General features: G+C 66.0%; 55 protein-coding genes (1 of these 55 only partly in view). 25 read left to right on the top strand and 30 right to left on the bottom strand.

Annotated elements, in window-relative coordinates:
* The 4 genes from AC3WPZ_RS03505 to AC3WPZ_RS03490 all read left to right on the top strand — a co-directional run.
* On the top strand, window positions 1-2,445 hold the 3' portion of the coding sequence (locus AC3WPZ_RS03505; protein ID WP_492438181.1) for a plasmid replication protein, CyRepA1 family. The gene continues 783 nt to the left of window position 1, outside the view; 2,445 of the gene's 3,228 nt are visible here — the last part of the coding sequence; its start codon lies off the left edge, out of view; it ends in the stop codon at window positions 2,443-2,445.
* A 69-nt stretch (window positions 2,446-2,514) separates the two neighbouring features.
* On the top strand, window positions 2,515-2,874 hold the full coding sequence (locus AC3WPZ_RS03500) for a hypothetical protein (RefSeq protein WP_492438179.1): 360 nt from the start codon (window positions 2,515-2,517) through the stop codon (window positions 2,872-2,874).
* Window positions 2,762-3,268 (top strand): hypothetical protein, encoded by a 507-nt coding sequence (locus AC3WPZ_RS03495; RefSeq protein WP_492438177.1) that lies wholly within the window; start codon window positions 2,762-2,764, stop codon window positions 3,266-3,268. The genes AC3WPZ_RS03500 and AC3WPZ_RS03495 overlap by 113 nt, the downstream gene beginning before the upstream one ends.
* Window positions 3,269-3,538: 270 nt before the next feature.
* A complete protein-coding gene (locus tag AC3WPZ_RS03490) occupies window positions 3,539-4,270 on the top strand; it encodes a GIY-YIG nuclease family protein (protein ID WP_492438175.1) in 732 nt (243 codons plus the stop codon).
* On the opposite strand, the gene AC3WPZ_RS03485 is transcribed toward AC3WPZ_RS03490, so the two are convergent.
* Complete coding sequence (locus AC3WPZ_RS03485) at window positions 4,256-4,840, bottom strand: tyrosine-type recombinase/integrase (RefSeq protein WP_492438173.1); 585 nt, start codon at window positions 4,838-4,840, stop codon at window positions 4,256-4,258. The genes AC3WPZ_RS03490 and AC3WPZ_RS03485 overlap by 15 nt on opposite strands.
* Window positions 4,841-5,516: 676 nt before the next feature.
* Between AC3WPZ_RS03485 and AC3WPZ_RS03480 the strand changes: the two genes are divergently transcribed.
* Window positions 5,517-6,200, top strand: a complete 684-nt coding sequence (locus AC3WPZ_RS03480) for a hypothetical protein (protein WP_492438171.1) — start codon at window positions 5,517-5,519, stop codon at window positions 6,198-6,200.
* A gap of 39 nt (window positions 6,201-6,239) precedes the next feature.
* Here the strand turns inward: AC3WPZ_RS03480 and AC3WPZ_RS03475 are convergent, their stop codons facing one another.
* Complete coding sequence (locus AC3WPZ_RS03475; protein ID WP_492438169.1) at window positions 6,240-6,512, bottom strand: hypothetical protein; 273 nt, start codon at window positions 6,510-6,512, stop codon at window positions 6,240-6,242.
* Window positions 6,509-6,682 carry a hypothetical protein gene (locus tag AC3WPZ_RS03470; RefSeq protein WP_492438167.1) on the bottom strand — a complete coding sequence of 58 codons (174 nt, stop codon included), beginning with the start codon at window positions 6,680-6,682 and terminating at the stop codon, window positions 6,509-6,511. Before AC3WPZ_RS03470 ends, AC3WPZ_RS03475 begins: the two co-directional genes overlap by 4 nt.
* 556 nt (window positions 6,683-7,238) lie before the next feature.
* On the opposite strand from AC3WPZ_RS03470, the gene AC3WPZ_RS03465 reads away from it, so the two are divergent.
* Window positions 7,239-7,640, top strand: a complete 402-nt coding sequence (locus tag AC3WPZ_RS03465) for a hypothetical protein (protein ID WP_492438165.1) — start codon at window positions 7,239-7,241, stop codon at window positions 7,638-7,640.
* Between the two features lie 16 nt (window positions 7,641-7,656).
* Here the strand turns inward: AC3WPZ_RS03465 and AC3WPZ_RS03460 are convergent, their stop codons facing one another.
* Window positions 7,657-7,944, bottom strand: a complete 288-nt coding sequence (locus AC3WPZ_RS03460; RefSeq protein ID WP_492438163.1) for a hypothetical protein — start codon at window positions 7,942-7,944, stop codon at window positions 7,657-7,659.
* A gap of 161 nt (window positions 7,945-8,105) precedes the next feature.
* Between AC3WPZ_RS03460 and AC3WPZ_RS03455 the strand changes: the two genes are divergently transcribed.
* The 4 genes from AC3WPZ_RS03455 (at window position 8,106) to AC3WPZ_RS03440 (ending at window position 12,266) form a co-directional block, all read left to right on the top strand.
* On the top strand, window positions 8,106-8,678 hold the full coding sequence (locus AC3WPZ_RS03455) for a hypothetical protein (RefSeq protein WP_492438161.1): 573 nt from the start codon (window positions 8,106-8,108) through the stop codon (window positions 8,676-8,678).
* Window positions 8,679-8,938: 260 nt separating this feature from the next.
* Entirely contained in the window at window positions 8,939-10,567 is a 1,629-nt protein-coding gene (locus AC3WPZ_RS03450) for a DNA internalization-related competence protein ComEC/Rec2 (RefSeq protein ID WP_492438159.1), read from the top strand.
* An 85-nt stretch (window positions 10,568-10,652) separates the two neighbouring features.
* Window positions 10,653-10,955, top strand: a complete 303-nt coding sequence (locus AC3WPZ_RS03445) for a helix-turn-helix transcriptional regulator (protein WP_382159533.1) — start codon at window positions 10,653-10,655, stop codon at window positions 10,953-10,955.
* A gap of 12 nt (window positions 10,956-10,967) precedes the next feature.
* Entirely contained in the window at window positions 10,968-12,266 is a 1,299-nt protein-coding gene (locus tag AC3WPZ_RS03440) for a type II toxin-antitoxin system HipA family toxin (protein ID WP_492438157.1), read from the top strand.
* Window positions 12,267-12,272: 6 nt separating this feature from the next.
* On the opposite strand, the gene AC3WPZ_RS03435 is transcribed toward AC3WPZ_RS03440, so the two are convergent.
* From AC3WPZ_RS03435 to AC3WPZ_RS03390, 10 genes are all read right to left on the bottom strand, one after another.
* Entirely contained in the window at window positions 12,273-13,055 is a 783-nt protein-coding gene (locus AC3WPZ_RS03435; RefSeq protein WP_492438155.1) for an enoyl-CoA hydratase/isomerase family protein, read from the bottom strand.
* 17 nt (window positions 13,056-13,072) lie between these two features.
* Entirely contained in the window at window positions 13,073-13,837 is a 765-nt protein-coding gene (locus tag AC3WPZ_RS03430) for a GntR family transcriptional regulator (protein ID WP_382159528.1), read from the bottom strand.
* Complete coding sequence (locus AC3WPZ_RS03425) at window positions 13,837-14,649, bottom strand: alpha/beta fold hydrolase (RefSeq protein WP_492438153.1); 813 nt, start codon at window positions 14,647-14,649, stop codon at window positions 13,837-13,839. The genes AC3WPZ_RS03430 and AC3WPZ_RS03425 overlap by 1 nt, the downstream gene beginning before the upstream one ends.
* Window position 14,650: 1 nt before the next feature.
* A complete protein-coding gene (locus tag AC3WPZ_RS03420) occupies window positions 14,651-15,022 on the bottom strand; it encodes a hypothetical protein (RefSeq protein WP_492438151.1) in 372 nt (123 codons plus the stop codon).
* Window positions 15,019-16,542, bottom strand: a complete 1,524-nt coding sequence (locus AC3WPZ_RS03415; protein ID WP_492438149.1) for a class I adenylate-forming enzyme family protein — start codon at window positions 16,540-16,542, stop codon at window positions 15,019-15,021. Before AC3WPZ_RS03415 ends, AC3WPZ_RS03420 begins: the two co-directional genes overlap by 4 nt.
* 7 nt (window positions 16,543-16,549) lie before the next feature.
* On the bottom strand, window positions 16,550-17,266 hold the full coding sequence (locus AC3WPZ_RS03410; RefSeq protein WP_382159517.1) for an ABC transporter ATP-binding protein: 717 nt from the start codon (window positions 17,264-17,266) through the stop codon (window positions 16,550-16,552).
* Complete coding sequence (locus tag AC3WPZ_RS03405; protein WP_492438147.1) at window positions 17,259-18,032, bottom strand: ABC transporter ATP-binding protein; 774 nt, start codon at window positions 18,030-18,032, stop codon at window positions 17,259-17,261. Before AC3WPZ_RS03405 ends, AC3WPZ_RS03410 begins: the two co-directional genes overlap by 8 nt.
* Window positions 18,029-19,006 carry a branched-chain amino acid ABC transporter permease gene (locus tag AC3WPZ_RS03400; protein ID WP_492438145.1) on the bottom strand — a complete coding sequence of 326 codons (978 nt, stop codon included), beginning with the start codon at window positions 19,004-19,006 and terminating at the stop codon, window positions 18,029-18,031. Before AC3WPZ_RS03400 ends, AC3WPZ_RS03405 begins: the two co-directional genes overlap by 4 nt.
* The gene (locus tag AC3WPZ_RS03395) at window positions 19,003-19,860 is read right to left on the bottom strand and encodes a branched-chain amino acid ABC transporter permease (protein ID WP_382323769.1); all 858 of its coding nucleotides are present in this window, start codon (window positions 19,858-19,860) and stop codon (window positions 19,003-19,005) included. The genes AC3WPZ_RS03400 and AC3WPZ_RS03395 overlap by 4 nt, the downstream gene beginning before the upstream one ends.
* Window positions 19,861-19,982: 122 nt before the next feature.
* The gene (locus AC3WPZ_RS03390; protein WP_492438143.1) at window positions 19,983-21,146 is read right to left on the bottom strand and encodes an ABC transporter substrate-binding protein; all 1,164 of its coding nucleotides are present in this window, start codon (window positions 21,144-21,146) and stop codon (window positions 19,983-19,985) included.
* Window positions 21,147-21,386: 240 nt separating this feature from the next.
* Here AC3WPZ_RS03390 and AC3WPZ_RS03385 point away from each other — a divergent pair, with 240 nt between their 5' ends.
* Both AC3WPZ_RS03385 and AC3WPZ_RS03380 read left to right on the top strand, forming a co-directional pair.
* Window positions 21,387-22,826: a circularly permuted type 2 ATP-grasp protein gene (locus tag AC3WPZ_RS03385; protein ID WP_382159502.1), complete on the top strand. Its 1,440-nt coding sequence runs from the start codon at window positions 21,387-21,389 to the stop codon at window positions 22,824-22,826.
* A 10-nt stretch (window positions 22,827-22,836) separates the two neighbouring features.
* Window positions 22,837-23,796 carry an alpha-E domain-containing protein gene (locus tag AC3WPZ_RS03380; protein WP_382159499.1) on the top strand — a complete coding sequence of 320 codons (960 nt, stop codon included), beginning with the start codon at window positions 22,837-22,839 and terminating at the stop codon, window positions 23,794-23,796.
* On the opposite strand, the gene AC3WPZ_RS03375 is transcribed toward AC3WPZ_RS03380, so the two are convergent.
* Window positions 23,765-24,643, bottom strand: coding sequence for a LysR family transcriptional regulator (locus AC3WPZ_RS03375; protein ID WP_492438140.1), 879 nt, complete (start codon window positions 24,641-24,643; stop codon window positions 23,765-23,767). The two genes, AC3WPZ_RS03380 and AC3WPZ_RS03375, sit on opposite strands and share 32 nt — an antisense overlap.
* A gap of 67 nt (window positions 24,644-24,710) precedes the next feature.
* Here AC3WPZ_RS03375 and AC3WPZ_RS03370 point away from each other — a divergent pair, with 67 nt between their 5' ends.
* Both AC3WPZ_RS03370 and AC3WPZ_RS03365 read left to right on the top strand, forming a co-directional pair.
* Window positions 24,711-25,667 (top strand): DMT family transporter, encoded by a 957-nt coding sequence (locus AC3WPZ_RS03370; RefSeq protein WP_444688165.1) that lies wholly within the window; start codon window positions 24,711-24,713, stop codon window positions 25,665-25,667.
* A gap of 153 nt (window positions 25,668-25,820) precedes the next feature.
* Window positions 25,821-26,681 carry a hypothetical protein gene (locus AC3WPZ_RS03365; protein WP_444688164.1) on the top strand — a complete coding sequence of 287 codons (861 nt, stop codon included), beginning with the start codon at window positions 25,821-25,823 and terminating at the stop codon, window positions 26,679-26,681.
* A gap of 33 nt (window positions 26,682-26,714) precedes the next feature.
* Here AC3WPZ_RS03365 and AC3WPZ_RS03360 read toward each other — a convergent pair whose 3' ends face one another.
* The 4 genes from AC3WPZ_RS03360 to AC3WPZ_RS03345 form a co-directional block, all read right to left on the bottom strand.
* Window positions 26,715-27,824, bottom strand: a complete 1,110-nt coding sequence (locus AC3WPZ_RS03360; RefSeq protein ID WP_492438138.1) for a porin — start codon at window positions 27,822-27,824, stop codon at window positions 26,715-26,717.
* 84 nt (window positions 27,825-27,908) lie between these two features.
* Window positions 27,909-28,940: an aromatic ring-hydroxylating dioxygenase subunit alpha gene (locus AC3WPZ_RS03355; protein ID WP_444688162.1), complete on the bottom strand. Its 1,032-nt coding sequence runs from the start codon at window positions 28,938-28,940 to the stop codon at window positions 27,909-27,911.
* Between the two features lie 16 nt (window positions 28,941-28,956).
* On the bottom strand, window positions 28,957-29,940 hold the full coding sequence (locus AC3WPZ_RS03350) for a Bug family tripartite tricarboxylate transporter substrate binding protein (protein WP_382323776.1): 984 nt from the start codon (window positions 29,938-29,940) through the stop codon (window positions 28,957-28,959).
* Window positions 29,941-29,966: 26 nt separating this feature from the next.
* Window positions 29,967-30,278: a recombinase-like helix-turn-helix domain-containing protein gene (locus AC3WPZ_RS03345; RefSeq protein ID WP_382323777.1), complete on the bottom strand. Its 312-nt coding sequence runs from the start codon at window positions 30,276-30,278 to the stop codon at window positions 29,967-29,969.
* A gap of 204 nt (window positions 30,279-30,482) precedes the next feature.
* On the opposite strand from AC3WPZ_RS03345, the gene AC3WPZ_RS03340 reads away from it, so the two are divergent.
* Complete coding sequence (locus AC3WPZ_RS03340; RefSeq protein ID WP_382159473.1) at window positions 30,483-31,205, top strand: TetR/AcrR family transcriptional regulator; 723 nt, start codon at window positions 30,483-30,485, stop codon at window positions 31,203-31,205.
* On the opposite strand, the gene AC3WPZ_RS03335 is transcribed toward AC3WPZ_RS03340, so the two are convergent.
* Both AC3WPZ_RS03335 and AC3WPZ_RS03330 read right to left on the bottom strand, forming a co-directional pair.
* Window positions 31,159-32,439 carry an MFS transporter gene (locus AC3WPZ_RS03335; RefSeq protein ID WP_382159471.1) on the bottom strand — a complete coding sequence of 427 codons (1,281 nt, stop codon included), beginning with the start codon at window positions 32,437-32,439 and terminating at the stop codon, window positions 31,159-31,161. The genes AC3WPZ_RS03340 and AC3WPZ_RS03335 overlap by 47 nt on opposite strands.
* Entirely contained in the window at window positions 32,436-33,260 is an 825-nt protein-coding gene (locus AC3WPZ_RS03330) for a nitrilase-related carbon-nitrogen hydrolase (protein ID WP_492438135.1), read from the bottom strand. The genes AC3WPZ_RS03335 and AC3WPZ_RS03330 overlap by 4 nt, the downstream gene beginning before the upstream one ends.
* A 97-nt stretch (window positions 33,261-33,357) precedes the next feature.
* On the opposite strand from AC3WPZ_RS03330, the gene AC3WPZ_RS03325 reads away from it, so the two are divergent.
* Window positions 33,358-34,287, top strand: a complete 930-nt coding sequence (locus AC3WPZ_RS03325; RefSeq protein WP_382323780.1) for a LysR family transcriptional regulator — start codon at window positions 33,358-33,360, stop codon at window positions 34,285-34,287.
* Here AC3WPZ_RS03325 and AC3WPZ_RS03320 read toward each other — a convergent pair.
* Complete coding sequence (locus AC3WPZ_RS03320; protein WP_444688158.1) at window positions 34,265-36,880, bottom strand: ATP-binding protein; 2,616 nt, start codon at window positions 36,878-36,880, stop codon at window positions 34,265-34,267. The genes AC3WPZ_RS03325 and AC3WPZ_RS03320 overlap by 23 nt on opposite strands.
* Before the next feature lie 147 nt (window positions 36,881-37,027).
* Here AC3WPZ_RS03320 and AC3WPZ_RS03315 point away from each other — a divergent pair, with 147 nt between their 5' ends.
* On the top strand, window positions 37,028-37,390 hold the full coding sequence (locus AC3WPZ_RS03315; RefSeq protein ID WP_382159463.1) for a response regulator: 363 nt from the start codon (window positions 37,028-37,030) through the stop codon (window positions 37,388-37,390).
* Between the two features lie 38 nt (window positions 37,391-37,428).
* On the opposite strand, the gene AC3WPZ_RS03310 is transcribed toward AC3WPZ_RS03315, so the two are convergent.
* Window positions 37,429-37,665 carry a hypothetical protein gene (locus AC3WPZ_RS03310; RefSeq protein ID WP_382159461.1) on the bottom strand — a complete coding sequence of 79 codons (237 nt, stop codon included), beginning with the start codon at window positions 37,663-37,665 and terminating at the stop codon, window positions 37,429-37,431.
* A gap of 215 nt (window positions 37,666-37,880) precedes the next feature.
* On the opposite strand from AC3WPZ_RS03310, the gene AC3WPZ_RS03305 reads away from it, so the two are divergent.
* The 5 genes from AC3WPZ_RS03305 to AC3WPZ_RS03285 all read left to right on the top strand — a co-directional run bounded on the left by AC3WPZ_RS03305 (window position 37,881) and on the right by AC3WPZ_RS03285 (window position 42,365).
* Window positions 37,881-38,375 (top strand): DUF421 domain-containing protein, encoded by a 495-nt coding sequence (locus tag AC3WPZ_RS03305; RefSeq protein ID WP_492438132.1) that lies wholly within the window; start codon window positions 37,881-37,883, stop codon window positions 38,373-38,375.
* Window positions 38,368-38,940 (top strand): cysteine hydrolase family protein, encoded by a 573-nt coding sequence (locus AC3WPZ_RS03300; protein ID WP_382323784.1) that lies wholly within the window; start codon window positions 38,368-38,370, stop codon window positions 38,938-38,940. Before AC3WPZ_RS03305 ends, AC3WPZ_RS03300 begins: the two co-directional genes overlap by 8 nt.
* 90 nt (window positions 38,941-39,030) lie before the next feature.
* Complete coding sequence (locus tag AC3WPZ_RS03295; protein WP_382323785.1) at window positions 39,031-39,336, top strand: hypothetical protein; 306 nt, start codon at window positions 39,031-39,033, stop codon at window positions 39,334-39,336.
* A 99-nt stretch (window positions 39,337-39,435) separates the two neighbouring features.
* Window positions 39,436-39,918, top strand: coding sequence for a hemerythrin domain-containing protein (locus AC3WPZ_RS03290; RefSeq protein ID WP_444688156.1), 483 nt, complete (start codon window positions 39,436-39,438; stop codon window positions 39,916-39,918).
* A 35-nt stretch (window positions 39,919-39,953) separates the two neighbouring features.
* On the top strand, window positions 39,954-42,365 hold the full coding sequence (locus AC3WPZ_RS03285) for a catalase (RefSeq protein ID WP_492438130.1): 2,412 nt from the start codon (window positions 39,954-39,956) through the stop codon (window positions 42,363-42,365).
* Window positions 42,366-42,372: 7 nt separating this feature from the next.
* Here AC3WPZ_RS03285 and mltB read toward each other — a convergent pair whose 3' ends face one another.
* The 4 genes from mltB to AC3WPZ_RS03265 are packed head-to-tail and all read right to left on the bottom strand — an operon-like array spanning window position 42,373 to window position 47,361.
* Window positions 42,373-43,455: a lytic murein transglycosylase B gene (gene mltB, locus AC3WPZ_RS03280; protein WP_382323786.1), complete on the bottom strand. Its 1,083-nt coding sequence runs from the start codon at window positions 43,453-43,455 to the stop codon at window positions 42,373-42,375.
* Window positions 43,452-45,470: a transglutaminase TgpA family protein gene (locus AC3WPZ_RS03275; protein WP_492438263.1), complete on the bottom strand. Its 2,019-nt coding sequence runs from the start codon at window positions 45,468-45,470 to the stop codon at window positions 43,452-43,454. The genes mltB and AC3WPZ_RS03275 overlap by 4 nt, the downstream gene beginning before the upstream one ends.
* Complete coding sequence (locus tag AC3WPZ_RS03270) at window positions 45,467-46,444, bottom strand: DUF58 domain-containing protein (protein ID WP_444688153.1); 978 nt, start codon at window positions 46,442-46,444, stop codon at window positions 45,467-45,469. Before AC3WPZ_RS03270 ends, AC3WPZ_RS03275 begins: the two co-directional genes overlap by 4 nt.
* Window positions 46,441-47,361: an AAA family ATPase gene (locus AC3WPZ_RS03265; protein WP_382323788.1), complete on the bottom strand. Its 921-nt coding sequence runs from the start codon at window positions 47,359-47,361 to the stop codon at window positions 46,441-46,443. The genes AC3WPZ_RS03270 and AC3WPZ_RS03265 overlap by 4 nt, the downstream gene beginning before the upstream one ends.
* 26 nt (window positions 47,362-47,387) lie before the next feature.
* On the opposite strand from AC3WPZ_RS03265, the gene AC3WPZ_RS03260 reads away from it, so the two are divergent.
* The 3 genes from AC3WPZ_RS03260 to AC3WPZ_RS03250 are packed head-to-tail and all read left to right on the top strand — an operon-like array spanning window position 47,388 to window position 50,539.
* Entirely contained in the window at window positions 47,388-48,341 is a 954-nt protein-coding gene (locus AC3WPZ_RS03260; protein WP_492438127.1) for a histone deacetylase family protein, read from the top strand.
* Between the two features lie 35 nt (window positions 48,342-48,376).
* On the top strand, window positions 48,377-49,183 hold the full coding sequence (locus tag AC3WPZ_RS03255; protein WP_492438125.1) for an enoyl-CoA hydratase: 807 nt from the start codon (window positions 48,377-48,379) through the stop codon (window positions 49,181-49,183).
* 27 nt (window positions 49,184-49,210) lie between these two features.
* Window positions 49,211-50,539 carry a mechanosensitive ion channel family protein gene (locus AC3WPZ_RS03250; RefSeq protein WP_492438123.1) on the top strand — a complete coding sequence of 443 codons (1,329 nt, stop codon included), beginning with the start codon at window positions 49,211-49,213 and terminating at the stop codon, window positions 50,537-50,539.
* On the opposite strand, the gene AC3WPZ_RS03245 is transcribed toward AC3WPZ_RS03250, so the two are convergent.
* From AC3WPZ_RS03245 to AC3WPZ_RS03235, 3 genes are all read right to left on the bottom strand, one after another.
* Complete coding sequence (locus AC3WPZ_RS03245) at window positions 50,516-51,811, bottom strand: TRAP transporter large permease (protein WP_492438121.1); 1,296 nt, start codon at window positions 51,809-51,811, stop codon at window positions 50,516-50,518. The two genes, AC3WPZ_RS03250 and AC3WPZ_RS03245, sit on opposite strands and share 24 nt — an antisense overlap.
* A complete protein-coding gene (locus AC3WPZ_RS03240) occupies window positions 51,808-52,320 on the bottom strand; it encodes a TRAP transporter small permease (RefSeq protein WP_382159437.1) in 513 nt (170 codons plus the stop codon). Before AC3WPZ_RS03240 ends, AC3WPZ_RS03245 begins: the two co-directional genes overlap by 4 nt.
* A 79-nt stretch (window positions 52,321-52,399) precedes the next feature.
* Entirely contained in the window at window positions 52,400-53,413 is a 1,014-nt protein-coding gene (locus AC3WPZ_RS03235) for a TRAP transporter substrate-binding protein (protein ID WP_382323793.1), read from the bottom strand.
* Between the last annotated feature and the right edge of the window lie 158 nt (window positions 53,414-53,571).

The raw sequence follows: 53,571 nt of genomic DNA, 5'->3' as shown, positions 1-53,571 counted from the left end.
GCCAAGCAGCATCAGGCGCAGTCAACCCGTGCCAGCGTACAGCGAATCACTGCATCACCGAGCAATCACGCAATCGTCATCGAGCGCAAGGGCACCGTCTGGCTCAACCCTGAAGGCACGCTCGAAACGGACCAGGGCTTGATCGTCGTCAGGGAAATCACCGGCAAGATCAGCGGTGTCCGCTGTCCTCTGCACGTCGATACCATCGGCTCCGAGTTCGTGGCAATCAACAAGCACAGCGGCAGACCTCAGCTTGTCTGCGCAAAGTGTGGGGTGTTCAAGATGCTGCCGTTCGATCCGAAGGACGAAGCTCTTGCAGATGACGGTGGCCCTGAGACGCCGAGCACGCTCACACTCGTTCGCAAACCGCCTTCTACGACCGACGATCCCGTTGCAGCTGCAGCAGAACAGCGCAACGCTCGCAAGGTCTCCGAACTCCGCAAGCGCAGCACGCACGGCAGTGCCTCTGTCACGCTATTTGAGTCTGACAACCTCGTGCGTCTGAACAGCCGCTATCTCCCTGACGATCTGCTTGACCTGATCCCTGCAAAGGGCGTCACGCTCATCCGCTCGCCTAAAGGCACTGGCAAAACCGAACTCATCAGCAAGATCACTGCACAGTGCGAGGCACAGAACCAATCATCGATGCTGTTGGGTCATCGCGTGGTGCTTCTGAAGAACCTTGCAGAGCGCACCGGCTTGGACTACTACCGTGACCTTGAAGATGGCGGCATCTCTGCGCAGTTCGCCGTCTGTCTCAACTCGCTCACACGTCTTCGCCCTGGCACCGACAACCCGTATCACACCGTCATCATCGACGAGTCTGAACAGGTGCTGCAAGCGCTCACCTCACCGACACTGAACAAGATCGGCGGGGATCTGTCCAAGATCTTCTACAACCTTCAATGGCTCTTCCACCACGCGCAACGCATCATCCTTCTCGATGCTGACTTGACTGCGGAAATGTCCATCGAACTGCTGACGGAGATTCGCACGCCACGCGAGGACGACAAGTACCTTGGCATCATCAACGACTACCAGATCGGCCAAGGGCAGGAAACGAAGCTCTACGAGAACTCTGGACATCTGCTTGTCCACGCTCTTGACGCAATCGACACCGGCGAAAAGGCCTTCATCACCACGAACAGTCGCAAGCTCGCAACGTCCATTGCCGCAATGATCGAGGACATGGGCAAGAAGGTGCTGCTCGTCACTGCAGAAACGAACGAACTGCCTGAGTGCGTCGATTTCATCAACGACCCTACTAACGAGTGCAAGCACTACGACGCAGTAGTTGCATCGCCTACGCTTTCGACAGGTGTGTCCATCGACGGCAACCACTTCACACGGGTCTACGGCATCTTCGGCATCAACCCGGGCACGTACCAAGACGCAGACCAAGCGCTGTCACGCGTGCGCAACTGCTCCAACGTCTCTGTCTACATCCAAGGCCACACCAAGGACATGGAAGCACCAGACGGCGCAGAGATTTACAACAAGCTTATCGATGTCGAACGCGGCTCGCGCATGCGCCTCTACAACGAAGAGCACCCGCGCATGACGCAAGGCGAACTGCTGTGGGCACGCATCATCACCAGCATTCGCGTGATGCATGGACTGTGGTCCGTCAACAAGGATGTGAAGTTCGCTGCTCTCCGTGAAAGCCTTGGCTACACGTTGATTCCTGTGTTCAAAGACGACGACGCTGCAAAGCTCGGTCGCTCGCTGATGACCCAGTACAAGAACGCTGGTGGTGATCGTGCAGAGGCAGTGTTTCACGCAGAGGTGATCAACGAAGTGACTGCCGCCGAACTCGGCCGCAAGCGTCAGACCTCGCACGACGAGTACCTTCAGCTTGAGCGCTACAAGCTCGCTGTTGTCCTCGGTGATTCGATGACGCTTGAAAGCGTTCGTAAAGCCTTGAAGCAGAACCTGCTGATGGCCTTGGGTGCTGTGCGAGCGCTGCACATCACCAGCCATGCTGACCTCATGGAAGCTGACCTTACGGACCGCAACGTCAACAAGGCCACCTTCACCGCTAGCCGTCACCGCACCATGCGTCGTGACCTCACCGAATGGCTCACCACGTCCGCAGGCATCGACCTCACCGGCATCTACGAATCGTTGAAGGCCAAAGAGGATGTCGAAATCCCTGTCGCAACGCTGGCTGAGGTCGCAAGCGCCTACGCCAAGCGCCAGAAGGACTTCAACTTCTACTTCAGCGCTCGCATCAAGGAACCTGAATCGCCAGCAAACATCATGAAGGTCTGGAATGCGACGTTGGGTGAACACCTCCGGTTGCCGCTAGTGAAGAAGAAGCGCGGCCCTCGTGATGCTCGTGTCTCGCGCTACTACATCCAAGCTGAAACGCTAGACCTCTTCTACGACCACCTCTTCGACAAGCAAGAGCTTCGTGTCACCTTTTCGGGAGGGTCGAAATCCTGAAATTCCACGCCTTCTTACTAAATAAAACTGCAGCAATCCTGCTGTTTCCATCTGAAGGGAAGGCGCTCAATGAACACACAACAACCAACCACCCCAACAACCGCTGACGAAATCATCAGCCTTTTTGTCGGGATCGAGAGTGAATTAAATATTGTCACGGAGCTTCGCAGAGAGTGCGCAGTCCACCGTGAACGACTGATCGAGCATGGCACATGCACCATGGATGTACTGCATCAGTACGACGAACTCCAAGAGCAGTTCAACGACCTTATCCAGCAACGCTACAGCGTGATCGATCTCGCCATCAACAACGGCCATGACGCAGGCCAGCTTCTACGAACTGCAGTCGCAAAACTACAAGAGCGAAAAATCTATGACGAGGACATCGAAGAAATCAGAAGGTGCCTTCAAGCGCTGGGCAAATCCTGAAGCCCGAGCGAAGCAAGCCAAGATGTTCTCGGCAGTGACTACGGAGCGTTGGGCAGACCCTGTGAAGCGCGCTGCTCTGTCGCAGAACCTGGCTGATGCATGGGCAAGCAGAAAGGCTGCTAAGTCAGCGGCCTCAGCTTCCGAGTTCGTGCGCCTCGGTGTACCCGCCGATCTGCTGACCACGACAACCTCGATGCAGGAAAAGCGCGTGAGTCGCATGCTCGCCAAGGCTGACCCTGAACGCTACGCAGCCCTGATTGCTCACTACCAAATTGAAGAGCTAACCACGATGCATCAGGCCATCGTAATTGGTTGGATGCTGTTGGAAGGAAGGCACTTGGACATCTACGACACCAGGAAGACGACGTATCGTTGGTGGTTCAACGGTCAATAAATACGAAGACCGCCAACTTCAGAAATTCTCGGTTATCGAGGTCAGTTGTTCATAGCTTAGATTAGACCTCGATTGAAGCCCACGTTGTGTAGCCATTTCAACGTGGGCTTCTTCATGTCTGCTGATCGGTGCTCGAATAAATACCAATGAAGAAATTACTCCTCTTCATTTGCCAAGGGTAGGGGTACCTTTTGCAGCACACAAGTCAAGCCCGTAGCAATGCGGGCTTTTCTTTGCCTCGCCTAAATATTCCTTTTCACAGGGAATTGAATGGCAGGAGTAATCTACGTTTTAGTTGGCACCAAGAAGAACGGTGAAGAAGAAATCTTCTACGTGGGTCGTGCTGATGACGCGTCCTCACGTTTCAAGCAGCATCTTCGTGACTGCGCGAACCCCAACAACCCCAAAGCCGCCTATGAACACGCACGCCACGCGTACTCAGGAGTCTTCACGCTTGAGGTGATTGCAAAAGAAGACGCGTCAAACACTGAGGAGTTCTGGCGAAGACAGCTGATCCTCGATGGCCACACGCTCTACAACGCCACAGGTGGCAACTCCGTTGTCCCCAAGAAGCGCACCACATCACCAGTCGCCAAGGCGTTCCGTGAAGTAAACGCCAGAGCAGAGCGGGAAGAGCGCCACACGTCTTCAGCACAAGTCCTCACACGTCCTCAAGTCCTCGCCCAACGCGTCCTCAACGGCGTTCCTACCGCTGGCGAGCTTCACCAACAAGTCTGGATCGAACAGCCACCAGAGAGCATGGGTGAGAAGCACATGAAGGGTACTAAACGCTGCGAGCTTCTGAAGTACGGAGACTTCAGCATCTACCTTGGGTGGAAGGGACCGTACAAGTGCGTGGCACGAGTCTTCAATAGACATCGTCACACCGAGCTTGGTTGCACTTACGAGTCTTCACGCACCCCGGCTGATCGCCTGAGAGTGCTGGATACGCTGGTGAAGCTTTGGGCTGACCCTACCAGCTGGCAATCACAAGGTAACTGAGTAGGCCTGCTTGACTTCCTCTTGCATGCGGCCCATGTAGACCAACGTCGTTGCTTCGCTAGAGTGGTTCAGCATGTGCATGAGGGTTGCAAGCTTCACATCGTGCTCGTCATAGCGAACCCGAACACCAGTCTTGCGGGCGGTGTGGCCGCTGAAGTTGCCTTCAAATCCTGCCGCATTGCACCAGTCCTTCACCATCCGTCCCCATGTTGCCGTCGTGAGCGGACCACGCTGGCCGGAGTAGATGTAGCTGTGATCGCAGATGGCCCGCCATGCGAAGAGGACTTCACACACTGACCGGGGGAGGGCTATGACTCGAATCTTGCCGGTCTTCTGCTCGTGAAGCCGGATTTCGCATCCGCCGTTTTCACCTTCGTGGAGGTCTTCCCATTGCAGGTTGACCAAGTCACCTGAACGGAGCATCGAGTGGGTTGCCAACGTCCAGAGTGCCAGGCCTCGAACATCATCAGCCAAATGTGCCTTGATCATCGCAACATTGGCACCGGTCTTAATCGGATCGGTCGTTGTGACCTTTCCTTTGTGGCTTGGAATGTGACCAGTTTTAAACATTTCAACTCCAGAAAGATGATGAGTTGATTTAATGTACCCCGCTGCAGACGGAAGTACACAGTTATTAGGCGGTTCCTACAATTCTTTTCCCAACCTGCTAACCAGAGGTCAACGAATAAGTAATAGATTATTCGCAGCATCAAGGGGGCATCATGGTCACAGGTAAAGAAGTCGGTCGATGGGTAATGGGAATCGCTGGCGCGCTTCTGACTTCGCTCATGATCTTCGCATCGTCAACGCTATACAACGTAGACAAGAACACCGTCAGAATTGAAAAGCATTTGGAATTTATTACCAAAATTCTCGGCGATCACAGAAACGCCCTGGACGACCACGAGCAACGTATTCGTGCTCTCGAATCAAAACAGAGATTAAAATGATTGCAAAGCCTACAGGGTGGAAGGCCCTCTCACTCAAGTTCGCAACATTCGGCGTTGCACTACCCGAGATCATCCAACAGCTGGCGGACTACGCAGGCTTGTTCGCCCTGCTTCCTGCGGAGTGGAGGCTTGGCGCTTACGCGGTTGTAGGCGCTGCGCTACTACTGGCGAAGCTCGTGACACCTCAAGGTCGCCCTGACAGCTGAAGTCTTCACTGTTTTCGCGGATCAAGGTCTTCTCAGCCCTCTGCACACCCAGTAGAGTCCTCGAATTGTTTCGACTCTGGGTGTCACAAGATGAAGAAGTTTCTTGCATGGGTGGGCGTTGCTTGTGTCTCGTTCATCGTTTTTCCCTTGCTCGTCGCTTGGGCCACCGAGTGGATGAAGGTCAATGGCTATATGCCTACCAGCCCCACCAATTATTGGGGTTCGTTTTCCCGATGGTGGGATGAATTCTCGAAGTGGACATACGATTACTTTTCAGCCACCTTCATTTACGTCCTTGTACCTTTCGCCGTTGTTGGCTTTTTGGCGATGTTAGCTATCCTTTCGTCAAGGTTCAGGGCATTCCTAATGAATCTTTTCAAGGCAAGTAAACGTATTGTTGCTTCGACAACTCCCGTAATTTCTGTTGATCGTGACGTGGCTACTCAATCGAATGCCGAGCGGTTTCATTTGAGCGGTCGAACTTTTGCTACAGACGCTATGGTTCTGACACCATCAGCACATCAGGAATTGGCAGCGGCGAGCGTCACTGCGAATGGCAAGCGGGTAATGCGCTTGTTTGTGGACGGCGCAACAAACGTGACGCGTGAGGATATTGCAGTAAAACTAGGCTGGACGGTACAGAACGCAGCCAGGGTCGCCGGGTTTCTCAGACAAAGTGGCTTTATTCGACAGGTAGAGTCCGCACGAGGACAGCGCACATATGTGCTCACGCAGCAAGGTGAATTGTTTGTCGAGCGCTTGAAGCGGTCATGAGAAAGGGACCGCGATGGTCCCTTCGTGGGGTGAAGAGGCTCAGTACTCTTCTGGCAGAAGCAACGTCGTCACGGACCTATCCCATTCGGTGATGATCCAAACTTTGTGCTTGGCGTCCGGCACATGGTACGCACTGAAGATGCGCGAGCCTTCGATCAGAGCCTCGTCATTCCGGCACTTGTCCTCATGGCCTAGGTCGCCCCAATCGCCGTTCTCGTGGCGCTGCAACAGGGTGCCCGGATGGACTCCCTGTTCTTCCAAAAGGGTCATGGCTCCCGGAGTTGCCATGACCCGCCCAAGCGGGAATTTCATTCCAAGAACGTGAGGTACTTGCCGATCTTCTCTTGGAGCTTCTTGAGGTCATCTGCAGAGACCTTCTTCTGCAGGACTGCCCGGCCCAATTGTTCGTCCAGGCGCTCAAGCAGAGGCTTGGCGGGCTTTGCGACTTTGGGGGTTTTTGCTGCGGGAGTAGAGGTAGCCATTTTGAAATTCCTTGAAGTTTAGTTTCGATGTATCGGTCAGAATCAACCGATATATGAATACTATCTAGTTACCCAAGGTTGGGCCAAAAAAGAGGCGTAGAACACGAAACCGTTACACTTCTTCCGGCCAGCAGCCCAATGGCTATGCGGGTTTCAAGGCGTGGCTGTATGCTTATACAGATGTGGTTGGCTGTTGAACTTCTGTATGACCGTGGCATTGCGTGTAAGCCACGAAACGTCCTCGTAGGCGAGTTGCGCTCGGACGAGACGAAGGGGATTCACTCCCTACGTCTGATGAAGTTGAGCCACATGAACGGCAAGGACATCGAGCCGTTGGCGGTGCTTTGGAAGCCCGAGATCGTGCGAGTCGGCAACAGCATCATGCGACTTCGGGGCCTTGAGGCACGAGGGAAGGGACGTGACCGTCAGTGGTTTGCCCAGGTCTGGCACTGCGATGTGCTCACGCACTCACAAGCAGCGAACTACGGGAAGCCCAGAACCGTGCAAGGTGCGCTACCGTCTGCGTACGATAGCGCGTAGGTTTGGAGGCTTACCAATGACTCAATGTTCTAAATGCGGTCACCCACTCGCAGATGCTCACACCGTTGAAGAGCAGGAGGCGCTGACGGCCCAGCCGTGCCCGAACTGCGGCGGCTTTGGTCGATCAATGGGAGCAAGTCAGGAAGAGACGATCACCTTCCGAGATGGCAACAGGTTCAAGCTGAAAAGGCAGGGTGAACGCACCGCCTACGTGGAAGGTGTCAACGAACCTCTTTTTTCGCACGACCGTGGAAAGCTTGTGCATCAGGAACGTCTGATAGATCGAGACAACGATGCCTATGCGAAGGATCTCACCGACTATGAAACTGGTGAAGTGTTCTACACGGTACGCGAGCCACTTTCAAAGCATCAAGGGCGCGGCGATGCCAAGCTCAAGAAGCCCAAAGGGGCTAGCTAAGTTTGCCCTCGGCGTATCAGTGAACGCCCTTTGCGGCCTTGAGTGCTTCGATGCCAGATGGCGTGATGTGCACGTACTCAGTCAACGTGTCATCGTCTTCCAGTGGGTCGCCCGCTGGACCGCTGCACTCAATGAAGCCATTCTTCGCCAGCCGGTCGTAGACGGCCATCAGCAGTGTGTGGTCGCCAAACGGGTTCACGTCTTTGACCGCTACGTCCTGAAACTCAGGGTCACCATCGTCAGCCTCTTCAAAGGCCTTGTCCAAGATGGCACTCAGCGCCAGAACTTCGGTATCGATGAGCATGATCACTCCGTTCAAAATTGCCTTTTGCTGGTATGCATCGAGTCGCTGCGAGGGTCGGTTCTCCCCGGTTTCATAGCCCTACTAAAGACATGGTTTTGCCATCCATCCATTTTCAAAGTATCATTTTGCCCATTCCATTCATCCAGATAAGCGAGGTCAACATGGAACAACTGAACAAGGCCGGGCTGATCCAATTCGTCGAGATGATCACCGAGAAGGGTTGGATCAACCCTAACACCGGCGGCGGCTGGAAGGCTGCGGTTACCAAAATCCTGGGCGATGTTGATGCCAATGAAGACGTGCGGAAAATTGATGTATCGACGGCCATCCGGCGTTACAACAACCTGCACCCCGGCGAACTTGCGCCAGCCTCCCTGTTGCAGTACGAGAAGCGGGTCAAGCAGGCGATTGATCAGTACCAGAGTTACGTCGCTGATCCAACGAAGTACAAAGCTCCCGCACGACCAATCACGGCCACACCAGCGAAGAAGGCCGAGAAGGCCGACAAGACAGCGCAACGCACGAACTCGGCGGTGAGCGACGCGGTGATCATCGATGTGTCGCCCACGCAGCCGCCCCAACCGAAGCCGCTCTACTTGGCAACGGAGGCCAACCTCGTTATGCCGTTCCCTTTGCGGTCGGACTACTTGGCGCAGGTCGTCATCCCACGGGACATGACGAAGGCTGAGGCTCAACGACTGTGCGCGTTCATCCAAACGCTGGCGCAAGAATGATCAAGATGGGTGAAGGACTGAGCGTGCTACCGCCCAGCCCTTCGTTGCAACAACGTCCGTGGAGGACAGCTCAACTCGTGAGCCTGATCAAGTGGAAAGGACTGGTGATGTAAATGACCATCAGGAGAGACTAAACCACCCAATGGGTCGAGGTTGCACTCGACCCATTTTTCATTTTACGTGGACATCCGGATCGCTGGTAGTTCCATCCGCGGATACCACCAGATGAAATAACTAAAGTAACTTTTATCGGATTGCACGTGACGCTGTTCGCCTGGCTGGCCACGGCGCTGGTGGGCGCGCTCTGGCGGCGCCTGGCGCTGCGCTGGCCCAAGGCCTTGCTGGCGCTGCCCACGCCCTGGGCGGCGGGCCTGGGTGGCGTGGCGCTGGCCACGGCGTACGCGCTGTTCTCGGGCTGGGGCGTGCCGGCGCAGCGCACCGTGCTCATGCTGGCCGTGGTGGTCGGTCTGCGCCTGTCGGTGCGGCAGTGGCCCTGGCCGCATGTGTGGCTGCTGGCCATGGCGGTGGTGCTGCTGCTCGACCCCTGGGCCTTGATGCAGGCCGGCTTCTGGCTCAGCTTCGTGGCGGTGGGCATCCTGTTCGCCACCGACCCGGGCCGGCGCTCGCCCGCGCCCGCGCCCGAGGGCTCCTGGCCGCAGAGGGCGGCGCGGGCCTTCCTGGCCTTGCTGCGCGAGCAGGGCGTGGTGACGGTGGCGCTCGCGCCGCTCACCCTGCTGCTGTTCGGCCAGTTCTCGGTGGTGGGGCTGGTGGCCAACCTCGCCGCTATTCCCTGGGTGACCCTGCTGGTCACGCCGCTGGCCTTGCTCGGTGTGTTCGCGCCGCCCTTGTGGGATGGGGCCGCCTGGGCGGTGCAGGCCTTGTCGCTCGCCTTGCAGTGGCTGGCCCAGTGGCCGGGCGCAGCCCTGTTCCGGCCCGTGGCGCCGTGGCCGCTGGCCCTGGCGGCGGTGCTGGGCGGTGTGTTGCTCGTGTTGCGCCTGCCCTGGGTGGTGCGGCTCTCAGGCCTGATGCTGCTTTGGCCGGCCTTGCTCTACGCGCCACCGCGCCCAGCGCCGGGCCAGTTCGAATTGATCGCGCTGGACGTGGGGCAGGGCAGCGCGGTGCTGCTGCGCACCGCCGGCCACAGCCTGCTCTACGACACCGGCCCGCGCTATGGGCCGCAGCCCGACGCCGCCGACGCCGGCGACCGTGTGGTGTTGCCGCTGTTGCGCGCGCTTGGCGAGCGGCTCGACACGGTCGTGGTCAGCCACAGCGACAGCGACCATTCCGGCGGCGCGCCCTCGGTGCAGGCGGCGCAGCCGCAGGCGCGCTGGCTCTCGTCCTACGACAGCGACGCCGCGCGCCGCTGCGTGGCGGGCCAGCGCTGGCGGTGGGATGGGGTGGATTTCGAGGTGCTGCACCCGCAACCCGATGACTACGACGAGACCGGCCGGGGGCGGCTCTCCAGCAACGCCATGTCCTGCGTGCTGCTCGTGTCCAACGGTGCGCAGAGCGCCTGGCTGGGCGGCGACATCGATGCCGCGCACGAGGTGCGCCTGGCGCTCGCGCGGCCCGAGCAACGCGCGACCGTGATGCTCGCGCCCCACCACGGCAGCCAGACCTCCAGCAGCCCGGTGCTGCTCAACACCCTGCGCCCGAGCCTGGTGATGGTGCAGTCGGGCTACCGCAACCGCTTCAACCACCCCGCGCCGGTGGTGCTGGAGCGCTATGCCCAGCGCGGCATTCCCTGGGTGAACTCACCCGGGTGTGGCGCGGCGACCTGGCGCAGCGCCGAGCCCGACCGCGTGGTGTGCCAGCGCGAGGTCGGTCGCCGGTACTGGCACCATCTTGGCAAGCAGGAAAATGATCAATATAATGATCATAATAATTAAAATGATCAATTAAACGATCAAATTGGTTTGCTGAGTCGAGCGAAAAATGATAAATTGACTTATCAAAATCATCAGAAAGCTCAACATGACGAGCATCGTTCAAGACGTTGAGGGCGCACGCAAGGCCGCATCGCTGACGCAAGAGGAACTGGCGCAGCGCGCCGGCGTCAGCCGCATGACCGTGTCGCGCATCGAGGCGGGCATGGATCCCAGGCTGTCCACGCTGCAGGAACTGGCCCGCGCCATGGGTATGGAGCTGATGCTGGTGCCGCGCGCGCTGCGCGCCGAGGTGGAGGGCTTCCTGCGCTCGGGTGGGCGCGTGCTCGGGCAGCCCGCGGGGGCGGGTGCGCCGAAGTCGCTGGTGGACCTGCTGGACACACCGGCCTGAAAGGGGCCGGCCGTGAGCACCTTCATCCGTTACCTGCGCCTGTCCCTGCACACGCCGGCGGGGGAGAAGCAGCCCATCGGCTACCTCTCGCAGTACGGCGACATCCTGCGCATGTCCTTCGACGAGCCGTACATGAACGACCCGCGCCGGCCCACGCTGTCCATGAGCCTGCGTGGGGTGGACGACGCGGCCACCCGGCAGATCCTGAGCGCCACGCGCGACGAGCGCCTGGTGCGCAACGACGGCCGCTGGCCGGTCTTCTTCCAGAACCTCTTGCCCGAAGGCCACAACCGCGAACGCCTGGCCGCGCAAAGGGGCTGCACCACCGAGGACGAATTCGAACTGCTGGCCGCCGCCGGGCACGACCTGATGGGCGCGCTGGAAGTCGAGCCCGTGCCCGCCGACGAAGACATCCCGCAGGTGGTTCGCCACTGGCACGCGGCGCTGGGGCTCGACGTGCTGGAGCCGGGCTTTGTCGAGCTGCCGGTCGAGGACGCCGCGTCCCTGCCCGGGATGGTGACGAAGTTCTCCGCGGTGCAGGAGGGGCGGCGCTACGTCGTCAAGCGGCATGGCGTGGCGGGCAGCCACATCCTGAAGCTGCCGACCACCCGCCACCCCGAACTCGTCGAGAACGAGTACACCGGCTACCGGCTGTGTGCCGCGCTGGGGCTGGACTGCGCTCGCGCGAGCATCATCACGCGGGATCAGGCGCAGTTGCCCGAGCCGGTCGATTTTCCGCACATTCTGGCGGTCGAGCGCTTCGACCGTCGGCACGGCCTGCGCGTGCACATGGAAGAGTTCGCGCAGGTGATGGGCTATGCCCCGAGGCAGAAGTACGGCAGGGGCATCGAGCGGGACTACGGCCAGATGCTGCGCCTGCTCAACCAGTATTCGGTGCAGCCCGCGCGCGACACGCGCGAATTCCTCGGCCGCTTCCTGGCTTTCATCCTCATGGGCAACACCGACGCGCACCTCAAGAACTGGGCGCTGCTGTACCCCGATGGCATCGAGCCTCAACTGGCGCCCTTGTACGACCCGGTCTGCGTGAGCGCCTTCTTCGCCGGCATGCCGCCGGCGGACTACGGCATCAACCGCGCCATCGACGCCAGGCTGCGCGCGTTCACCTGGGCGCAGCTCGAATCGCTGCTGGAGAGCGCCGGCCTGCTGCGCAGGTCGGTGGTGTTGCGGCACTGCAAGGCACTGGTGCAGGCCGCGCAGGCGGACTGGCCGGCCTTGCTCGCGGATGCACCTCTCAACGTGCGCGAGGAGGTCACCGCGCGCCTGCGCGGCGGTGTGGCCCTGACGGCCTGAACCTGTTCAGCCGGCCTGCACGAACTGCTGGCGCGCGCTGCGGCCTTCCTGGCTGTCGCGGCAGACCAGGGCCTGGTCGGCGTCCATGTAAATGCTCGGGTGGTGCAGCGCGGTGGCGCAGGCATTGACCGATTCCTTGGTCATGCGCAGCAGGGCCGCCGGCGTTTCGGCGGTCTTGCGGGCCAGCGCCTGGGCATCTTCGACCGCGCGGCCGGGCTCGCTGATCACGTCCACCAGGCCCCAGTCGAGCGCCTGCGCGGCGCCCAGCTTCTCGCCCAGCAGGATGGCGCGCTTGGCGCGCGCCGCGCCGAGCAGGCTGGTCAGGCGCGGGATCGCGCCCCAGCCCATGTTGAGGCCGACCTTGACTTCGGGCAGGTAGAACGCGGCCCGGCTGGACGCCACGCGCCAGTCGCACGCCAGGGTGAGCGCGGCCGCGCCGCCCACCACCATGCCTTCGATGGCCGCGATGGTGAGCTGCGGCAGGCTTTCCCATGCGCGGCACAGGCGCGCGCCGCGCTGCGCCATGTCGCGCCGCTGCAGCAGGGCCTGGTCGTCCTCGTTCCACTTGGCCGGGTCCTTCAGGTCGATGCCGGCCGAGAAGATGTCGGCGGCACCGGTGAGCACGACCACCTGGATGTCCAGGGCGTCGCCGAGGTCGCGCGCGACCTGGGTGAGGGCCAGCAGCGTGTCCTGGTTGATGGCGTTGCGGTTCACGCCGCGGTCGAAGCGCACCAGGGCCACCGGCCCTTCGACGTTCACCGTCACACTCTGGCCATACGTGGTTTTCAAATCGGACTCCTTGGGGATCATGGGGCGGTCTGGTGGCGTCCCTGCACACGCGTGAGGCGGGACATGTAGCGAAAGCCGAACGGCGGGTAGTAGCTCACCGCCACTTCGAGCAGCTTGCCGGCCGGGTTGCGAAAGCGCCGCACCATCAGCAGGGCGGGATCGCTCTTGGTGTAGCCCAGGCGCTTGGCGATGGCGGCGGGGAAGGTGGCGGCCGAGATCTCCATGTCGATGGTCTCCACCGTTTCGTCGCACAGGCGTTCGAACAGCGGGTACACGCCGCCGGGTTGCTGGCCGATGTGCTCGACCACGGCCTGGTACTCCCGGCGGATGTAGATGTCGGTCCAGGAGATCGGCCGGTCGGTGCCAGGCACGCAGCGGAAGGTGGAGACCTTGAGCCAGTCCGCCGGCACGCCTTCGAGCCGCAGCTCGGTGGGGTGCGCGCTCAGCTCGGTGGTGACGCGGTGCACGCTCAGCGCCGTGGTCTCCAGGTACTGGGTGAGCTGCTCGGTGTTCTCCAGCGCCAGGCCGAACTGCGGCTGGGTGTGCTGGCGCACGACGGTGGTGCCCGTGCGCGGCTTGCGCACCACCAGGCCGAGGTCGGAGAGGCGGCGCGTGGCCTCGCGCACGGTGTGCCGGCTGACGCCGAAGCGCGCGCACAGCTCGTTCTCGGTCGGCAGGTTGCTGCCCACCGGGTAGTCCCCGTTCTTGATCATGCGCAGCAACTCGTCGCTGAGGCTCTTGTGCAGCGTGGTGCGGCGGGGAGGGCTGGGGGTTTCCGGCATCAGAGGTCCAGACGTTGGAGGGCGGCAAGGGTCTCGACGTTGAAGGTGGCCGGCTGCTCGCTGTGGGGGAAATGCCCCACGCCGGGCCACTCGAGGTACACCGTCGGAATGCCGCGCGCCTGCAGGGCGGCGTGCACATTCCGCGCGGATTCGGGGGGCACGGACCAGTCTTCGGCACCTTCAACGATCACGCAGGGGCACTGTAGCTGGTCCAGCAGGGTTTCCATGCGGAAACCGCCAAAGGCGCGGATGTCGGCGAAGGCCACCTCGGGGATGCAGCGCCGCGCGTCCATGACGATCTCCTCGGCGCGCGCGGCGTCGGTGCCGCTGCCCATGAGGGTGCGGAAGCTCACCTCGAACCAGTCGCCCGGGTTGATGCGCGCCATGTCGAGGATGGCCGGGTTGTAGCCGGAGCTCTTGACCACGTTGACCGAGGCGCCGTCGACGAACACGAGGCCGCGCACGCGCTGCGGCGCCAGCGCCGCGGCAGCGGCCACGACACCGCCGCCCATGGAATGGCCCATGAGCACCGGGCGGTCCAGGCCGAGTGCGTCGATCACCTGCAGCACATGGCGCGCGTTGCTCGGGCTGTCGGTGTGCGGGCCGCCGGCGGGCATGCCGCTCTTGCCGTGGCCCGGCAGGTCCAGCGCGTACACCGCGTAGTGCTGGCCGAAGAAGTCGAGGTTGTGCTGCCAGGACAGGCTGTCCTGGCTGGCGCCATGCACCATCACGAGGGGCGTGCGCCCGTCCGTGGGGTCGCCCGCGTGGTCGTAGTAGGCGCGCAGGCCGTCGGCCGTGGTCACGTAGGGCATGTCATTCGCTCCTGGGCGCGCACAGGCGCAAGACGGCGTGGATCAGCAGCCAGTTCTGCACGCAGGCGCGCAGGTCGCCTTCGACGCTGAGGCGGTGCTGGCGCACCAGGCGGTTGAAGGGGAAGCCGCTGGCCAGGGCCTGCAGGGCCGATTCGTCGCCCACGAAAGTGAAGGGCGCCTCGCCGGCCTGGCCCGCTTCGATGGTGTCCGGCGTCACCGCGATCCAGGCGCGCTGGCCCGTCTCGCTGTGGCGAAAACCGATTCTCAGATGGGCCAGCGTGCGGTGGCGCGCGACGAAACCGTCCGCCTGCGCGCGCCGGGCCAGGGCCGGTAGGTAGCCTTCGTCCAACAGGCTGGAAGGGGCCGTTGTCATGCGTCGAATCCTTGTCTCAACTTGAACTTCTGGACCTTGCCGGACGAGGAGTGCGGCAGGCTGTCCACCAGAAAAATCCGCTTGGGCACCTTGAAGCCCGAAAGGCTTTCGCGGCAGTGCGTGCGCAGCGCCTCGGTGTCCGGCTGGCGACCTTCGATCGGCACCACGGCGGCCACCAGTTCTTCGCCCCAGCGTTCGTGCGGCACGCCGAAGGCGGCGGCCTCGCGCACATCGGGGTGGCCGACCAGGCAATTCTCCACTTCCTGCGCCGCCACGTTCTCGCCCCCGGTCTTGATCATGTCCTTGCTGCGGCCCATGAAGTAGGCGAAGCCTTCGTCGTCGAAGCGGAAGAGGTCGCCGGTGTGCAGCCAGCCGTCGGCGTCCAGCGTGGCGGCGGTCAGCTCGGGCTGGTTCCAGTAGCCCTTGAAGACGGTGGGCCCCTTCACCTGCAGCTCGCCGGGGCCGCGCTGGTCCGCCAGCACCTGGCCGGTCTCGTCCACCAGGCGGTGCGCCACGTGGCGCCAGAGGTAGCCGATGGAGCCCGGGTGGTCCAGGATCTCGTGCGTGTAGCGGTTCTTGATGGTGGTGACGCAGCTCTCCGTCATGCCGAAGCCCCAGCCGAACTCGGCGTTGGGAAACACCTGGCGGATCAGCTCCTGGCGCCATTCGCCCAGCGGCGCCGCGGCAGTCTGCACGTAGCGCACCGAGGGCAGGCGCAGCTGCGCGAAGCCCGGGTGGTCGGTCAGGCCGACCCACATCGCCGAGAGCAGGAACACGTGCGTGGGCAGGTTCTGCTGCAAGGCCTCCACCACGCTTTGCGCATCGAAGCGCGGCACCAGGTGCAGGCTGCCGCCGGCGTACAGGATGGGGCCGTTGATGACGCCGAAGCCGCCGATGTGGAACAGCGGCGTGGCCATGAGCGAGCGCGACTGCGCGTCGATGCCGAGTTCCATGATGTAGTTCATCGCGTTCCACACCAAGTTGCCATGGGTCAGCATCGCGCCCTTGGGCGTGGAGGTGGTGCCCGAGGTGTACATGATGATCGCGACGTCGCCGTCCTCGACGCAGCCGGTGCGCCAGGCCACCGGGTCGGCGGTGGCCGGCACGTCGGCCAGGTCGCTGGCCAGGTGGTCGAGGCAGACCGGCAGCTGGTCCGGCGCGAGGTGCCGCGGCAGCTCCGCGACGAGGGGCGAGAACTCCGCGTCGTGCACCAACACGCGGGGCGTGCAGTCGCTGATGAGAAACGCCAGCTCGGCGGCGCTGTAGCGCGTGTTCACCGGCACCAGGCTGAAGCCGCCCACGGCGGTGGCGTGCATCAGCGCGAGGTAGTCGATGGCGTTGTGCATGAGCACGGCGACGCGGTCGCCCCGGCGCACGCCCAGGCCTTGCAGGTGGGCGGTCAGCGCCCGGGCGCGGGCACAGAGGGCGGCGAAGTCCATGGCCGTGTGGCTGTCCGACAGCGCCGTGCTGCGCGGGCTGCGCAGCGCATGGAACATGGCCGTTTGGTAGATGTTGGGCATGGGGCAATCAGGCGGGGGCGTGGCCACCGAGGTAGGCGGCGGTGACGTGGGGGTTGTTCATGATCTCGTCGCTCGGGCCGTCGAGCACCAGCCGGCCGGTCTCCAGCACCAGCGCATGCTGCGAGAGCTTGAGCGCCAGGCGGGCGTTCTGCTCCACCAGCACGATGGTGGTGCCGTCCTGGCTGATGCGGCGGATCGCGCGGGCGACTTCGAGCGTGACGTTGGGCGCCAGGCCGAGCGAAGGCTCGTCCAGCAGCAGCAGGCGCGGGCGCGACATCAGCGCGCGGCCGATGGCGCACATCTGCTGCTCGCCGCCCGAGAGGTGCCGGCCCTGGCTGTGCTGCCGCTCGGCCAGGCGGGGAAAGTAGCCGTAGACCTTTTGAATGTCCTCGCGGATCGCCTGCCGGTCGCGCCGCAGGTAGGCGCCCATCAGCAGGTTCTCGTAGGTGCTCAGCTCGGGGAACAGGCGCCGGCCCTCGGGCGAGAGCGCCAGGCCCTTCGCGATGCGCTGGTCGGTGGGCAGCGCGGTGATGTCCTGGCCGTCCAGGTGGAAGCTGCCGGCCTGCAGCGGCACCAGGCCGCACAGCGCCTTCATCAGGGTGGACTTGCCCGCGCCGTTGGCGCCGACGATGGCGCACACGCTGCCGGGGCGCACGGAGAACGACACGTCGCGCAGGGCCGCGATCGGCCCGTAGGCGACGGAGATGTTTCTGGCTTCAAGCATTTTCGAGATCCGCGCCCAGGTAGGCGTCAATGACTTGCGGGTTGTCGCGCACGGTGGCCGCCGGGCCGCTGGCCAGCAGGCGGCCGTTGACCAGCACGACCAGGTGGGAGCACAGGCGCATCACCATGTTCATGTCGTGCTCCACCAGCACGATGGACACGCCCGCGCTGTGGTGCACGCGCTCGATCAGCGCGCTCATGGCATCGGTTTCCACCGCGTTGAGGCCGGCCGCCGGCTCGTCCATCAGCAGCATCGAGGGCTGCGTGGTCAGCGCCATGCCCACGCCCAGGATCTTCTGCTGGCCGTAGGCGAGCGCGCCGGCGTCGTCGCCGGCGAGGCTTTCCATGCCGATCATGGTCAGGGCCTGTTCGGCCTGCGCCAGCGCCTGGCGCCGCCCCTGGCGCACCGTGGCCGGTCGCACCAGCGACCAGGGCGAGGGCAGTTGGCGAAACAGCGCCGCGCGGTACAGGTTGTCCAGCACGCTCAGACCCGGAAACACGTGGGTCATCTGGAACGTGCGGCCCAGGCCCTTGCGCGCGATGGCGGGGGCGGACAGGCGCTCGATGTGCTCGCCCCGGAACACCACCTCGCCCGCGCTGGCGCGCGTGGTGCCGGTGATGAGGTTGAACATCGTGGTCTTGCCCGCGCCGTTGGGGCCGATCAGCCCGGTGATGCCGTCCCCGCCGGCCTCGAACGACACGCCGTCCACCGCGCGGATGCCGCCGAAGGCGCGCGACAGGTTCCTGACTTGAAGCACCGCGCTCATGGCTGGGCCTTTCCGGCGCGCAGGCGCCCGATCCATGTGGCCCACAGGCCCGCCAGGCCTTTGGGCATGAAGCACAGCAGGGCCATCAGCACGATGCCGTAGATGAAGCGCTGGTACTGCTGCAGGTCGCGCAGCAGCTCGGGCAGCGGGATCAGCAGGAAGCCGCCCACCACCACGCCCGCGAGGGCGCCCACGCCGCCGAGCACGTTGATGATCACCGCGTTCACGGCGGTCCAGAAGCCGAACGAGTCGGGCGAGATGTAGCCCTGGTAGTGCGCGAACAGGCTGCCGGCCCAGCCGGCCATGGCCGCGCTGAGCACGAACACGGCGATGCGAAAGCGCAGCGCCTCGAAGCCGCTGGCGGTGACCAGGGCTTCGTCCTGGTGCAGCGAGGCGGTGATCACGCCGAGCTCGCGCCGGTACATGGCCTGCAGCGAGAAGTAGCTCGCCAGGGCCAGCGTGGTGGCCAGCAGGTAGCTGCCGTAGCGGTCCAGCGTGTGGCCGAGCAGCTGGGCCGGCGGGATCTGGCCGAAGCCGTTGTTGCCACCGAAGATGTCCACGAACTCGACGAAGCACAGCACCACCACCTCGCCGAAGGCAAAGGTCAACAAGGCGAAGTGCACGCCCTTGATGCGCATGAAGAGCGGCGCGGTCACCAGGGCGATCAGCGCCGAGGCCAGGCCCGCCAGCACGAAGGCGGTGACGAAGCCCAGGCCGGCGTCGCGGGTGAGGATGGCCGACACGTAGGCGCCGATGCCGAACAGCGCGCCGTGCGCGAGCGAGAGTTGCCCGATGCGCAGCATCAGGTTCATGCTCATGGCCAGCGTGGCGTACAGCGCCACCATGACGCCGACGTGCAGCGCGAAGCGCGATTCGCCCAGCGCCAGCGGCCAGGCCAGCAAGGCGGCGGCCACCAGCAGTTCGGCCACGCGCACGCCCACGGGGCGGCGCACCAGGGTGAGGTCGTTTCTCATCGGGATCTCCCCATCAGGCCGGCCGGGCGCACGGTCAACACCGCCATGACGATGAGGAACGAGAGCATCGTGGCGACGGTCGAGTTGTAGAAGGTGGAGGCGATCGCCTCGGTGAAGCTCAGGATCAGCGCCGCGATGACGGCACCGGGCAGACTGCCCAGGCCGCCGAGCACGACGATGATGAAGGCCTTCACCACCACGAGTTCACCCATGTGCGGGTGGATGGTGTAGACCGGTGCCATGAGGGCGCCCGCCAGGCCCGCCAGCAGGCAGCTGAGCGCGAAGGTGAGCGCCGTCATGCGCCAGGAGCGCACGCCCTGCAGGCGCGCGACCTCGCTGTCCTGCGCCACGGCGCGGATGGTGATGCCCACCCGCGTCTTCTCGATCAGCACGTAGAACGCGGCCAGGGCGAGCAGGGTGACGCCCACCACGTACAGCTGGTCCAGCGCGAGAAACACCGAGCCGATCTGCAGCGCGCCTTCCACCGGGCGCGCGACCGACAGGTCGTCGACCGTGAACACCAGCGAAATCGCCGCCTGCAGCGTGATGGCCAGGGCGAGCGACATGATCATGCCGCCCATCTCGTCGCCGGTGAAACGCCGGAACAGCACGCGCTCCAGCACGAAACCGGCCAGGCCGACGAGCAGGGCGCCGGCGATCAGCGCCGAGCCGTACGGCCAGCCGAGCAGGCCGTAGAGCACGTACATGGCGTAGGCGCCGAGCATGTAGAACTCGCCGTGGGCGAAGTTCACGACGCGCATGATGCCGAACACCAGCGTGAAGCCCAGCGCGATGAGCGCGTAGACGAACGCCGACATCAGCGCAATGATGGATATCTGTATCGCGATTTGCATGAGAAGAGCGGGCTCGAGGCCCGCGGCTGGCGCCGCAGGCGGGCGCGTTCAGCAGGGAAGAAGGAGGGGCTCGCGCCCCGGCGGCGGCGCCCCGCGGGGGCGGTTGTGCGGGGCGCGCGGGCTCAGCGGGCGTCGAACTTGGTGACGACCTTGCCCTTGCCGTTTTCGATCACGCCCAGGTAGGCTGGCGTGGCGATCTGGTGGTCGATGCCGTAGGTGTCCTTGCCACCCCAGACGATCTTGCCCTGGATGCCGTCGTACGACTTGGTGGCTTCGATGGCCTTCACCACGGCGTCGGTGTCGGTGGTGGTGCCCGCCTTCTGGATCGCGCCGAACAGCAGCTTGGCCGCGTCGTAGAAGTAGAAGGCGAAGTCGTCCATGGCGTTGGGGTGGTACTTCGCGTAGGCCTTGCTCAGCTTGGCGTAGGCGTCGCTGGCCGGATCGGCCGAGAAATACACCAGGGTGCCTTCGGCGTTGTCCGCACCAGCGGACTTCACGGTTTCGGCCACGTTGTTGCCGCCGAACTTGGTGAACGGGCCCTTGTAGCCCATTTCGCGGGCCTGGCGGATGACCAGGCCGGCCTGGGCCGGCGGCACCACGTCGAGCTCGATCAGGTCGACGCGCTTGGCCAGGATGCCCGCCAGGATGGTGCGGAAGTCGTTCTGCGAGCGCTCGAAGAACTTGGCGTCGGCGATCTCGTAGCCCGCGGCTTCATAGGCCTTCTTCTTGCCCTTCTGCGTGCTCCAGCCAGTGGCGTCGTTGGGCGAGATCACGGCCACGCGCTTGATCGCGGGGCGGTTCTGCTTGAGCCAGCCGATCAGCTGCGCGTCGTATTCGTTGGTGGTGGGCAGCACGCGGAACATGTAGCGCGTCTCGGCGTTCAGGGCCTCGGTGGTGTAGGTGTTGGAGAGCAGCACCACCTTGCTCTTTTCGGTGATCGGCTTGATCGCCAGCAGGGAGGCCGAGCCGATCGGGCCGATGATGAACTGCACCTTGTCCTGGTCGATCAGGCGGTTCACCGCCGTCACGGCGTCGGCCGCCTTGTAGTGGTCGTCGTAGGACACGATCTCCACCTTGTAGGTCTTGCCCGCCACCTTCAGGCCGCCGCTGGCGTTGATCTCCTCGGTGGCCACGCGCACACCGCCGTCGATGGCCAGGCCCCACGGCGCGCCCGGGCCGGTCATGCCGCCCAGCACACCGATCTTCAGCGTTTCCTGCGCGTGGCTGGCAGCGGCCAGGGCGGCGATGCCCAGACCCAGAACGGCCTTCTTGATGAACCCACTCATGCTTATCGTCTCCAGGTAATGGTCCGTACAGACCGAGTTAATTGAACGAACAATTGAATTTATGGTCCGTACAATACAGGATCGTCGGCGGGCGCGCAAGCACCCCGCCGGCACCGGCGGGAAGGGTTGGGGTCTTGCGCCGGCTCCGGGAAGACACTGAGGGGATTTCGCGCGGCGGGGCGGCGAGGCGGCCAAAACCTGGCCCAGTCCTTGCTATGCTGTGCTCAGGAGAAAAAGCCCATGAGCAGACCGATGTTTGACGAAATGAACGCCTCGCCCAGCGAGGTCCGGGCCCACTATCAGAACTACGCGCGCTGGCTGGCCCAACAGCCTGAAGACGTGATGGCGGCCCGGCGCGAAGAGGCCGAAATGATCTTCCGCCGCGTGGGCATCACCTTCGCGGTGTACGGCGCCAAGGACGAGGACGGCTCCGGCACCGAGCGCCTCATCCCCTTCGACCTCATCCCGCGCATCATTCCCGCCCACGAATGGCGCAGCATGGAGGAGGGCCTGGTGCAGCGCGTGACCGCGCTCAACCGCTTCATCCACGACGTTTACCACGGCCAGGAAATCATCAAGGCCGGCATCGTGCCGGCCGACCAGATCTTCCAGAACGCTCAGTTCCGCCCCGAGATGATGGGCGTGGACGTGCCGCACCAGATCTACTCGCACATCTCGGGCATCGACATCGTGCGCGCCCCGAATGCCGAGGGCGTGGGCGAGTACTACGTGCTCGAAGACAACCTGCGCGTGCCCAGCGGCGTGAGCTACATGCTCGAAGACCGCAAGATGATGATGCGGCTGTTCCCCGAACTCTTCGGCGAGAACCGCGTGGCCCCGGTCGCCCATTACCCCGACCTGCTGCTGGAAACCCTGCGCGCCAGCAGCCCGGCCACCACGGCCGAGCCCACGGTGGTGGTGCTCACCCCCGGCATGTACAACAGCGCGTACTTCGAGCACGCCTTCCTCGCGCAGCAGATGGGCATCGAGCTGGTCGAGGGGCAGGACCTGTTCGTCAAGGACAACTTCGTCTACATGCGCACCACGCGCGGCCCCAAGCGCGTGGACGTGATCTACCGCCGCGTGGACGACGACTTCCTCGACCCCTCGGTGTTCCGCCCCACCTCCACGCTGGGCTGCGAAGGCCTGCTGGGCGTGTACCGCAGCGGCAACGTCGCCATCTGCAACGCCGTGGGCACCGGCGTGGCGGACGACAAGTCCATCTATCCCTACGTGCCCAAGATGATCGAGTTCTACCTCGGGCAGAAACCCATCCTCAACAACGTGCCCACCTTCATGGGGCGCGAGCCCGAGGACCTCAAGTACATGATGGCCAACATGAAGGACCTCGTGGTGAAAGAGGTGCACGGCGCGGGCGGCTACGGCATGCTGGTCGGGCCGGCCTCGACCAAGGCCGAGATCGAGGACTTCCGCAAGGCCGTGGCTGCCAACCCGGGCGGCTACATCGCGCAGCCCACGCTCTCGCTCTCCACTTGCCCCACCTATGTGCAGAGCGGTGTGGCGCCGCGCCACATCGACCTGCGCCCCTTCGTGCTCAGCGGCAAGGAAGTGCAGATGGTGCCCGGCGGCCTCACCCGCGTGGCGCTCAAGGAGGGCTCGCTGGTCGTCAACTCCTCGCAGGGCGGCGGCACCAAGGACACCTGGATTCTTGAAGACTGAGGGACACACCATGCTTTCGCGCACCGCCGACCACCTTTTCTGGATGTCCCGCTACACCGAGCGCGCGGAGAACACCGCCCGCATGCTGGACGTGAACTACCAGACCTCGCTGCTGCCGCAGTCCGCCGCCGTGGCGCAGGTGGGCTGGGAAGGGCTGCTCGCCATCAGCGAGCTGCTGCACCCCTACACGCAGAAGTACGGCAAGGAAATCACGCCACGCAACGTGCTCGACTTCATGGTGCGCGACGAGTCCAACCCGTCGAGCATCTACACCTGTCTGAAGGCCGCGCGCGAGAACGCGCGGGCCGTGCGCGGAGCCCTCACCACCGAATTCTGGGAAACGCAGAACCAGACCTGGCTGGAACTCACGCGCATGCTCAAGGGCAAGAACTTCGAGCGCGACCCGGGTGAATTCTTCGAGTGGGTCAAGTTCCGCTCGCACCTCTCGCGCGGTGTGGCCATCGGCACCATGCTGCAGGACGAGGCCTTCCACTTCTACCGCATGGGCACCTTCCTGGAGCGCGCGGACAACACCGCCCGCCTGCTGGACGTGAAGTTCCACGCGGTGCACAGCGACTTCTTCGGCGCCGCCAGCGAGCTCGATCAGGAGTACGACTTCTACCACTGGAGCGCCATCCTGCGCAGCGTGAGCGGCTTCGAGGTCTACCGCAAGGTGTACCGCGATGTGATCACGCCCGAGCGCGTGGCCGAGCTGCTGATCCTGCGCGCCGACATGCCACGCAGCCTGGCCGCCAGCCTCAACGAGGTGGTGAACAACCTCAGCGTGGTGTCCAACGACCACAGCGGCGAAACCTTGCGCCGCGCGGGCAAGCTCAAGGCCGACCTGCAGTACGCCCGCATCGACGAGATCCTCTCCACCGGCCTGCACGCCTTCCTCACGCAGTTCCTGGACCGCGTGAACGAGCTGGGTGGGCGCATCAGCCAGGACTTCTTGGTGCCTTCGCACTGAGCGTCTGCACCATCTGCTCGAACAGCGCGTCCACCGCGGGCAGGTGGCGCGAGGCCTGGCTGCGGTAGAGCGCCACGTCCATGAAGTCCAGGGCCGGCAGGCCCTGTTTTTCGCCCAGGATGGCCAGGTGGGCCGGCGCGCTGCAGCGCGTGAGCACCGCCAGGGCGAGCCCACTTTCCACCGCCGCGAGCTGACCGGCCAGGCTGGAGCTGTTGTAGACCACGCGGTAGGCGCGCCGTTGCGCGTGGAGCGCGGCGATCACCGCGCGCCTCGCCTGGCTGGTGGCTTCGTAGACCGCGATCGGCAGGGGGTCGCGGCGCCACACCTCGAACTGCGGCGCGCCCACCCACACCAGCGGTTCCTGGAACAGCAGCGTGCCGCGCGTGGACTTGTCGCGCGAAATCAGCGCCAGATCGATCTCGCCGCGCTGCACCTTGGGAATGAGCGAGGTGGACTGTTCGCAGTCCAGCTCGATTTCCACGCCCGCGTGCCGCGCGGCGTAGCTGCGCAGCACGGGTGAGAGGTAGCTCACGGCGTAGTCGTCGGGCACGCCCAGGCGCACGCGGCCGCTGAGCACCGGCCCATGCAGGGCCTCCAGCGTTTCGGCGTGCAGGGCCAGCATGCGCCGCGCGTAACCCAGCAACTCGGTGCCGGTGGGCGTGAGTTCGAGGTGGCGCGGGCCGCGCAGCAGCACGGCGCGGCCCACCGCGTCTTCCAGCTTGCGGATCTGCATGCTCACCGCCGGCTGGGAGCGGTGCACCAGCGGCGCGGCGGCCGAAAGCGATCCGCCGTCCACCACGGCCACGAAGGCGCGCAGCCAGTCCAGTTGCAGGTCGGTGTGGGTCATGGCGGTTGGCTCAAATATTCGATTGTCGAATGCATTGGATTCTATTTATCCGCTGTACAGATGGGGCATGCCCGCCGACCATCGGCGCATGAACTCCACGGCTTCCCTGTCCACGTCCCTCGGCGCCCACCCTCACGCCGCCGCGCGCGAACGCTCGGGCATGTGGCTCATGGTGGCGGGCGGCCTCATGCTCGGCACGCTGGGCATCTTTCTCGAAGAGGCCGGCCAGAGCCCGCTCACGGCGGTGTGGTTCCGCTGCGCCTTCGGTCTGCTCACGCTCACCGCCTGGTTCGCCGTCACCCGGCGCTGGCGGGAACTCAGGCTCAGCGGTGCAGCGCGCCTGGCGGCAGTGAGCGCGGGCGTGCTCGCGGTGGTCAACTGGATCCTGTTCTTCGAGGCCATCGAGCGCACCTCCATCGGCGTGGCCACCGTGGTAGTGCACGTGCAGCCCTTTCTGGTGATGGCGTTCGGGGCCTTGTGGTGGAAGGAGCGCATCACGCGCGCGCAAGGCATCGCCACCTTCGCCTGCCTGATCGGCCTGGCGCTGGCCTCGGGCTGGGTCGACGGCGCGCTCACGGGCGCGGGCTGGTCGTCCAGCTACCTCTGGGGCATCGGCCTGGCGCTGCTCAACTCGGTGGGCTATGCCGCCCTCACGCTGATCGCCAACCGGGCGCGCGGCGTCACGCCACTGGCCCTGGCCTGGTGGCAGTGCGCCGTGGGCGCGGTGGTGCTGGTGTGGTGGCCCTTCGTGCACGGCTGGCCGCCGGCGGGGCCGGCCTGGGCCTGGCTCGCGGGGCTGGGCGCCATCCACACCGGCCTGGCCTACGTGGTGCTGTACGCCGGCGTGGCGCGCCTCAGCGCCGGGCGCGTGGCCGTGCTGCAGTTCGTCTACCCGGCCTCGGCCGTGGCGGTGGAATGGGCCGTGTACGGCCGGGCCCTGAGCCCCAGCCAGCTGGCTGGCGTGCTCATGATGCTGGTGGCCCTGGTGGTGGTGGGCACGCAACGGGCGGCGCGCCAGGCCTGAACCGTTGCGCGGAAAACCGCGCCATCGACTGCAAAAGTCACGCTCGCCACCGGCCCCCTGTCAGGCAAAAGGCCAAAAACGCCTATCCTGACTGTCAGGCCGGTCCAGGCCTTATCTCCCCGGGCCGGCCGTGATGCCAACGACGGAGGATGAATGGCCAGCGATCTGGATACGGTGAGGGTGCTTCGCGCCCTGTTCAACGACATGCCCAAGGCACCCCAGGGGCTCTCCCACGAGGAGACCATGGCCTGGGTGCAGCGGTCGATGGCCGACTTCGAGGGTGGCGACATGGCCTACATGATCGAACACATCACGCGAAGCTCCATGCTCGACATCGTGCTGCGCCTGCGCGAGGACGGTTACCTCAAGAACGACGCCGCCTTCACCGAGACCGTGGACCTGATCTCCACGCCCGACGGCCGCAAGACCTTCATGGACCGCTGCATCCAGGCGCAGAAGAGCGCCGATGCCACCTCGCGCCTCATCCACCGCGCCAAGCGTTCGTGGTCCGATCCCTTGCCCCTGTTCAGCTCGGACCCCGGCATGCTGGAGCGTTTCGTGCGTGGCGAACTCTCAGGCCCCGGCCCGCTGTTCGCCGAGTACAAGGCACGCGAAGACGTGCAGGAGATCGGCGTGTTCGCGCAGGCGCCCGACGGCATCCACGAGTTTTCCTGGGGCTTCGTGGTGGAAGACCAGGGCGCCTGGATCTTTTACATCGCCGATGTCTGGCGCAAAGGCACCGTCGGCAGCTTCGACCGTTTCCTCAGCGCCTGGCAGCAGTCCACCAGCGCCGCGTCCACCGAAAAACTGCCGCCGGTGCCCATGGGCCTGCTCATGGAAGACGGCATCAACACCTTCAGCAGCATGACGCTGCAGGCCGCCGGCCCCATGAGCAACCCGGCCCTGCGACGCTGGGTGGGTGAGGTGTTCATCGACCGCATGCTGCCCACCATGGCCGCGCGCGTGGTGGATGCGCAGTACGACTTTCCGCTGGTGGGCGCGCACGCGCACTGAAGCGCGCGCACTGGTTGGCGAAGGTGTGCCTGCTCAGAAGCTGTGCCGCACGCCGAACGCCACACCACTTTGTGAGCCACCGGGCACCGGCGCGCCGCCCGGCTGCCCGCCACTGACCGACAGTGCCAGCGTGCCCTTGTTCTGGATGTGCCCGGCCGTTGCATAGACCGCCGTGCGCCGTGAGAAGCTGTAGGTGGCGCGCACGGCGGCGAGGGTGGCCCGGTTCACCGAGTCCTTGTAACGCAGGCTGAAGACCTCGCCGTCCACGAGCAAGGCCGGCGTGACCTGGTACGCCGCGCCGAGGTACCACAGATCGCTTTTGCCTTGGGTGGCGCTGGCGCCGTTGGCGCGGCGGACCAGGCCCCCGGCGAGCTTGAGGCCACCCAGTTTGACGTAACCGTTGGCGGAGGTGCGCCGGTCCGTCATGGCGCTGGAGTTGAGGCCGGCGAAGGCGCCGGTGCCGCCGCGCAGCTCGTCCACCGCGAGCGCGGTGCCCCAGGTGGCGGTGTCGTACTTCACCAGGGCCGACCATTCCCGGCAGGCCTTGCTGTCGTTCGGGTTTTCGCCGGCGCAGTTGGTGCCGGCCGGGCTGGGGCCTGCGTTCACCGCGTCCCGGCCCAGGCTGTAGCTGGCACCCAGCGTGAGGCCGGAGAAGGTGCCGCGGTAGGTGATGGCGTTGTCCGCGCGGGCGTTGGGGATGTAGCTGTCCAGCGAGCCCGAGCTGTAGAGGTTGGGGCCGAGGATGTCCGACTCCAGGATGGAATAGAACAGCATGGTGTATTGCCGGCCCAGGGACACCGTGCCCCATGGGCCCGAGAGCCCGACGAAGGCCTGGCGCCCGAAGGCGCGGCCGCCCTGGTTGGCCACGCCGGTGTCGGGCGAGAACCCTGTTTCCAGCGTGAAGACCGTCTTGAGTCCCTGGCCCAGGTCTTCGGTGCCGCGAAAGCCGAGGCGGCTGGGCGCGCTGCCGGTCAGGGATGGCACGCGGGTCAGGCCGCCACCGCTGGGGGTCGCTTTCGTGACGTGTTCCACCGAGGCGTCAATGACGCCGTAGATCGACACCGTGCTCTGCGCGCTCACGGCGCCGCTCGCCAACAGGCAGGCACACGCGCTCAAACCGGCAAGAAAGGGGGGCTTTTTCATGGGGACTCCATTTTTTGGGCGAAGGGATGCCCGGGGGACCCGACGGGTCCCCGGACAGAGGGGGAACGGAAGAGGAGGAGCGGGTCAGGCCACGCTGGCGAGGCGCTGCGCGACCTGTTCCTGGGCGCGCTTTTCCATCAGGCGGCGGACCCGGACGATGCCGACGTCGTGCTGGTACAGCGTTTCCTGCGAGCGGGCGGACCGGGTCAGGTTCTCGATCACCTTGCGGTCCTGCTCGAGCACGTCCCAGTGCAGGCCTTCGAGCCGGTTGCGGTAGAGGAAGCGCCAGACGTGCCGGTCGAACCCGGAGGCCTTGCGGATGCGCCAGAAATAGACCTGGCAATGGGTCTCGTCGACCGGGGTGACGAAGCCCACGATGATGAACTGGCCACCTCCATGCTGCTTGCTGTACGGCACGGCCAGGCGCATCCACATCAGGCCCGACTCGCCGAACTCGACCCAGTCGAAGTTCACGCCGCGCTGGCCCACCTTTTCGACGATCAGGCCGGTGGCCGTCGGCCGCACCGTCATTTCGGCCTGCCGGTCGCCCTCGGCCATGGAATGGGACTGCGAGTGCAGGTAGGTGCCGTGCATGGGGTCCATGACGTTGTCGATCGCGTAACGGTGGTTGCACTTCCAGTTCTGCATGCAGAGGAAGCCGGAGTAGTCCTCGGCGGTCATCTCTTCGGGCAGTTCGAACGGGGCTGGCGCGTCCAGGCTGCCATCGCCGAACCAGAGGAAGATCGCGCCGTGGGCTTCCACCACGGGGTAGGACTTCAGGCAGGTCCGCCCGGTGAGCACGCAGTTCTGCATGGCCGGCACATCGACCACCTTGCCCTGGCCGTCCACCTCCACGCCGTGGTACCAGCAGGCCACCCGGTCGCCGAGGTTCCAGCCCAGCGACAGCCGCGCGCCGCGGTGCGGGCAGCGGTCTTCCACCGCGCGGACCTGGCCCTCGTCGTCGCGCCACAGCACGATCTCTTCGGACAGGCGGGTGATCCCGATGGGCGTGCCCGCCAGGCGGTAGCTCGGCAGTACCGGGTACCAGTAGTTCAACAGGCCACGCTCCACGCGCTGCGCGGCATCGGTTTTCAAAGTCGCTTCGTCCATGCTCATGGGGTGTTGGGGGTGTTCATTCATCGGCGGTGAAGCCGGAGGCCTTGACGACAGGCGCCCAGCGCTCGATGTCGGTCTTGACGAGGGAGGCGAGCGCCGCGGGCTTGAGCGTGAGCGGCTCCATCGAGAGCTTGTCCAGGCTCGCGATGTACTCGCTGGAGTTCACGACGCTGGTGATCCGGGTGTTCCATTGCTCCACCAGGGCCTGAGGCAGGCGAGGGGGCGCGAACACGCCCAGCCAGGTGTCGGCCTGCACATTCGGATAACCCAGCTCCACCATGCACGGTGTCTCGGGGAGGTAGCGCGAGCGCTTGGCGCCGAAGGTCGCGATCGGCCGCAGGCCACCCGAGGCCTTGAAGGGCAGGGCTTCGCCCACGGCGTTGAAGCTCGCGGCCACATGCCCGCCCACCAGCGCCTGCAGCGCGGGCGCGCTGCCCCTGAAGGGCACGTGGGTCATCTGCACCCCCGTGGCCTGGCTGAACATCACGCCCAGCAGGTGCAGCACCCCACCGGGGCCCGACGAGGCGTAGTCGGCCTTGTCCGGGTGGGCCTGCATCCATTTCACGAGCTCGGGCACGGTGTTCACGCTCGACGGCACCATGGGTCCCACGCTGAGCACCAGCTCCGAGCGCGCGCAGGCGGCCACGGCCGTGAAGTCCTGCAGCGGCTGGTAGGCCAGCTTCTTGTAGATGTGCGGAAAGATCGTGAGGGGAAAGTCGGGCGTGAGCAGCAAGGCGCTGCCGTCGGCCGGCGCGCGCTTGATGTGCTCCAGCGCCAGGCGGCCGGCCACGCCTGCCTTGTTGTCGACGACCACGGGCTCGGGGGTGTGCGCGCGCAGCTGGCTCGCCATCAGGCGCGCCAGCAGGTCAATGCCTCCCCCCGCGGGGAAGCCGACGATGAGCTGCGTGGGGCGGGCCGATTGCGCGAAAGCGCCGGCGGGAGCGGCCAGGGCCATGCCGGCCAGCATCAGCTCGCGCCGGGTGATGTCGTGGGATTTCATGAGGTGTTCTTTCGGATCGATGGGGGTCAGACCGCCAGGCGTTCGAGCACGGCGCACAAGGTCTCGGGCGTCCATGCGCTGCCATCGGGTTGCAGCAGGTTTCTCGCGTTGAGCGCTTCGGCGAAAGCCTCGGGCGAGCGGCCGTCGTCGGCGTAGATCTGCACGATGGCCGCGGCCAGGGCCTGTTCCTCCTCAGACGGTTCGCTGGGACGGCTTTGCCATCGCAGGTTGTCCTCTTCGCCCGGTTGAAAGATCAGGCCGTTCCCGGCGTCCTTGGACCGCGTGGCGGTTCTGGCGCTGAGGAGATGGGGATTGAAGGTGATCGCAACGACAGACATGTGGGGGGACATTCAGCAGAGGGTTGAAGTTCTTTTAATTCCTACAGATAGGAATTGAGCGGATGCTAAGACCCTGGCGGAACGCCTGTCAACCCGAAATGACAATCCCTGCATGCAGTGTGGATATTTCCTTTTCATGGGAATTAATGCCGCCGACCTTCGATGCGCGGCGTGCCGCGCGCGAAGTGTTCCTAGAATGGCGTGATGAAGGACAACGACACCCCCACGCCCCGTCGACGGCGCAAGGAGCCGCGCCGCACGGCGGGCCGGCCCGCTTCCAGCAGCGGCGTGGGCAAGGAGAAGATCGTCGAAGCGGCGCTCGCGCTGTTGCGCCACAAGGCGCCGGAGGCGCTGACGGTGGTGGAGGTGGCCAGTGCCGCGAAGGTGGACCCGGCGCTGATCCGCTACTACTTCGGCACGAAGAAGGGCCTGCTGCGGGCTGCGGCGGTGGGCCTGCTGGACGACATCCAGGAACGCAGCCGGCTCGTGCTGGACGAGCCGGGGCCCTTGCGCCACCGCATCCGCACGCGCCTGCAGATGCTGATCGATTCACTGCAGCGCAACCCGCAGTTCATGAATCTGGTGCTCAAGGAGATCTACTCCGATGAAGAGGCCCAGATGGAGGTGGGGGACCTCAACACGGTGGCGAAACGGGGGCTGGCGTTGACGCAGTTCGTGCTCAACCCCATCCCCGGTGACAAGCCGGCGCGCGAACTGGACGCGCGCTACCTGCACGTCGCCATTCTGGGCATGTGCACCTTCTTCATGGATGCCCAGCCCATGCTCGCGGTGCTCTTCAAGGAGCGGCCGGGCAGCGATGCCCTGGTGCGGGGCTACATCGAGTTCGCCACCGAGTTGCTGGCGCAGGGCATCGAGGAGGCTAGTCCGTCAGCGAGCGCCGGTAAGTCTCGGGCAGGAAGAGCGTGACGCACAGCACCACGACGGACACCGCGGCCAGGTAGGCGGCCGGGGCCAGCTTGGACTGCGTGGCCAGCACCAGGTAGGTGCCGACAAAGGGCGCGGTGCCACCGAAGAGGGTGTACGCCAGGTTGTAGCTGATGGCTGATGCGCTGAAGCGCGTCTTGGTCGGGAACAGCTCGAGCAGCGTGATGCCCAGCGGGCCGGCGAACGAGCCCATGCCGATGGCCAGCAGCGATTGCGCGAGCGCCGCGTGGAACAGCGTGCCTTCGCCGGCCAGCATGTAGGCCGGGACGCAGACGATGGCGTTGAACAGCAGGCTGACCACCATCACCGGTTTGCGCCCCACCTTGTCCGACACGAAGCCGCTCGCGATCATCGTGAGGAAGGCGACGGTCATGGCGATGCCGTTGGAGATCAGCGAGTCGCTGCGGCTCATGCCCACCGTGACGGTGAGGTAGGACACGAAGTAGCCCGCGAGCGTGTAGAAGGTCAGGCTGGAGAACGCGGCCAGCGCGAAGCTGAAGCCCATGGCCTTCTTCTGGTCGCGGATGGCGTCCGACACCGGCGTGGTCGAGATTTCCTGCTTGGCGCGCGCCACCTCGAAAGCCGGCGATTCATCGACGCGGTTGCGGATGTACAGGCCCACCAGCGCGAGCGGGCCGCTGATCAGGAAGGGAATGCGCCAGCCCCAGCTCTCGTACACCTCGCTGCCCAGCAGGCTGGTCACGGCGAGGATGATGAGCGCGGCCGCCACGGGCGGCAGGTTGGCGAAGGCGTAGGTGAAGGCCACGTGCAGGCCGCGGCGCCCCGGTGGCGCGTGTTCGGCCACGAAGGAGTTGGAGCCGATGGTCTCGCCCGACGCCGACAGACCCTGGATCAGGCGCAGCACCACGAGCAGGATGGGCGCCGCGATGCCGATCTGCGCGTAGGTGGGCAGCACGCCGATGCCGACGGTGGCGCCACCCATCATCAGGATGATGGCGGAGAGCACCGCCTTGCGGCCGAAGCGGTCGCCCAGGCTGCCGAAGATGAAGCCGCCCAGCGGGCGCATGACGAAGCCCACGCCGTACACCGCGAAGGCCGAGAGCAGGGCGGTGGCCGGGTCGGTGGTGGGGAAGAACAGCTTGGCGATGATGGTGGCCGAGTAGGCGTAGATCACGAAGTCGTACCACTCGACGAACTGGCCGAGCGATGCCGAATAGAGCACCTTTTTCTGGGATTGCGGTTGCTGGTTGTTCATGTGTTGTTGTCTCCGGAGGAATTGAGGGCGATCTGGTAGCGGCGGTGTTCGAGGCAGGGCAGGTCCTTGCGCACATCGCGCAGGCGCTCGGGCAGCACGTCGACCGTCACGACGCCCTCGGCGGCCGCGATGCCGCCGATCACCAGGCCCGAGGGGTCGATGCCCATGCTCATGCCCACGGAAGTGGGCGGCGGCTGGCACGAGGCCAGCACGTAGCAGGTGTTCTCGATGGCGCGCGCGCGCAGCAGGGTCTCCCAGTGCAGCTCTTTGAGGCTGCCGGCGATCCAGCCCGCGCCGTAGAGCAGCACGTCGGCGCCCTTGTCCACCGCGATGCGCGAGATTTCGGGGAAGCGCAGGTCGTAGCAGTTGAGGATGGCGAAGCGCACGCCGCCCACGTCGGCCACATACACCTCGTCGTGCGCAGGCAGCAGCTGGCCGTGCCGGTTCTTGTCGGACTCCTTGAAGCTGAACGCATCGTAGAGGTGCAGCTTTTCGTAGCGGCCCTTGAGTTGCCCATCGGCACCCAGGTGCACGAAGGTGTTGCGCGTGCGGTGGCCATCGAGCGGCTCGTACAGGCCGACGAACACGTCGATCGCGTGCGCCTTGGCGCTGGCGCCTACCTCGTCGATGAAGCGGACCGCCTGCTGCCCGGCGAAAGCGACCAGCTCTTCGCGCGAGGACTCGTAGGCGACCATGCTGGCTTCGGGAAAGCAGATCAGCTGGGCGCCGCTGGCGGCGGCGGTCGCGATGTGGCTGCGTATTGTGCGCAAGTTGCTCTCAATGTCGCGCACGCTCTTGAACTGGGAAACGGAGGCTTTCATGAACTCTTGTGGTGGATCTGGTGGGCGTGAATGCTAGTTTTGGCCCCCGGCCCAGTCCAATACCATTTGATCCCTCATTGATAGAATTCCGGCATCAATGAAGACCTACCCCAGCCTGCGGCGGCTTCAGCAGTTCCGCCACCTCAGCGCCACGCTGAACTTCCGCAAGTCGGCCGAAGCGCTGCGCATCGCGCAGCCCGCGCTCAGCCGTTCCATCAAGTTGCTGGAGGAAGAGCTGGGCTTCCCGCTCTTCGTGCGCACGACGCGGTCGATGGAGCTGACCCCGGCCGCCGCCCATCTGCTCGGGCAGCTCGATGCGGTGTTCGACGGCCTGCACCAGGCCGTGCGCGAATCGCGCCGCCTGGCCGGCAGTTCGAGCAAGCGCAAGCTGCTGATCGGCTACTCGGCCCAGGCCGCCAACAGCGCCATGCCGGAACTGCTGTTCAGCTTTGGCGTGGGCTTCCCCGATGTGGAGCTCAACCTGTTGCAGGCGCCGTCCGAGCGCCTGTTCGCCGAGATCGTCGCGGGCGATCTGGACGCGGCCTTCCTGCTGCTGCCGGCATCGCTGGCGCCGTCGCCTTCACTGGACCGGGTGCTGGTGGACTCGCAGCCCATCGTGGCCTTGTGCCGTGTGGGTCATCCGCTGGCGCGCAAGCGCAAGCTGCACTTGCAGGACCTGCGGGACGAGGGCCTGATCATCGGATCGCCGGGCCGCTGGGGCACCTTCCGCGAACTGCTGTTTGCGCTGTTCGAGCGCCACGCCTTCAAGCCCCGGGTGGTGTACGAGCCCGACGACACACCGATCCTGCTGGAGTCGGTGGCGCGCAGCACCCACGTGGCGCTCTACGGTGGCGGCATCGTGGGCAAGCTGCCGGCCAGCATCGTGGCGATTCCGCTGGCGCACGACGACGCCTGCCTGCAGACCCACCTGCTGTGGCGAACGCCGACGGAGGGCGCACTGGCCGAGCTGGTGGACTTCGTGCGCGCCGGCCTCCCCGCCCGCGTCACGGGCTCAGCAGGGCCTTGACCCGGCTGGACAGCACCGAGATCTCGAAGGGCTTGGTCAACACGGCCATGCCCGGGTCGAGGTGCCCATTGCCGACCGCGGCGTTGTCGGCATAGCCGGTGATGAACAGCACCTTCAGGCCCGTTCGCTGGATGCGGGCCGCGTCGGCCACCTGACGGCCGTTCATGCCCCCGGGCAGGCCGACGTCGGTGATGAGCAGGTCGATGCGCGCCTCGCTGTCCAGAATCTTCATGGCCGCGGGGCCCGTGTCGGCCGTGAGCACGTGGTAACCCGAGTCGGTCAGCACCTCCTCGATCGTGACGCGGATGCCCCATTCGTCCTCGACCACCAAAATGGTTTCGCCATCGCCCGCCTGCATGGGCGCGGGCCGTGGTGCTTCCTCCTCGTCAACACCGGGGCCGAGGTAGCGGGGCAGGTAGAGGCACATCGTCGTGCCCATGCCCACTTCGGAGTACACCCGCACCTGCCCGCCGGACTGGCGCACGAAACCGTAGACCATGGACAAGCCCATGCCGGTGCCCATGCCCAGGGGCTTGGTGGTGTAGAAAGGGTCGAAGATGCGCTCGATGACGTCGGCGGACATGCCCGTGCCCGTGTCCGTCACGCACAGCGACACGTATTGCCCGCGCGGCAGACTGCGCTCGCCGGCGGCGCGCTCGTCCAGCCACTTGTTCGCCGTCTCGATGGTCAGACGGCCTCCCTCGGGCATGGCATCGCGCGCATTGATGCAGAGGTTCAGCAGCGAGTTCTCGAGCTGGGACGCATCGGCCTTGGTGAACCACAGGCCGCCGGCGCCGACCACCTCGATGTCGATCAAGGGCCCCATGGTGCGGCGGATCATGTCCTCCATGCCCTGCACCAGTCGGTTGGCGTCGATGGGTTTGGGATCGAGCGTCTGGCGGCGCGAGAACGCCAGCAGCCGGTGGGTGAGCGCGGCGGCGCGGCGGATGGAATCCTCGCTCATGCCGATGTAGCGCTCCAGCCCGTCCGTCGTGCCCTGGGTCAGCCGCATCTTCAGGATCTGCAGGCTGTTGCTGATGGTGCCGAGCAGGTTGTTGAAGTCGTGCGCCAGGCCGCCCGTGAGCTGGCCGATGGCCTCCATCTTCTGCGCCTGGCGGAAGTGGGACTCGATCTCCATCAATTCGGCGGTGCGTTGCTCGACCTTCTGCTCCAGTGTCTCGTTCACCTCCCTGAGGCGGGCTTCACTTTCCTGCAAGGCGATGTGCCCTCGGGCGCGCTCCACCGACACGCGGGTGCGCTGGCCCACTTCGCGGATCAGGGAGAGTTCCTCCGCCTCCCATTCCCGGACCTGGTCGCAGTTCACGAAGAACACGGCGGCCAGCCGACCGTTTTCCATGATGGGCACGTTGACGAACGAGCGCGCGGATTTGGATTCGAGGGCCTCGGCCGCGAAGGCGGTGCGCGCATCGAGGCGCACGTCGGCGATGGCGATGAACTCGCCCAGCTTGAGGCTGTCGATGAAGGCGCCGTAGTCGCGCAGCCGCGTCGTGCCGGCCAGGCTGTCCACGCCGGGCGCGGCCCAGTCGCGATCGACCGTCAGTGTCTCCGTGGCGTTGTCGATGCTGCCGTATCCCACGCGGCTGGCCTTGAGCGCATCGCCAAGGATTTCGGAGGCCGCGTGCGCGAGCTCCACCGGCGTTGACAGGGCCGCCAAACGATCCCCCAGCACCGTCAGGCAGTCCCGCTTCATTTCGGCCTGCACCCGGTCCGTGACATCGATCCCTTCCACGAAGATCCCGTCGACCTCGCCGGCCTCGTTCCTCAGGGGCTGGAACACGAAGTCGAGATAGCGTGTGTTGACCGGGCCGCCGGGTTCGGCCTGCGCCGCGTACCGGGCGCCCCGCGCCGAATGCGCCTGCCCGCTGGCATACACCTCGTCGAGCAGCTGGAGGTACCCCTGTTCCACCGCGTCGGGCAGCGCCTGCGCCACCGTCTTGCCGATCACGTCGCGGTGGCCCACCAGCTTGAGGTAGTTGGGGTTGACCAATTCGATGACATGCGAGCTTCCCCGCAGCATGGTCATGAACGACGGGGCTTGCTGGAACAGCTGCGCCATCCGCTCCCGTTCGCTGTGCACCTTGCGAAGGGCTTGCACCTTGGCGGTGGTTTCGACCACGATGGCCATCACGCCCACCGGCTGGCCGCTCAGATCGAGCAGCGGCGAGTAGTCCAGGTTCATCCAGACCTGCTCGGCGCGGTTGTGGCGGTGCAGGATCAGCTCCTGGTCTTCGAACCGCAGGTGGCCGCCGGCCAGGCACACCGTCATGACCTGATCGTTGAAGTCCGCCACTTCAGGCCAGCCCTTGCGCACCTCCGAGCCCAGCAACTGAGGGTGGCGAAGACCCGAGAAGTGGGAGTAGGCGTCGTTGTAGACCATGAACCCCCGCTCGCCCCAGAGCATGACGATGGGCACCTGGGAACGCAGCATCAGGGCCGTGGCCGCTTTCACGTGGTCGCGCCATTGGTCGATCGGGCCGAGCCCGGTCGATGCCCAGTCGAACCGGGCGATGAGCCGGGCGAGCTCTCCGCCACCGGATAGAAATGGAGGGGGTTCCGGGCTCGCAGCTTCCATGGACGACTCCATTCAAGAACGACGCTGGCCCGGGCCGGGCAGGAGGGGGTGGACGCCGGCACATCGGCCCGCGCGTGCGAACGTCCGGCGAAAGGCATTATGCTGTCGCGCGAGCGGGCCCGTCGGGTCACCACAGGCACAACAGCCATGACAAACCAGGACCTGGACATATTGATCGTCGACGACTCGCGGGATGCCGCGGACTCGTTGACCACGCTGATGACCCTCATGGGGCATCGCGCGAGGGCGGCGTACAGCGGCCAGGAGGCGCTCGAGGTGGTGGGGCATTCGCTGCCGCTGTGCGTCATGCTCGACGTGCACATGCCGGACATGGACGGCCTGGAACTGGTCCGTGCGCTGCGCCAGCAATGCGGCGACAACCTGGTGCTCATCGCGGTGACCGGCTCGGACCATGACGACGAGCTGGCGGCCGAAGTGTTTTCGTTGGTGGACTACCACTTCACCAAGCCCGTTTCGGCCGAGGCGCTGGCCAAGGTGCTGCAGGCGTAGCCTTTCGCTGGCGGGCCGCATCCCCGGCCGCGATGCCATCACGACGGGCTTTCCGTTTTCAGGGCGCCGCGGATGTTCATGCCGGCCAGCCCGATCTGCAGGGCAATGAGCGCGTACGCGCTCGCATGCCAACCCCAGGCGACCCACAGGGCGTTGCTGGCCAGGAACAGCCAGAAGCCGGCATGGCGCCGCCCGGCGCTGCGCGAGGCCACCAGCCAGGACGCCAGCAGCGTCACCAGCATGGCGGGCCATTGCATGAGGTCGAGCAAATCCATGGTTCTCCGGACGGTTGGTGCGCGTGATGGTGCCTGTCTGCGGCCGATCCGACTGTTCGCCATGACACACAGCTTCGAGCGGTAAAAAGCGCTCCCGCCGTCTTGGATCAGCAAAATTTGCCGCAAGCGCCCGAGGTGCTGCTCAACGGTCGACCTGCGCGTTCCGGGAATGCCATTTGCTCTGGCCTGGGCATTCATCGTGAGGCGAGGTTTCCATGTTCGAGCTTTCCACTGCCTGGTGGGAGTTGCCCGCCAGGGCCGCGATCATCTATGCGGTGCTGCTGCTGCTGGTGCGCCTCTCCGGCAAGCGCACCGTGGGACAGTTCACGCCGTTCGACCTCTTGGTGGTGATGCTGCTGAGCGAATCGGTGTCGGCGGGGCTGAGTGGGGGCGAGGAGTCGGTGACCGGTGGATTGCTTGCTGCCGCGACCCTGATCGCCCTGAATATGCTGGTGGCGGTGGTGACCGCCCGCAGTACCAGGCTGCAAGCCCTGGCCGAGGGCGAGCCTGTGCTCATTGGCCGCGATGGGCGGATTCACTCCCGCATCCTCAGGCAGCACCATGTGCCCATGCTGGATGTGGAGCGGGCGCTGCGCGAGGCCGATTGCGACCTGAAGGACATGAAGTACGCCTTTCTGGAGGCCGATGGCGGCATCAGCGTGTTGAAAGACTCGTCCGGCGAGGTGGGGCAAGGGAGGGGCGATGGGTGAAGCGGAACTGCCACGAAGCCGGCGCGCCCTGCTGCTGATCGACTTCATCAACCCGTTGGACTTCCCCGAAGCCGACGAACTCGCCGGGCCCGCGTTGCTGGCAGCCAGGGCGGCTCGCCAACTCGCCAGCGCGGCCCGCGCGCGAGGCATTCCGGTGATCTATGCCAACGACAACTTCGGCCGCTGGCGCTCCGATTTCCCCACCCTGGTGAAGCGCCTGGCGCAGGGCCAGGGCGTCAGCGCGTCCATGGCGCGGCTGTTGCGCCCGCAGCGCGGCGACCTCACCGTGTTGAAACCGATGCACTCCGCCTTCTTCGGCACGCCCCTGGACATCCTGCTCGACCAGATCGGCGCCCGCTCCCTGGTGATGGCGGGGCTGGCGACCGACATCTGCATCCAGCTGACGGCCGCCGATGCCTTTCTGCGCGGCCTCAAGGTGCACGCGCCCGAGGACTGCACGGCGGCCGAGACGGATGAGAAGAAGGCGGCGGCTCTGGCCTACATGCGCGACATCCTCAAGTGCGACACACGCCCCTGGCAGCGCCTGCGCTGGCAGCCCGGTTGACACGGCGCGGGCACGCGCCTTGCCCAAAGAGATTTGCGTTCGATCCATCGCGATCGCCGCAATTCTTTCAACACATGCAGGAGCAACGACATGGCATCGAACAACCAGGGCCAGCAAGGCCAACAGCAGGGCCAGCAAGGCCAGAACCAGCAGGAACAAGGCCAGCAGGGCCAGAATCAGCAGGGCCAGAACCCAGGTCAGCGCCCGGGCCAGCAAGGCGGGCAGCAAGGCGACCAGAGCAACCCGGCAGGGCAGCGCGAGCAGAGCAACCCCGGCGGCTCCGACCAGCAAGGCCGCAAGGAAGTCAACCCGTCCCAACAGCAGGACGGTTCGCGTCCCGGTGCCCGGGAGCAGGACGATGGCACCCGCCGCCCGGGTGACAACAACGCTTCATAACCGCTGATGCAGTGCACCCACCCTGCCCAGCTGGGCCGGGTGGGGTTTTGCTTCTCTCGATCAAAACATCCATCCCCACACCGAAATCAGGAGCCCTCCATGGCCACCACCCGAACCGAAGCAGACGCATGCACCCTGTTGGACACCGACCACAAGGCGGTCAAAAAGATGTTCAAGACCTACGAGGAGCTTGCCGGCTCCAAGGCGCGTGGCGCCGCGCAGAAGAAACTGGAGCTGGCACACCAGATCTGCCAGGAACTCACGGTGCACGCCACCGTCGAGGAAGAAATCTTCTACCCCGCGCTGCGTGAAGCCTTGAAAGAGACCGACATCCTGGCCGAAGCCGAGGTGGAGCACGCGGGTGCCAAGGACCTGATCGCCCAGATCGAAGCCATGGAAGAAGCCGACGAGATGTTCGACGCCAAGGTCAAGGTGCTGGGCGAGTACATCGACCACCACGTGAAGGAAGAGCGCAACGAGATCTTCCCCAAGGCCAGGGCGGCCAAGTCGCTGGACCTGGTGGCCATGCGCGACCAGTTGATGGCGCGCAAGGAGGCGCTCATGGGCGCTGAAGTCGCCTGACCGTCCAATCGCTCAACTTTTCTCGAAAGCCCACTGTGCCTAAATCCAAATCCCCCGACTCCGGCCGCGCCAACCCGGAGGCGAACAGCGCTCCCCGGGCCGCGGCCCGCAACACCGACAGTGGGCCTTCCCAAGTCCAGCCTGCGAACGATCCTGCCGTGCTCAAGGCGGTCCACACCGGCCAGTTGGCCGAGGGCATGCCGTTCAACGCCAACAAGGCCGGCGAACACGGTTTCGACAACGGGCTGGCGGTGCAGCCCGGCATCACGGTCGATGCGCCATCCCGCCTGCCCACGGGCAGCACCCTGTCGGAGGAGAACCACTCCGACAAGACCGGCAGCGTCGCGGCCGAAGGCATCAACTGGGCCATCGAGTCGTTGGACCGCGTGCGAGTGGACTCGTCGGGCCAGGTGCTCACGACCAACCAGGGCGTGCCCATCGCGGACAACCAGAACTCGTTGAAGTACGGCGTGCGTGGTCCAGCGCTGCTGGAGGATTTCATCCTGCGCGAAAAGATCACGCACTTCGACCACGAGCGCATTCCCGAACGCATCGTGCACGCACGCGGTTCGGGCGCGCACGGCTTCTTCGAGTGTTACGACGCGCTGACCGACATCACCAAGGCCGCGCCCTTCAAGGAAGCCGGCAAGGTCACGCCGGTGTTCGTGCGCTTCTCCACCGTGCAGGGCGAGCGAGGGTCCAAGGACACCGCCCGCGACGTGCGCGGCTTCGCGGTGAAGTTCTACACCGACGAAGGCAACTGGGACCTGGTGGGCAACAACATGCCGGTCTTCTTCATACAGGACGCGATGAAGTTCCCGGACTTGGTGCACGCCGTGAAACCCGAGCCGCATCACCAGATGCCGCAGGCGGCCAGCGCGCACGACACCTTTTGGGACTTCGTGTCCCTGATGCCCGAGTCCACCCACATGCTGATGTGGGCCATGTCCGATCGCGGCATTCCGCGCAGCTACGCCACCATGCAGGGCTTTGGCGTGCACACCTTCCGCATGGTCAATGCCGAAGGCGATTCGGTGTTCGTGAAGTTCCACTGGAACCCGGTCTACGGCACGCACTCGCTGGTCTGGGACGAGGCGGTGAAGATTTCCGGCGCCGACCCCGACTACCACCGTCGCGACCTGTGGGAACGCATCGAGGCGGGCGCCTTCCCCGAGTGGGAGCTGGGCCTGCAGATCTTCACCGAGGAGCAGGCCGATGGCTTCAGCTTCGACGTGCTGGACCCGACCAAGATCGTGCCCGAGGAGCTGGTGCCGGTGCGCCCGGTGGGCCGCATGGTGCTCAACCGCAACCCCGACAACTTCTTCGCCGAGACCGAGCAGGTGGCCTTCTGCGCGGCGCACATCGTGCCAGGCCTCGACTTCTCGAACGACCCGCTGCTCGCCGGCCGCATCCATTCGTACGTGGACACGCAGATCAGCCGCCTGGGTGGACCCAACTTCCACGAGATCCCGATCAACTCGCCGCTGGCGCCGGTGCACAACAACCAGCGCGACGGCATGCACCGCCAGGCCATCCACCGGGGGCGCGTGAACTACGAACCGAATTCGCTGGCCGGTGGCTGTCCCTTCCAGGCCGGCGCCGCTCAGGGTTTCGTGTCGGTGCCGGCGCGCATCCAGGCCAAGGAAGAGCAGGGCAAGGTCCGCGCCAAGCCCGAGAAGTTCGCCGACCACTACACGCAGGCCACGCTGTTCTTCGAGAGCCAGAGCCCGGTCGAGCAGGCCCACATCGCGGCGGCGTTCCGTTTCGAACTCTCCAAGGTGACGGTGCCCGCGATCCGCGAGCGCATGGTGGCCTCGCTGCGCAACGCTTCGGAGTCGCTGGCGGCGCAGGTGGCCGAAGGCCTGGGCATGGCGGCGTTGCCTGCGCCGATGCCGCGCGCGCTGGACAACCCGCCCAAGCCCGAGGTGAGTCGCTCGCCCCCGCTCTCGCTGCTCGCGCGGCCGGGAGACGGCTCGATCAAGGGCCGCAAGGTGGCGCTGCTGGTGGCCGATGGCGTGAACGGCCAGAGCGCGGTCGACGTGCATGCGATGCTGTTCGTGCAGGGCGCGGTGCCGCGCTTCGTGGCGCCACGCATCGGCCCGGTGAAGACCGCGGACGGTGTCGCGATCGATGCCGATGCCTCGCTCGAGAACGAGCCCGGTTTCCTGTTCGATGCGCTGGTGCTGCCCGACGGCGACGAGGGTGTGCGCACGCTCTCGCTCGATGGCCACACCATGGAGTTCATCAAGGACCAGTACCGCCACTGCAAGACCATCCTGGTGCTGCCCGCGTCCGTCACGCTGCTGGAAGCGGCGGGTGCGTCCGCCACGCTGCCTTCGGGCGAAGCCGATCCGGGCGTGGTGCAGGGTGGTGATGTGGCGACCTTCATCGCGGCCATGGCCAGGCACCGCCATCCCGAGCGCGAGACAGACCCGCCTCGGGTTTGATGACGCCTCAGCGCTCGCCGACCAGCGCTTTCACCGCCTCGCCCAGCTCGATCACCGCCAGCGCGTAGTAGCTGCTCCAGTTGTAGCGCGTGACCACGTAGAAGTTCTCGGTGCCGGCGATGTAGCTGGACGGCGCGCCGGCGTTCTGCAACTCCACCAAGGCCAATTGGCCGGGGTGTTGCAGCGCGGGGCCGTCGAGCACCGCGCCCTTGGCGGTGAAGCTCTGCACACCGAAGCTGGGCAGGATGTCGGGTGCGAGCAAGGTCTCGAAATCTTCCTTGCTCTGGTTCGGGTCGAAGCGCACCGGGTAGTGCGTGGGCATGCCGGGCTGCCAGCCGAAGGCCTTGAAGTAATTGGCGACGGAGCCGATGACGTCGGCCTGGCTGTTGAAGAGATCGACCTTGCCGTCGGCGTCGAAGTCGATCGCGTACTTCACCCAGCTGCTGGGCATGAACTGCGGCCAGCCCATGGCGCCGGCGTAGCTGCCGAGGTACGTCAGCGGGTCGGTGGCGGTGCGCTCGGTGAGGCTGAGGAACTGTTCGAGTTCGCTGCGGAAGAACTCGGTGCGCGCGGCGGCGCGCGGGTGGCTGGCCGGGAAGTCGAAGGCCAGGGTGGTGAGCGCGTCGATGACGCGGAAATTGCCGGTGTGCTGGCCGTACAGCGTCTCCACGCCGATCACGCCGACGATGAGGCTGGCGGGCACGCCGAACTCGGTCTCGGCGCGCGCCAGCGTTTCGCGGTTGGCTTCCCAGAAGCGCTGGCCGGCGCGCAGGCGCACGGGCTCGATGAAGCGCGCGCGGTAGGCGGCCCAGTTCTTGGGCACGCCGCTGGGCGCGGGCTGCATGAGGCGGATGACGGTGGGGATGCGCTGGGCCGCGCCGATTTGCTGGCGCACCCAGGCCGGGTCGAGGTTGCGGCGCTCGGCGAGGTCGGTGGCGAAGGCCATGGCGGCCGCGCTTTGCGCGTAGCTGTAGGCGGGTGCCTTGGCAGGGTTGGCCGGGCGCGCTTTTGCGGGCGACTGGGCCAGGGCGCTGGCGCTCAGGCACAAGGCCAGGGCGGACGAGGAGAGGAGACAGGCGAGGGCGTTCAACGGGGGTCTTTTCGGGGCCAGGCCAGCTGCCGGAATTCGGTTTGCAGCGTGGCCAGGGTGGGGGTGTCAGCGGCGCCCGGGCGGCCGTACCGCTGGGCTTCGAGTTGCAGCAGCCATTGTGCAACGCGCCGCGCCGCGTCCGAGGCGCCCCAGTGCTGTCGCACGCGCTGGGCGAGTTCGCGCGGGGGCGTGCGGTCGCTGCTGTCCAGGCCTTGCGCCTTGAGGCGCGCGCGGGCGCGCTGCAGCAGGCGCAACCAGGGGTCGTGCTGCTGGCGCTCCCACAGTGTCCAGGCCGCGCCGATCAGGCTCACCAGCACCACCACACCGATCAGCACGTAGGCCAGGTCCGCCCAGCTGGGCGAGCGAAAGCCCAGGTTCTTGAGCAGGTCGAGCTGGCGGCCCTGGGTGTAGTTCAGCACCCACTGGTTCCAGCTGTTGTTCATCGCCTCCCAGGCCGCGCGCAGCCGGGCAGCGATGTTGGGGTTGAGGTTGCGGATGGCGCCGGCGATGGCGCCTTCGGGCGCGCTCAGCCGCTGCAGCGAGCCGACGCGCCCGGGCGCGACCGCCGCGGTGGGGTCCACGCGCACCCAGCCCTGGCCGGCCTGCCAGACCTCGGCCCAGGCGTGGGCGTCGCGCTGGCGCACGGTCCAGTAGCCGTCGACGCCGTTCATCTCGCCGCCCTGGTAGCCGGTGACGATGCGCGCGGGAATGTCGAGCGCGCGCATGAGGATGACGAAGCTGCTGGCGATGTGTTCGCAGAAGCCCTGGCGGCGGTCGAACCAGAATTCGTCGGCGGTGTGCTGGCCGTACACGCCGGGCTCGAGCGTGTAGAGGTAGCCGCCGGTGCGCAGGCGCTCCAGCACCGCCGCCACGAGCCGGGGTGTGGCGTCGGGCCCTCTGCCGTGTTCGCGGCGCAGCTGCTGTGCGAGTTCGAGCGTGCGCGGGTTGTAGCCGGGCGGCAGCGCCACCTGTTCCTGCAAGGCGGGGGTGAGGGCCAGCGGGCCGTGGCGGAACGTGGTGTGGCTCACGGCGCTGAAACGCACCAGGCTGCCCATGGGGCGGTCGGTGAGCCATTGCAGTTCGCTGGTCATGCGCACGCGCACATCGGGCAGTTCGGGCGCCTGCGTGGCGGCTTCCAGCAGGAACAGCCAGGGCCGGCGGTGCGGCTCCATGGTCACTTCGTAGCGCACAGGTTCGCCCGAGACCGTGAGCTCGCTTGCCAAGGCCTGGCGCGCCGGGAATTCGGCGCGCGCGGGGCGCCATTCCACGCCATCGAAGGCGCTGAGCACGGGGCCGCGGAAGTACAGCTGGCTTTGCGGCGGTGGAGATCCCTGGAAGCGCAGGCGCAGGGCGATGCTGTCGTCCAGCACCAGTTCGGCGATCTGGCCCACGCGCATCGTGCTGGACAGGCCGCTGCGTCCCCGGTCGTCGGCGGGCACGCCCCACAGCGGCGAGAGGCGCGGGAACAGCAGGAACAGCACCAGCATGATGGGCGCGCCCAGGGCCGCCATGCCCATGGCGATGCGCGCGGCCTGCGCCAGCGAGGGCCGTCCCACCGGCATGTGGGCGTTCACCAGCGCGGTGAGCAGGCCCAGCAGCGCGATCAGGATGCCCGCCGCCGTGAGCAGCGACTGCGAGTAGAAGAAGTGCGTGAGCAGCGTGAAGAAGGCCAGGAAGAACACCACGAAGGCGTCGCGCCGCGCACGCATCTCCAGCGTCTTGAGCGAGAGCAGCACCACGACGAGCGTGACGCCCGCGTCCTGGCCCAGGAGCGTGCGGTGGGTGGCCCAGGTGGCCGCGAGCGTGAGGGCCAGCAGCCCCAGCCGCCAGGGCCAGCCGGGCAGCGGCAGGCCACGCAGCGCGAGGGTGGCCCGCCACACCAGCACGCCCGCCGTGAGCGCGCTACACCACCAGGGGATGTGGGCGACCTGCATGGCGACCACCCAGCCGACCACGGCGAGCAGGAACAGTGTGTCGCGGGTCTCACGCGGCAAGGCGGAGAGGGTCTTGTTCAGCACAGCGCCAGCGCCTCCAGGCAACGCGCGCGGTGCGCCGGGCCCTGGTCGGGCGCGATCTCGCGGCCGGGCACGCGCAGGCCATAGTCCAGCCCCAGGCGGTCGGCCATCAGCACCCAGGCCGTCAGGCGCGAGAGGCGCGCTTCCAGTTCACTGGGGCCGCACTGCGCGTGGTCCAGCCAGAGCTGCTGGCGCTGGGTGGAGAGCGCGTCGCGGCTCACGAGTTCGTCGCGCCCGGCCGCGAAGGCCTGGGCGGCCTTCTTCCACACCACGGCCTTGATGGGGTCGCCCCGGCGGTAGGCGCGCACGCCGTCGAATTCGCCCGTGCTCTGCACGCGCGCGCTGCCCGAACTGCCGGCCTGGGGTTCGCCCGGCGGCAGCGGCGGCGGGTGGCTTTCGGGCTCGGGGTAGACCAGCACGGGGGCGGCCGGGCGCCACACCGTCCACACGCGGAAGGTGCCCAGCGGGAACAGCGTGAGCGCGGTGAGGGCCGGCAGCGGATGCAGGCCGCGCCCGGGCACCGGCCAGGCCACCTGCAGCGTGGTGCTGCCCTGCGCGGGCACGTCCGTCCAGGCCAGCGGCGCGTGCGCCAGGTCGGCGCCGATCACACCCAGGCCCAGGCCGTAGCGGATGCGAGGGCGTTCGCTGGTGAGGCGGATGTCCAGCGCGGCGGCCTGGCCGGCGTGCACCGGGTCGGGTGGGTTCAGGTGCAGGGTGGTGCCGCGCAGGTTGCCGTGGCACACGTGCATGCCCACCACCGCGCTGCCCGCGAGCAGGAAGGTGAGCAGGTAGCCCAGGTTGAGTTGGTAGTTGATGCTGGCCACGAGCAGCAGCAGCAGCGTGAGCGCGAGCATCCAGCCCGCCCGCGTGGGCAGGATGTAGACGTTGCGCTGGGTCAGCGTGAGGGTGTCGCGCCGCGGCAGGCGGTTGTGCCACCAGGACTGGATGCGGGCGCGAACCGGGGGGAGCTTCACGGCAAGGGAATCGCTTCCAGCATGGCACGCACCTGTTCCACCGGGCCGCGCCCTGCGTCGCGCACCGGCGTGAGGCGGTGGGCCACCGTCTGCGGCAGGATGGCGGCGATGTCGTCCGGGGCCACGTAGTCGCGCCCGCTCAGGTAGGCCTGGGCCTTGGCCGATCGCACCACGGCCAGTGCGGCGCGCGGCGACAGGCCCTGGGCGAACCAGCGCCCGCTGCGCGTGGCGCCCACGATGTCCTGCAGGTACTCCAGCACCGGCTCGGCGGTGTGCACCTGGCTCACTGTGTGCTGCAGGCTGGCCAGGTCGGCCGGCGTGAGCGCGGGCGCCAGGCGGTCGAGCATGTCGCGCCGGTCCTGGCCGCGCAGCAGCTCGCGCTCGGCCGCGCGGTCGGGGTAGCCGATCGACAGCCGCATGTGAAAACGGTCCAGCTGCGATTCGGGCAGGGCGTAGGTGCCGAGCTGGTCGTGCGGGTTCTGCGTGGCGATCACGAAGAAGGGCTCGGGCAGGGCGCGCGTCTCGCCTTCCACCGTGACCTGCTTTTCTTCCATGGCCTCGAGCAGCGCGCTCTGGGTCTTGGGGCTGGCGCGGTTGATCTCGTCGGCCAGCAGCACCTGGGCAAAGACCGGGCCGGGGTGGAAGACGAAGTCCTCGCGGCCGCGCTCGTAGATGGACACGCCGATGAGGTCGCTGGGCATGAGGTCGGCGGTGAACTGCACGCGCGAGAACTGCAGGCCGAAGGAGCGCGCCAGCGCGTGCGCCAGGGTCGTCTTGCCGACGCCCGGCACGTCCTCGATCAGCAGGTGTCCCCCGGCCAGCAGGCAGGCCACGCAGTCCGAAACCTGCTGCGGTTTGCCCACGATCACCGTGTTAAGCTGACTCAGCAGCAGTTGGATTCTTGTGTCGGCTTGCATGCCGCGAACCATACCGTAAAACCCCCATGAGCCAGGCCACTGGGTATTTCACCCACAAGGATTGTTGGAGACATGAGATGGGCGCCGGCCACCCGGAGTGCCCCGAGCGGCTCGATGCCATCGAAGACCGCCTGCTGATCAGCGGCCTGGACGTCGCGCTGGAGCGCCGCGAGGCCACCCCCGCCGCGATCGCCGACCTCGAACTCGCCCACGGCCGCATGCACCTGGCCTCGCTGCGCGGCCTGAGCGACCAGCTGCGCGACGACATGGCCGCCGGCGGCCCGGACCATGCGCAGGTCGATCCGGACACCTCCATCAACGCCCACAGCTGGGACGCGATCCTGATGGCCGCGGGCGCCGCCATCGACGCGACCGATGCCGTGATGGCCGGTGAACTGGTCAACGCCTTCTGCGCGGTGCGCCCGCCAGGCCACCACGCCACGCGCAACCAGGCCATGGGTTTCTGTTTCGTGAACAACGTGGCCGTGGCCGCCAAGTACGCGCTGGAGCGCCATGGGCTGCAGCGCGTGGCCATCGTCGACTTCGACGTGCACCACGGCAACGGCACCGAGGACATCGTGGCCGGCGACGAGCGCATTCTGATGTGCAGCTTCTACCAGCACCCGTTCTACCCGGTGTGCGAGCACTCGACGGCGAGCAACCTCGTCAACCTGCCGGTGCCGGCCTACACCAAGGGCATGGACATCCGCGAGCTGGTGGACATGATGTGGCTGCCCCGGCTGGAGGCCCACAAGCCGCAGATGCTTTTCGTGAGCGCCGGCTTCGACGCGCACCGCGAGGACGACATGGCGCAGCTCGGCCTGGTGGAGCAGGACTACGCCTGGCTGACCGAGCGCATCAAGGAAGTGGCGCAGCGCCACGCCAAGGGCCGCATCGTGAGCTGCCTGGAAGGTGGCTACGCCCTGAGCGCGCTGGGCCGCAGCGTGGAAGCGCACCTGAGGGTGCTGGCGGGCGTCTGAACTTCCGCGGCGCCCGGGCGTCCCATAATGTTCCGATGACCGAGCCCACTTCTTCTTCCCCTCCCGCCGAGCCGGTGCTGCTGAGTTCGCGCGACGCGCGTGGCGTGCACACGCTCACGCTGAACACGCCGCGCAGCTTCAATGTGTTGTCCGAGGCCATGCTGGCTGCCCTGCAGTCGGCGCTGGACGCGGTGGCCGCCGACCCGCAGGCGCGGCTGGTCGTGATCGCCGCGAACGGGCGCGCCTTCTGCGCCGGGCACGACCTCAAGCAGATGCGCGCCACGCCCGAGCTGGCCTACTACCAGAAGCTGTTCGCGCAGTGCTCGCGCCTGATGCTGTCCATCCGCAAGCTGGAGGTGCCGGTGATCGCGCGCGTGCAGGGCCTGGCGACCGCCGCCGGCTGCCAGCTGGTGGCGCAGTGCGACCTGGCGGTGGCGAGCGACAACGCGAGCTTCGGCGTCAACGGCATCGACGTGGGCCTGTTCTGCGCCACGCCGGGGGTCGCGCTCTCGCGCAACATCCTGCCCAAGCAGGCGATGGAGATGCTGCTCACCGGCGACTTCATCTCGGCCGACGAGGCCAGGGTGCGCGGCCTGGTCAACCGCGTGGTGGCCCCCGATGCGCTGGACGCCGAGCTGCAGGCTCTGCTGGAGCGCATCTTGGCCAAACCGCGCGAGGCCCTCGCCATGGGCAAGGCCTTGTTCTACCGCCAGCTGGAGACCGGCCTGGAGTCGGCCTACCAGCTCGCCGGCCAGAGCATGGCCTGCAACATGGCGCACGAGGTGGCGCAGGAGGGCGTGCAGGCCTTCATCGACAAGCGCCCGCCGTCCTGGCGCGCCTGAGCTTCCGACACCCGTTTCCGATCCGACATGAATCCCTCCACCAATCCCAAACCCATCGACGACATCGGCCTGTGGCTGGCCGGCTTCACGCAACCCACGGTGCTGGTCGAACTCGCCGCGCTGGCGATCTGCGTGGCCCTGGCCTGGGTCTTCAGCTGGGCGCTGCGCAACGCCTTGCGCATGCAGGAGGACAAGAGCTCGGTGCTGTTCGGCCGCCGCCTGATCGACGGCGTGATGTTCCCCCTGGCCTTGCTGCTGCTGGGCTACATCGCGCGCGCCATCGTCACCAAGTTCCTGCCCCTGGCGGCGTTCAAGGTGGCCATTCCCGTGCTGGTGTCGCTGGTCGTGATCCGCGTGGGCGTGAAGGTGCTGCAGGCGGCGTTCACCACCGCGCCCTGGGTGCGGGCGCTGGAGCGCACGATTTCCTGGGTGGCCTGGCTGGCCATGGTGCTGTGGGTCAGCGGCCTGTTGCCGGTGGTGCTGGCCGAGCTGGACGACATCACCTGGAAGATTGGCGCGAGCACCCTGAGCCTGCGCACCCTGCTGGAGGGCGCCATCACAGCCGGCGCGGTGATGATCCTCGCGCTGTGGGTCTCCTCCGCGATCGAGTCCCGGCTGCTGCGCAAGGCCACCGGGGGCGATCTGTCGATGCGCAAGGCGGTGAGCAACGCGACGCGCGCGCTGCTGCTGTTCGTGGGATTGATCATCGCCCTGTCGGCCGTGGGCATCGACCTCACCGCGCTCTCCGTGTTCAGTGGCGCCATCGGCGTGGGCGTGGGCTTCGGCCTGCAGAAGCTGGCGTCCAACTACGTGAGCGGTTTCGTGATCCTGGCCGAGCGGCGCCTGCGCATCGGCGACAACGTGAAGGTGGACAGCTTCGAAGGCCGCATCCTCGACATCAACACCCGCTACAGCGTGATCCGCTCGCCGGCGGGGCGCGAGTCCATCGTGCCCAACGAGCTCATGGTCATCAACCGGGTGGAGAACCTTTCGGGGGCGCTCACGCGCGTGTGGCAGACCTCGGTGGTGTCGGTCGCCTACGACAGCGACGTGGACCTCGTGAGCCGCCTGCTGCTGGAGGCGGTGAGCGCGCAGGCCGATGCGCTGAAGGACCCCGCCCCGCAGGCCTCGCTCTCGGCCTTCGGCGCCGATGGCCTGGAGTTCACGGTGGGTTACTGGATCAACTCGGGCGACGGCGCCGAGCAGCTCAAACTGAAATCCCTCATCAACCTGCAGATCCTGCGTTCGCTGCAGCAGCACGGCATCGACATCCCGTCGCCGCAGCGCGTGGTGCACATCAAGGAAATGCCACCGCTCGAAGGCCCGAAGGACTCAGCGGTTCATCAGGCTGGGTAACCACAGCGAGATCGCCGGGAAGGCGATCAGGATGCCCAGGCGCACGATGTCGGCCATGACGAAGGGCCAGACGCCCTGGAAGATCGTCTTGAGCTTGACCAGCGGCAGCAGCGAGTTCATGACGAACAGGTTCATGCCCACCGGCGGGGAGATCATGCCGATCTCCACAATAGTGACGATCAGCACGCCGAACCACACCGGGTCGAAGCCCAGGCCGGTGATCACCGGGAAGAACACCGGGATGGTGAGCAGCACCATCGACAGCTCTTCCATCACCAGGCCGAGCGCGACGTAGATCACCATCATCACCACCACCACCATGATGGGGTTGGGGCTGAACTGCAGCAGGAAGTCGCGCAGGTCGCCCGGCATGCTGGTGAAGTTGACGAAGCTGGTGAAGACCATCGCGCCGATCAGGATGGTGAACAGCATGGCCGTGGTGCGCGTGCTGTCGACCAGGATGTCCATCAGCACGCGCGGCGTGAGCGCGCCACGCAGCAGGGCGAACAGGAAGGCGCCCGAGGCGCCCACGCCCGCGCCTTCGGTGGCGGTGAACACGCCACCGTAGATGCCGCCGATGACCAGCGCGAACAACAGCACCACCGCCCAGATGCTGCGCAGGGCGGCCAGCCGCTGTGCCCAGTTGAAGCGCTCGCCGGGTGGGCCCGCCAGCGGGTCGCGCCAGCTGATGTAGACCACCGCCGCGCACAGGCAGGCGATGGCGACCAGGCCGGGCAGCACACCCGCGATGAACAGCTTGCCGATGTCGGTCTCGGTCATGATCCCGTAGATCACCATGATGGTGGACGGCGGGATCAGGATGCCCAGCGTGCCGCCGGCCGCGATGGAGCCGGTGGCCAGCGTGTCCTTGTAGCCGTGGCGCTTCATCTCGGGGTAGGCCACGCGCGTCATGGTCGCGGCGGTGGCGATGGACGAGCCGCAGATGCAGCTGAAGCCGCCCGAGGCGATGACGCTGGCCATGGCCAGGCCGCCCTTGCGGTGGCCGACGAAGGCGTTGGCGGCGGTGTAGAGCTCGCGCGCCATGCCGGCGCGGGCCACCAGGTTGCCCATCAACACGAACAGCGGGATGACCGAGAGCACGTAGGCGAAGCCGGTCTCGAAGATCACCTGGCTGGTGCTGGCGAAGGCCGGGGACCAGCCGCGCATCAGGCCCAGGCCGGTGATGCCGACGATGGCCATGGCCAGCGCGATGGGGATGCGCAGCAGCGCCAGGGCGAAGACGGCGAGGAAACCCAGGCTGGCTTCGATCATGTCGCGCCCCCGTCGAAGGTGGTGGGTTCGGGGTGGTGGGGCGCGGGCACCGTGACGAACACGAACAGCAGGTGCACCAGGCCGGTGAGGGCCAGCATGGCCGCCATCATCCAGGCCACCGGGGCGATGGAGAGCTGCAGGTGCACCGTGGTGTCGCCGTACTCGGTCAGCCGGTCCGCGCGCGTCGTCATGAGGTAGGCGAGGAAACCGAAGGTGCCGGCGCAGATCAGGTGGACCACGCGCGCCTGGATGTCGCGCACCCACTCGGGCAGCATGCTGTCGAGCGAGTCGAAGACCACGTGCTCGTTGCGCCACGACACCAGGGGCATGGCACCGAAGATCACGATCACCATGAGGATCTCGGTGAGCTCCAGCCCGCCGGGCACGGAGTGGCTGAAGAAGCGGCGGCCGGTCACGTCCACCAGCGTGAGCCACATGATGGTGAACAGCGCCATGGCGGCCATGAGGCCGGTGGACCAGCGCAGGATGCGTTCCAGCGTCTTGAGCATGAAGGGGCCTGATGTGAAAAAGCCGGCTGGGCAGTGTGCAACAGACTGCCCGGCCGGCCGTGGGAGGTGGTGCGCTGGCTTACTTTACCTTGGCGATTTCGGCGCGGAACTCGGCGAGCACCGCCTTCGGGTCTTTCAGGCCCTTGGCCTGTGCGGCCTCGGCCCACTTGGTCTCCAGGCCCGCCTGCTTGTCCTTCACGGCCTGCACGAAGGCCGCGTCGGCCACGATGCGGGTCACGCCCTGGGTCTTCTGGAGTTCGCGGCTGGCCGCGTCGACGCGGTCCCAGCCCTCGCCGAAGATGCGCGCGGCGGTTTCACCCGAGAGCTTGTCGATCACGGCCTTGTCCTGCGCCGACAGGGCGTTGTACTTGCCCTCGTTCATCATGAAGACGAAGCTGGTGTTGTACAGGCCGCCGGGGAAGGTGGTGGCGTGCTTGACCATGCTGAGCTTGAACGAGGCGACCGACTCGTCGGGGAAGAAGGTGCCGTCCATCACGCCGGTGGACAACATTTCGAACGACTCGGGCGCGGGCTTGAGCGTGGTGTTCCAGCCCATGGCCTTGGAGAGTTCGTTGATGTTGCCGCCGCCGATGCGGAACTTGAGCTTGGCCACGTCGGCCGCGCTGGCCACCGCCTGTTTGGTGGTGAAGATGATGCCGGGCCCGTGCGTGAACACGGCCAGCGTCTTCACGCCGCGGTGTTCGCCCAGCGGCGCGAAGTACTTGCTGTAGATGCGCTGGTAGGCCAGCGAGGTGGCGGTGGCGCTGTCGCCCAGGAAGGGGAATTCGGCGACCTGGGTGTTGATGAAGCGCCCGGGCGTGTAGCCGTCCACCGTGTACGAGATGTCGGCCAGGCCGTCGCGCACCGCGTCGAAGGTGCCGGGTGCCGCGGCCACGCCCTTGGGCAGGATGTTGCATTTCATGCGGCCCGCGCTGTCTTTTTCCAGCAGGTCGCACCAGCTCTTCTGCGCCATGCTCAGTGTGTGCGTGGGCGGCACCCAGCTGGAGACGGTGAAGACGGTCTGGGCCGAGGCCACGCCGCCCGCGAGCACGGTGGTGGACAGCACGGCGGTGGCAAGACAGCGAAGTTTCATGGGGTCTCCTGGGCGCGTTCGGGGGTGACCGGCCTCCCTCGGAGGCGGCGAAATCACTATAGGTCAAGCCCTTGCGCGGCCCCCTCCAGACTTACCCGGATGGCCCTGAGTCGCTGTCGTCGCCTAGTCGTTCGGGGGGAATTCCACCGGGTGGGCGG

The sequence above is a fragment of the Hydrogenophaga sp. FW305-3-2-15-A-LB1 genome (assembly GCF_058787875.1).
This window is presented reverse-complemented; position numbering and strand designations above follow the sequence as displayed.

What these genes read in the sequence shown, in the direction of transcription:
- AC3WPZ_RS03500 (WP_492438179.1), top strand. Translation starts at nt 2,515, where the DNA reads ATGAACACACAACAACCAACCACCCCAACAACCGCTGACGAAATCATC.
- AC3WPZ_RS03495 (WP_492438177.1), top strand. Translation starts at nt 2,762, where the DNA reads ATGACGCAGGCCAGCTTCTACGAACTGCAGTCGCAAAACTACAAGAGC.
- AC3WPZ_RS03490 (WP_492438175.1), top strand. Translation starts at nt 3,539, where the DNA reads ATGGCAGGAGTAATCTACGTTTTAGTTGGCACCAAGAAGAACGGTGAA.
- AC3WPZ_RS03485 (WP_492438173.1), bottom strand. Translation starts at nt 4,840, where the DNA reads ATGTTTAAAACTGGTCACATTCCAAGCCACAAAGGAAAGGTCACAACG.
- AC3WPZ_RS03480 (WP_492438171.1), top strand. Translation starts at nt 5,517, where the DNA reads ATGAAGAAGTTTCTTGCATGGGTGGGCGTTGCTTGTGTCTCGTTCATC.
- AC3WPZ_RS03475 (WP_492438169.1), bottom strand. Translation starts at nt 6,512, where the DNA reads ATGAAATTCCCGCTTGGGCGGGTCATGGCAACTCCGGGAGCCATGACC.
- AC3WPZ_RS03470 (WP_492438167.1), bottom strand. Translation starts at nt 6,682, where the DNA reads ATGGCTACCTCTACTCCCGCAGCAAAAACCCCCAAAGTCGCAAAGCCC.
- AC3WPZ_RS03465 (WP_492438165.1), top strand. Translation starts at nt 7,239, where the DNA reads ATGACTCAATGTTCTAAATGCGGTCACCCACTCGCAGATGCTCACACC.
- AC3WPZ_RS03460 (WP_492438163.1), bottom strand. Translation starts at nt 7,944, where the DNA reads ATGCTCATCGATACCGAAGTTCTGGCGCTGAGTGCCATCTTGGACAAG.
- AC3WPZ_RS03455 (WP_492438161.1), top strand. Translation starts at nt 8,106, where the DNA reads ATGGAACAACTGAACAAGGCCGGGCTGATCCAATTCGTCGAGATGATC.
- AC3WPZ_RS03445 (WP_382159533.1), top strand. Translation starts at nt 10,653, where the DNA reads ATGACGAGCATCGTTCAAGACGTTGAGGGCGCACGCAAGGCCGCATCG.
- AC3WPZ_RS03430 (WP_382159528.1), bottom strand. Translation starts at nt 13,837, where the DNA reads ATGCCGGAAACCCCCAGCCCTCCCCGCCGCACCACGCTGCACAAGAGC.
- AC3WPZ_RS03425 (WP_492438153.1), bottom strand. Translation starts at nt 14,649, where the DNA reads ATGCCCTACGTGACCACGGCCGACGGCCTGCGCGCCTACTACGACCAC.
- AC3WPZ_RS03420 (WP_492438151.1), bottom strand. Translation starts at nt 15,022, where the DNA reads ATGACAACGGCCCCTTCCAGCCTGTTGGACGAAGGCTACCTACCGGCC.
- AC3WPZ_RS03415 (WP_492438149.1), bottom strand. Translation starts at nt 16,542, where the DNA reads ATGCCCAACATCTACCAAACGGCCATGTTCCATGCGCTGCGCAGCCCG.
- AC3WPZ_RS03410 (WP_382159517.1), bottom strand. Translation starts at nt 17,266, where the DNA reads ATGCTTGAAGCCAGAAACATCTCCGTCGCCTACGGGCCGATCGCGGCC.
- AC3WPZ_RS03405 (WP_492438147.1), bottom strand. Translation starts at nt 18,032, where the DNA reads ATGAGCGCGGTGCTTCAAGTCAGGAACCTGTCGCGCGCCTTCGGCGGC.
- AC3WPZ_RS03400 (WP_492438145.1), bottom strand. Translation starts at nt 19,006, where the DNA reads ATGAGAAACGACCTCACCCTGGTGCGCCGCCCCGTGGGCGTGCGCGTG.
- AC3WPZ_RS03395 (WP_382323769.1), bottom strand. Translation starts at nt 19,860, where the DNA reads ATGCAAATCGCGATACAGATATCCATCATTGCGCTGATGTCGGCGTTC.
- AC3WPZ_RS03390 (WP_492438143.1), bottom strand. Translation starts at nt 21,146, where the DNA reads ATGAGTGGGTTCATCAAGAAGGCCGTTCTGGGTCTGGGCATCGCCGCC.
- AC3WPZ_RS03385 (WP_382159502.1), top strand. Translation starts at nt 21,387, where the DNA reads ATGAGCAGACCGATGTTTGACGAAATGAACGCCTCGCCCAGCGAGGTC.
- AC3WPZ_RS03380 (WP_382159499.1), top strand. Translation starts at nt 22,837, where the DNA reads ATGCTTTCGCGCACCGCCGACCACCTTTTCTGGATGTCCCGCTACACC.
- AC3WPZ_RS03375 (WP_492438140.1), bottom strand. Translation starts at nt 24,643, where the DNA reads ATGACCCACACCGACCTGCAACTGGACTGGCTGCGCGCCTTCGTGGCC.
- AC3WPZ_RS03370 (WP_444688165.1), top strand. Translation starts at nt 24,711, where the DNA reads ATGCCCGCCGACCATCGGCGCATGAACTCCACGGCTTCCCTGTCCACG.
- AC3WPZ_RS03365 (WP_444688164.1), top strand. Translation starts at nt 25,821, where the DNA reads ATGGCCAGCGATCTGGATACGGTGAGGGTGCTTCGCGCCCTGTTCAAC.
- AC3WPZ_RS03360 (WP_492438138.1), bottom strand. Translation starts at nt 27,824, where the DNA reads ATGAAAAAGCCCCCCTTTCTTGCCGGTTTGAGCGCGTGTGCCTGCCTG.
- AC3WPZ_RS03355 (WP_444688162.1), bottom strand. Translation starts at nt 28,940, where the DNA reads ATGAGCATGGACGAAGCGACTTTGAAAACCGATGCCGCGCAGCGCGTG.
- AC3WPZ_RS03350 (WP_382323776.1), bottom strand. Translation starts at nt 29,940, where the DNA reads ATGAAATCCCACGACATCACCCGGCGCGAGCTGATGCTGGCCGGCATG.
- AC3WPZ_RS03345 (WP_382323777.1), bottom strand. Translation starts at nt 30,278, where the DNA reads ATGTCTGTCGTTGCGATCACCTTCAATCCCCATCTCCTCAGCGCCAGA.
- AC3WPZ_RS03340 (WP_382159473.1), top strand. Translation starts at nt 30,483, where the DNA reads ATGAAGGACAACGACACCCCCACGCCCCGTCGACGGCGCAAGGAGCCG.
- AC3WPZ_RS03335 (WP_382159471.1), bottom strand. Translation starts at nt 32,439, where the DNA reads ATGAACAACCAGCAACCGCAATCCCAGAAAAAGGTGCTCTATTCGGCA.
- AC3WPZ_RS03330 (WP_492438135.1), bottom strand. Translation starts at nt 33,260, where the DNA reads ATGAAAGCCTCCGTTTCCCAGTTCAAGAGCGTGCGCGACATTGAGAGC.
- AC3WPZ_RS03325 (WP_382323780.1), top strand. Translation starts at nt 33,358, where the DNA reads ATGAAGACCTACCCCAGCCTGCGGCGGCTTCAGCAGTTCCGCCACCTC.
- AC3WPZ_RS03320 (WP_444688158.1), bottom strand. Translation starts at nt 36,880, where the DNA reads ATGGAAGCTGCGAGCCCGGAACCCCCTCCATTTCTATCCGGTGGCGGA.
- AC3WPZ_RS03315 (WP_382159463.1), top strand. Translation starts at nt 37,028, where the DNA reads ATGACAAACCAGGACCTGGACATATTGATCGTCGACGACTCGCGGGAT.
- AC3WPZ_RS03310 (WP_382159461.1), bottom strand. Translation starts at nt 37,665, where the DNA reads ATGGATTTGCTCGACCTCATGCAATGGCCCGCCATGCTGGTGACGCTG.
- AC3WPZ_RS03305 (WP_492438132.1), top strand. Translation starts at nt 37,881, where the DNA reads ATGTTCGAGCTTTCCACTGCCTGGTGGGAGTTGCCCGCCAGGGCCGCG.
- AC3WPZ_RS03300 (WP_382323784.1), top strand. Translation starts at nt 38,368, where the DNA reads ATGGGTGAAGCGGAACTGCCACGAAGCCGGCGCGCCCTGCTGCTGATC.
- AC3WPZ_RS03295 (WP_382323785.1), top strand. Translation starts at nt 39,031, where the DNA reads ATGGCATCGAACAACCAGGGCCAGCAAGGCCAACAGCAGGGCCAGCAA.
- AC3WPZ_RS03290 (WP_444688156.1), top strand. Translation starts at nt 39,436, where the DNA reads ATGGCCACCACCCGAACCGAAGCAGACGCATGCACCCTGTTGGACACC.
- AC3WPZ_RS03265 (WP_382323788.1), bottom strand. Translation starts at nt 47,361, where the DNA reads ATGCAAGCCGACACAAGAATCCAACTGCTGCTGAGTCAGCTTAACACG.
- AC3WPZ_RS03260 (WP_492438127.1), top strand. Translation starts at nt 47,388, where the DNA reads ATGAGCCAGGCCACTGGGTATTTCACCCACAAGGATTGTTGGAGACAT.
- AC3WPZ_RS03255 (WP_492438125.1), top strand. Translation starts at nt 48,377, where the DNA reads ATGACCGAGCCCACTTCTTCTTCCCCTCCCGCCGAGCCGGTGCTGCTG.
- AC3WPZ_RS03250 (WP_492438123.1), top strand. Translation starts at nt 49,211, where the DNA reads ATGAATCCCTCCACCAATCCCAAACCCATCGACGACATCGGCCTGTGG.
- AC3WPZ_RS03245 (WP_492438121.1), bottom strand. Translation starts at nt 51,811, where the DNA reads ATGATCGAAGCCAGCCTGGGTTTCCTCGCCGTCTTCGCCCTGGCGCTG.
- AC3WPZ_RS03240 (WP_382159437.1), bottom strand. Translation starts at nt 52,320, where the DNA reads ATGCTCAAGACGCTGGAACGCATCCTGCGCTGGTCCACCGGCCTCATG.
- AC3WPZ_RS03235 (WP_382323793.1), bottom strand. Translation starts at nt 53,413, where the DNA reads ATGAAACTTCGCTGTCTTGCCACCGCCGTGCTGTCCACCACCGTGCTC.